Raw genomic sequence first — 55131 nt, forward strand, 5'->3', positions numbered from 1 at the left:
TTCGTTGGAAACGGCGGCGGTGATGATGACATCTTCGCCCTGATTCCAGTTTGCCGGCGTCGCCACCTGGTGCTTGGCCGTCAGCTGAATGGAATCGATGGCGCGCAGGATCTCGTTGAAATTGCGTCCCGTCGTCATCGGATAGGTCAGGATGAGCTTGATCTTCTTATCGGGACCGATGATGAAGACGGAGCGCACCGTTGCGTTGTCGGCGGGTGTGCGACCTTCAGAGCTGTCGCCCGCGCCAGCCGGCAGCATATCGTAGAGCTTGGCGACCTTCAGGTCCTTATCGCCGATCAGGGGATAATCCACATCGAAGCCAGTTGCGGTCTTGATGTCACCTTTCCACTTGGCATGGCTTTCGACCGGATCGACGGAGATGCCGATGATCTTGACGCCGCGCTTGTCGAACTCTCCGGCAAGGCCGGCCATGGCGCCTAGCTCGGTCGTGCAGACAGGTGTGAAGTTCTTCGGATGCGAAAACAGCACGGCCCAGCCGTTGCCGATCCAGTCATGGAAGCTGACCGGTCCCTGTGTGGTGTCGGCGGTAAAATCGGGGGCAATATCGTTGATACGTAAGCTCATGGTCGGCCCTCCAAGCCTTGTGTTCAATGTTTTCCATCTCAAATCGTGGCCATGGGATCGCCCGCCGGAAGCGGTCGCGAGATTGCGACGATCGGAATCGCACCGGCCGAAAGTAAAGACTTTCCCATCCCAAGATCTAACTAAGTCATATACCACGATAACTGAAGGTATGCCCTTCCGATTTCCGGCCTATTACGGCATTATTTTTACCCGATGAAAGAAGACGCAGCTGTCGCCAATCTCATGACCAGCGCCGCTAGCATGAAGAAGATATCGGCTCGCTGCGCGCCTGAAACTGCGCCATTTTGCCTATTTTTTAGGCGCACTGGTTCGTGCACATTTTTCAGGCGAACACCTTGCCAAAATTGCTGCAGCGCGTCAAAATATACCAATGACGCATCGCGATCTGACAATTCTGGTAATCGACGAAAATGCTATTCGCGCCTCCATCATCGAGGAAGGACTGCGCGAGGCAGGGCATACGCGCGTCACCGTCGTACATGAGGTGAACGGCATCGCGCGGACGATTGAAACATTGATGCCCGACGTGATTATCATCGATATCGAAAATCCCAACCGCGACATGATGGAACATCTTTTCCAACTGACGCGCACTGTCAGCCGCCCGATCGCGATGTTTGTCGATCGCTCCGATACGGCGTCGATCGAGGCCGCCGTCGAAGCCGGCGTCTCGGCCTATATTGTCGACGGATTAAAGAAGGAACGCGTCAAACCGATCCTCGATATGGCCGTCAGCCGTTTCAATGCTTTCAGCCGGCTGCAGCGGGAGCTTGCAGATGCCCGCTCGGCGCTTGAAGAACGCAAGCTCATTGAACGCGCTAAAGGCATTCTCATGAAGATGCGCGGCCTTTCCGAGGAAGAGGCCTTCGCCCTGCTGCGCCAGACGGCAATGAATGAAAAGAAGAAGATGTCGGAAATCGCCCAGAGCGTCGTCACCGCGGCGGGGCTTTTGATGTAATGGCCGATATTGCAAATTTCCGGAGGAAACCGGAGTGGATATGATGACGAAGACCGCCAATTCCGGCGGGCTGCCCTTGCCCGCACGTGTAAACAACGAAGGCGCGAAGGTGCTGCGGGCCGGATTCATTCCGCTTGTCGATGCATCGGTTCTGATTGCGGCGGCAGAATTCGGCTTTGCACGGAAAGAAGGCCTGACGCTCGATCTCGTCAAGGACGTCTCCTGGGCAAATGTTCGCGACCGCCTGGCGTTTCGCCAATTCGACATCGCCCATATGCTTTCGCCGATGCCCGTCGCGTCGATGCTCGGCCTCGGCTCCAACCCCTCGCCGACCATCACGCCATTCTCGCTGGGGCGCGGCGGCAATGCCATCACCCTGTCAGCTCGGCTCTTCGAGAGGATGCGCGAGGACGCCGGCTTGCCGGAAACGGCAGGTGCGCTCGACAATGCCCGCGCGCTGGCAAAGACACTGGCAGCAATGAAGGCGCGCGAAGAGCCGCTGGCGACCTTTGGGGTTACCTATCCTTTCTCTTCCCACAATTACGAATTCCGTTACTGGCTGGCGGCAGGCGGCATCGACCCCGACAAGGACGTCAAGCTCGTCGTCGTGCCGCCACCCATGACGTCCGACGCGCTGGCGGCCGGTGCGATCGACGGATTCTGCGTCGGCGCCCCGTGGAATATGGTTGCATCTGAGCGTGGCCTCGGCCGTATTGTCGCCGCCAAGCAGGATATTTGGCCCTCGGCGCCCGAAAAGGTGATCGGCATGCGGCCGGATTGGGCCGAAAGCCACCCCGAAACCGTGTCCAGGTTGGTCGTGGCGCTCGATGCGGCCGCGCGCTGGTGCGACCGGTCGGACAATCACGACGCGCTCGCGGCGGCCCTTGCCGATCCACGTTACATCGCCGCCCCGGTAAATATCATCCGCAGCGTCCTCGCCGGCGAATTCAACCTCGATGCCAGGAGCAATCGGCGCATCATTCCCGATTATTTCCAGTTCCATTCCGGCTTCGCCAATTATCCGAGGCCGAGCCACGCTCTGTGGATATACAGCCAGATGATCCGCTGGGGGCAGGCGCAGACCAGCCTCAACAAGGCGCGGGCCGCCACCTCCGCCTATCGCCCGGATCTCTACCGCGCGGCTCTTGGCGACGATAACGCGCCTGTCGACGCCGATATTCGCGTCGAGGGCGGCGAAGAGGGCGACCGCTTCATGGATGGCAAGGTCTTCGATCCTGCAGAACTGCCGGATTATATCGCAGGCTTTGCCGTCAGGAGCGCCCTGCCCCTCATCTCCGGCAACGACGATATCTGATGGCGAGCCGGTCTGCACAAAACGCCAGCACCGATCGACGCCCACCCTATCGCGACGCACAAAAGATTTGCATCTCCGCAGTTCGCCTGAAAAACGGGCAGAAGCAAAGTTCCCAGAAAAATGGTTTTATTTCAACGCGTTGAAGCGACACTGAAAATCTGGCACGGTGTTTGCATTGCTAGTAGCGCACGGATCAACGGCGATCGGCGCAGAATGAGCACGCAAGCGCTCCTAGAAGATACCGGATCACGGTGCGGCGTGAAGTAAGTCGTAGCGGATCAAAAGTTCAGCAACCGGTATTCGGATTGCTCTGAATAGATAGGGCCGGAAGGCCAATGATTGGGCGCCCAACGGCGGGCGCCACCAGCAAAGCCGCTGAACAGGATTTTTCGCGCGCCTCGTGCAAGCGCGTCCTGACCAGCGGCTTTTTGTTTTAACCCCCAGCAATGGATCGGCACGACCTTGTCGGGCCGCGGAGAAGCTATGTCTGCCATCGAGAAAGCGCAGCCCATGTCCGCCAGCGAACCAGCCAAAGCACTATGGATTTCCACAGTGGCCTTCACCCTCTGTTTTGCCGTCTGGACGATCTTCGCGATCATTGGCATCCGCATCAAACAGGAACTCGGGTTGAACGAGGCCGAGTTCGGCCTGCTGATCGGCACCCCCGTGCTCACCGGTTCGGTGGTTCGAATCGTTCTCGGCATCTGGACGGGACGTTACGGTGGCCGTCTCGTTTATACGCTGACAATGCTTGCCGCCGCATTGGCGACTTTCCTGCTTTCCTATGCCCAAACTTACACGCAGATGCTGATGGCCGGCCTCGGTGTCGGCCTTGCCGGCGGCTCCTTCGCGGTCGGTGTCGCCTATATCTCGCCTTTCTTCCCGGCCGAGAAGCAGGGAACGGCGCTCGGCATCTTCGGCGCCGGCAATGTCGGCGCGGCAGTGACCAAATTCGCGGCTCCGTTCGTGCTGATCGCATGGGGATGGCAGGCGGTTGCGCAGATCTGGGCCGTCGGCCTGGTGCTGATGGCCATCGTCTTCTGGTTCACAACTACAGATGATCCGGCCTTCCGTCTTCGCCGCGAACGCGGCGCCGCCTCGAAGAGTTTTGCCGAGGAATTCGCGCCGCTGCAGAACGTCCAGGTGTGGCGCTTCTCGCTCTATTATTTCTTCGCCTTCGGCGGCTTCGTCGCCCTGTCCCTGTGGCTGCCGCGCTATCTCGTCGGCGTCTACGGCTTCAACCTGGAAACGGCCGGCATGATCGCAGCCGCCTACTCGATCCCGGGCAGCATCTTCCGCGCCTTCGGCGGTGTGCTGTCGGACAAGAAAGGGGCGCGCAGCGTCATGTATGCGATGTTTGCCGTGTCGGCCGTCGCCACCCTCATCCTGTCGCTGCCGGCTTCGGCCATCACGCCTGTTATCTTCATCGCCGTTATCTTCGTGCTCGGCTTCTTCATGAGCCTCGGCAAGGCTGCCGTCTACAAGCACATTCCGGCCTATTACCCCGATAGTGTGGGCGCTGTCGGCGGCATCGTCGGGATGATGGGCGGTCTCGGCGGCTTCATTCTTCCGATCGCCTTCGGCCTCCTCAAGGACATGACCGGCCTTTGGTCCAGCTGCTTCCTGCTGCTCTTCGCGATCGTGGCGATCTCGCTCATCTGGATGCATCTGTCCGTCAAGCAATTGTCGCGCCAAGGGCACTCTTCGCCCGTGGCAGCAACCTGATCCAAGGACTGTAAAATATGACTGAAAAACTCGTTATCATCGGCAATGGCATGGCGCCCGGGCGCATGCTGGAGCACCTCTTCGAGCAGGCGCCGGGACGCTATGAAGTCACGATCTTCAACGCCGAGCCGCGCGTCAACTACGACCGCATCATGCTGTCGCCGGTTCTCTCCGGCGAAAAGGACTACGAGCAGATCATCATTCATGGTGACGGCTGGTACATCAAGCATGGCATCACCCTCTATAAGGGCCACAGGATCGTCAACATCGATCGCGCCGCCAAAACGGTCACCTCCGACCACGGCGTCACCGAAAGCTACGACAAGCTGGTGATCGCCACCGGTTCGGTGCCCTTCATCATCCCGGTTCCCGGCAAGGATCTGCCCGGCGTCATCACCTATCGCGACCTCGACGACGTGCAGGCAATGCTGCTCGCCGCACAGTCACGCGAGAAGGCCGTCGTCATCGGCGGCGGCCTCCTCGGCCTCGAAGCGGCGGCCGGTCTTGCCCAGCGCGGCATGGACGTCACCGTGCTGCACGTCATGCCGACGCTGATGGAGCGCCAGCTCGATCCGGCCGCCGGCTATCTCCTGCAAAAGGCGGTCGAGGAACGCGGCATCAAGGTTATTTGCAAGGCCAATACCAAGGCGATCGTCGGCAACGGCAAGGTCGAGGGCATCGAGCTCGATGACGGCCGCATCATTCCGGCAACGCTTGTGGTGATGGCCGTCGGCATTCGTCCCAGTGTCGGTCTGGCGAAGGATGCCGGCCTTGCAGTCAATCGCGGCATTGTCGTCGATGCCGGCATGCAGACCTCGGATGGCGATATCTTCGCGCTCGGCGAATGCGCCGAAGTTGGCGGCATGGTCTACGGCCTCGTCGCCCCGCTTTACGAGATGGCCCGTATCGCCGCTGCACATCTCTCCGGCGATCGTTCGCCGGCCTTCGTCCATGCGGACACGCCGACGAAACTGAAGGTCACCGGCATCGAGCTCTATTCGCTCGGTGATTTCGCCGATGGCGACGACCGCGAGGAGATCGTGCTGCGCGATGCCAGCGCCGGTGTCTACAAACGCCTTGTGCTGAAGGACAACAAGATCATCGGCACCGTCCTTTACGGCGAAACCGCCGACGGCGCCTGGTTCAACGACCTGAAGAAAAAGGCGACCGATATTTCGGAGATGCGCGAGACGCTGATCTTCGGTCAGGCCTATCAAGGAGGGTCGCCGCTGGACCCTATGGCGGCCGTTGCAGCCTTGCCGGATGACGCGGAGATCTGTGGCTGCAACGGCGTATGCAAGGGAAAGATCACTTCGACGATCACGGGCAAGGGACTGACGTCGCTCGACGACGTGCGCGCCCATACGAAGGCGTCGGCCTCGTGCGGCTCCTGCACCGGTCTCGTCGAACAACTGATGGCACTGACGCTTGGCGACAGCTACAACCCGGCCGCCGTCCAGCCGATGTGCACCTGCACCGAACTCGGCCATGACGACGTCCGCCGGCTGATCAAGGCGAAGGGGCTGAAGTCTATCCCTGCCGTCATGCAGGAGCTGGAATGGAAGACCTCCTGCGGCTGCGCCAAATGTCGGCCGGCGCTCAACTATTACCTCGTCTGCGACTGGCCGGACGAATATGCCGATGACTATCAGTCCCGTTTCATCAACGAGCGCGTACACGCCAACATTCAGAAGGACGGTACCTATTCGGTCGTGCCGCGCATGTGGGGCGGCGTTACCAATTCGAACGAGCTGCGCGCCATCGCCGATGTCGTCGACAAGTTCGAGATCCCGATGGTGAAGGTGACGGGCGGCCAGCGCATCGACCTGCTCGGCATCGAGAAGGAAGACCTGCCCGCCGTCTGGGCCGATCTCGGCAAAGCCGGCTTCGTCTCCGGCCAGGCCTATGCCAAGGGCCTGCGCACGGTAAAGACTTGTGTGGGTTCGGACTGGTGTCGCTTCGGTACTCAGGATTCCACCGGTCTCGGCATCCGCATCGAGAAATTCATGTGGGGCTCCTGGACGCCGGCCAAGCTGAAGATGGCCGTGTCCGGCTGCCCGCGCAATTGCGCCGAGGCAACCTGCAAGGATATCGGCGTCATTTGCGTCGATTCCGGTTTCGAAATCCACTTCGCCGGTGCGGCCGGTCTCGACATCAAGGGCACTGAGGTGCTCGGGCTTGTGAAGACCGAGGACGAGGCGCTGGAGCATATCGTGGCGCTGACGCAGATGTATCGCGAGCAGGCCCGTTACCTCGAGCGCATCTACAAATGGGCCAAACGCATCGGCCTAGAGGAAATCCGCCGCCAGATCATGGACGATGCCGAGAAGCGCCAGGCCTATTACGGCCGTTTCGTCTTCTCCCAGAAATTTGCCCAGGTCGACCCCTGGTCGGAGCGCGTCTCCGGCAAGGACAAGCATGAATTCAAGCCGATGGCGACGATCGGCTATCCGCAGGCAGCAGAGTAAGGAGATGGACATGAATTGGCCCAATGAAAACTGGCACCCGATCGGTGACATCTCCGACATCCCCTTGCGCGGGGCGCGTTGCGTGAAGACGCCGCAGGGCAAGATCGCTGTCTTCCGCACGGCGGAAAATGAGGTCTTCGCCATAGAGGACCACTGCCCGCACAAAGGCGGCCCGCTGTCCCAGGGCATCGTGCATGCCAAGGCAGTCACCTGCCCGCTGCACAACTGGGTGATCTCACTCGAAACCGGTAAGGCGCTCGGAGCCGACGAGGGCGCGGTGCGGACAATACCGGTCCGCAATGAGGACGGCGCTCTCTTCATCGCGCTCGAAAGCCTGATGATGGCGGCGGAATAGATGACGACAGAGGTCAAGACCACCTGTCCCTATTGTGGCGTCGGCTGCGGCGTTGTCGCCACAGTCGATGAGGCAGGCGCAGTGAGCGTCAAGGGTGATCCCGAGCATCCGTCGAATTTCGGCCGGCTCTGCTCGAAGGGGTCGGCGCTCGCCGAAACCATCGATCTCGACGGCCGGCTTCTCTACCCCGAAATATCAGGGGAAAGGAGCGGCTGGGACGAGGCGCTTGATCTCGTTGCCCGGCGTTTTTCCGAAGCGATCGCCGAACATGGGCCGGATTCGGTTGCCTTCTACGTCTCCGGCCAGTTGCTGACCGAAGACTATTACATCGCCAATAAGCTGATGAAGGGCTTCATTGGCTCGGCCAACATCGACACCAATTCCAGGCTCTGCATGTCCTCGTCCGTCGCGGGACATCGTCGTGCCTTCGGCGCCGATACGGTTCCGGGAACCTATGAGGACATCGAACTCGCCGACTTGGTGGTCCTGACCGGTTCCAACCTTGCCTGGTGCCATCCCGTCATCTACCAGCGGCTTGCCGCAGCAAAGGCGGCGCGGCCAAACATGCGTATCGTGGTTATCGATCCGCGCCGGACGATGACATGCGACATCGCCGACCTGCACTTGGCAATCCGGCCGGACAGCGACGTCGCGCTGTTCATGGGGCTGCTTGCGCATCTTGCGACGAGCCCGGCGATAGACCAGAACTATATCGCCGCTCATACGGAAGGTTTCGGCGACGCTTTCGCGGCCGCAACAGCGGTTGATTTCAACGATCTCCTGGAACGGACTGGCCTGCCGGCCATGCAGATCAGGGAGTTTTTCCGCCTATTCGAGATAACGGAGAAAGTCGTCACCTGCTACAGCCAGGGCGTCAACCAATCCTCCTCCGGCACCGACAAGGTCAACGCCATCCTCAACTGCCATCTGGCGACCGGCCGCATCGGCCGCTCCGGCATGGGACCGTTCTCACTGACCGGCCAGCCGAACGCCATGGGCGGGCGCGAGGTCGGCGGCCTCGCCAATATGCTCGCCGCCCATATGGCGATCGAGAATCCGCAAGACCGCGACCGCGTGCAACGCTTCTGGAAGTCTCCGGTCATCGCCGCACAACCCGGCCTGAAGGCCGTCGACATGTTCCGCGCCGTGGCCGACGGGCGCATCAAGGCGCTCTGGGTCATGGCGACCAATCCCGTCGTTTCGATGCCGGACGCCGACAGCGTCGAACGCGCGATCGCGGCCTGTCCCTTCGTCGTCGTGTCCGACATCCTGAAAGAGACGGATACGACCAGGCACGCGCATGTGCTTCTGCCCTCGCTTGGCTGGGGCGAGAAGAACGGCACCGTCACCAATTCCGAACGGCGGATTTCCAGGCAGCGGCCGTTTCTTGACGTTCCGGGCGATGCCAGGGCCGATTGGTGGCAGCTTGCGGAGGTCGGACGCCGTATGGGATTCGGCGCCGCCTTCGACTTGGATGCGCCGGCCGAAATCTTCGCGGAGCATGCAGCGCTTTCGGCCTTCGAAAACAATGGCAGCCGCGATTTCGACATCGGTGCGCGCGCCGGCATCAGCGGCGACGCTTATGATGCGCTATTACCTTTTCAATGGCCGCAACCGGCAGGGACAGCCCCCGGCATTACCCGGTTCTTCGCCGAAGGCGGCTTCTTCCATCCCGATGGCAAGGCGCGTTTTGTTGCAGTGAAACCGCCGGCAACCGATCGCACCAATGCCGATTTCCCCTTCACCCTCAACACAGGGCGCATCCGCGATCAGTGGCATACGATGACACGGACCGGAAAAAGCGCCCGGCTCTCCGCCCACATCGCCGAGCCCTTTGCCGAGATCCATCCGCGCGATGCGATCGAGAGCGGTATATCAAGCGCCGGTCTCGTCGAGATTGAAAGCCCCCACGGCAAGGCGATCGTGCGGGCGCTCGTGACCGACCGGCAAGCGCGCGGCGGCATCTTCGCGCCGATGCACTGGAACGACCAGTTCGCGGCAAAAGCGCGGATCGACGCCGTGGTCGCGCCGATCACCGATCCGCTGTCCGGCCAGCCGGCGTCGAAGAACGTTGCCGTCGCGGTCCGGCCCTTCGGCGCCACCCATTACGGTTTCGCCGTGTCGGCCGTAAAACCTGCCACGCCCGACGCCGACTATTGGGCGCTGGCGAAAGCTGTCGGCGGCTGGAGGCTGGAGCTTGCTTTCAGCGAACCGGTCGAAGACTGGGTCGCCTGGTGCCGGACGGTTTTCGCCATTCCGGCCGAGATCGAACCACTCGGTTACGCCGACCGCCAGTCCGGGGACCTCAGGCTCGCCTTTTTCGATGGCGAGACCCTGCTTGCCGCACTGTTCCTCGCCCGCGAGCCGGTTGCCGTCGCCAGAAACTGGGCGATCTCGCAACTCACCGCCGCGCATGGCGACCTCAGGAAACGCTTTGCGCTGGTCGCAGGTCGCCCCGGCGCCGGCCGGCCGGATCCGGGTGCCACCGTCTGCTCCTGCTTCAGCGTAGGGGTCAATCAAATCGCTGCCGCCGTGCGTGGCGGATGCCACAGCGTCGAGGCGGTCGGCAAGGAAACGAGCGCCGGCACCAATTGTGGCTCCTGCCGCAGCGAAATCGGCAGGATCATCGATCGCTGCCTGGCCGCAGCGGCGGAGTGAACGCGCAGAGGCAAACGACGCGGATGCGAGCGGCTCGCGTGTCAGACCGCGTTCGGGACGACGAGCATTTTGTAGTCGGCTGAGATGCGGACCGAGATTTCGTCATAGGAAGAGATCGTCGGATGCGGCGTCTCCACCTTAGCATGATGTGTTGCCGTCACGACCATGACATCGGCGCCCGCCCCCTCGCCGGCCTTGATGCCGGCTGCGACATCCTCGAACACCAGACAATCCTGCGTGCTGACACCGAGGCGTTCGGCACCGAGAATATAACATTGCGGATCGGGTTTGCCGACCGTCACGTCCTCCGCCGTCACCATGAATTTCGGCAGCGGCAGGCCAGCCGCTTCCAGCCGGCGGCGGGCAAGACGTAACGGCGAAGAAGTGACGATCGCCCAGCGATCCGGCGGCAACGAACTGAGGAAAGAGGCTGCGCCCGGAATGGCAACGACATCGCCGACATCGGCGATTTCGGCCTCGGTCACCAGCCTTGCCTCGTGTTCGGGATCGACGCCCGGCAGGTTCAGCCGGGTGATCGTGTCAATGCCGCGCGATCCGTGCATCTTCGGCAGGAAGGCAGCGACATCGAGCCCATGGCGTCTTGCCCATTCGCTCCAAACACGCTCGGCGGCGAGGATCGAATTGAGGATGGTACCGTCCATATCGAAGAGGAAGGCGGATAGGGCTTCTCGAAGCCACGGGGCATCGGCGTGCACAAGGGCGGATCTCGTTAGGAGGCGTGTGAGATGGGTGTTGCTGTCGCCGATGAAACGGCAAATCGCTGCGTTTTGCAAGTCTCGGAAGGACATCGACGCTGCACAGTTTGCGAGACTTGAGAAGGCCACCGTCCCCGAGGTAGCGATCAAATCGGTGCAAGGTTCGCGTGCAGGTTTTTCAAAAATCTCGGAACAATGGTTCCTTGAGGTGGTTACCAAGAGGTCATCCATGATGCAAATCAAAGGAGGATATCCTCATGACCAAATCCCTTATCGCCGCTTCGCTGCTCGCGATCGGCATGGCGTCGTCAGCCTTTGCCCAGTCGAATCCGGATCCCATCGGACCGACGAATGGCGGCTCGACCGATCCAACTTCGGGCAACTATTCTTCCGATTACACCAACAGTGACAACGGTATGCGTCCGGTCCAGGTCGCGCCCGTCGATCCGACCACGACACAGAGCATCGGCCGGCCGCAGACGATGGAATGCGCCGGAATGCCGCAGCAGGGGTCCGGTGTCGACACGCGCGGCGGTCAGAGCGGCGCATCGATCAGCGAAGCCTGCCGCGAATACGACAACTGAGCAGGCAATCGCCACCTTCCAAACACATCGCGCGAAAGCGCGCCACGCTCGGAAAAGGCCGGCCTACGCCGGCCTTTTTCATGTTGCGGCAGCGATGAAAACACCCTGCGGTGATAATCACCCGGCGCGCACGCCGGCAATCGCCGGCCCGGCCGGCTTGCGGATGCGGCGGAATAACATTAGCGTTCAAAGTGCAACGGCCGGAGGCCGCCCCGAGAAGCTGGCGGCAAGGCTGGCCTGCAAATCATCACCATTCGGCCCGAAGAGCCTTCGATCAGTATCGCAGCAATCCCGACTTCATCCAGAAATACGTCTTTCCCGGCGGCATGCTGCCGACGCGCAATCATCTGGCCAAGCTCGCCAGCAAGGTTGACCTGTCACTGGTCAGGGACTTTGGCTTCGGGCTCGACTACGCCCGCACGCTTGCCGAATGGCGCGAGCGCTTCCGCTCGGTCTGGGAACGTATCCGCTCGATGGGTTTCGACGAGCGCTTCAAGCGGCTCTGGGAATTCTATCTATTTTACTGCGAGGCCGGCTTCCGCGCCTGTAATGTCGATGTGCGCCAGGTCGTGTTCTCGCGCCGTTGATCATTCCGCAGGGTGGGGTGTCGCCGGGTGGCGACCAGCCAGCGGAGGCCGTTGTCGCCAGCCGGTCACACGGTTCACCAGTGGGAAGTAGGCGCCATAAGGGAGCAGACGCGCCAGCTTCATCATCGTGGTGGAGCGCCTGGGGAAAGCGATCTCGAAAGCCTGCGATTTCAGCCCGGCGGCAACCTGGCGGGCGGCCTCCGCGGCCGACATCGGCGTCAGCATGGGAAAGGCGTTCGTCCCCGTTGCCGACGTATCAACGAAACCCGGGCTGACGAGCTGAATGCGGATGCCCATCTTGTCGAGGTCGAATTTGAGGCTTTCGGCCATGTTGATCAAAGCCGCCTTAGTGGCGCCATAGGCAGCCCCCGCCGGCAGGCCGCCATAGCCGGTGACGCAGGAGACGATGGCAATCTGTCCCTGCCCTTTCGCCTTCATATGGCGGATGGCCGGCAACAGACAGTTGACGACGCCCGACAGATTGACGGCAAAGCTCTTTTCGAAATCGGCGCGGTCCAGCTCCTCGGCATGAACAGGCAGGCAGACGCCGGCATTGAGGATCGCCATGCCCAGCGTGCCATGCTCATATTCGATGGACGCCAGGACATGTTCCATGTCCTCGGCATCGCTGACGTCACCGTCGAGAACGATAATGCTGCCGGAAAGGCCGCTGGCTTCGCCCTGCAGCTCGACCAGCTTTTCGTGGCTTCTGGCGGTGACGGCGACCTTGTATCCTTCGTCGGCAAGCTTCAACGCAAGGGCCCGGCCGATGCCGGAGCTCGCGCCCGAGATCCAGACGATTCCATGTTCGGGACGGGCGATGAAATCACGCATGACATGTTCCTCCGGCTCTGCCTGACCACCACGAAAACAGGTCCGGAAGTTTTTGCGTCTCCCGGATTTATGCCTCTATCACACCATTGTGGCTGCTTTCAGCCGATCAGGTCGCCAATCATCTGACGGAAGGAGCCGGTCAGCCGGATCGCCGGCATTTTGGGGTCTCCTGGCCGGCTGCGGCTCAGAGTCCGGAGAGGCGGAGGAAGAGACTGCCGCAAGCCGCCGCTCGTGGTCGGCAATGGCTGTTTCCGACGTGCTTTCCAGCGCCTCTCCGGGCAGCAGTTTCGAGGGCGTTCACCCCCGCAATTGTCCGGCTGCATTTCGAGATGGGAGCGGACGAGCACCCGCGCCGGATCGGGCAAGGAGCCGGCAACGTATTGCGCCATCAATGCGGCGGTTGTGTCGATCTGCTCTTGAAACCATATCGGTTTCGGCCACGCCCTGCTGTCGCGCTGCGTTATCGTTTTCTCTTCATCCATACGGGGAAAGTCAATCTTCGGATCACCGCGGCGCGATGGACTCGCGGTCATGCGCCATTTCCGGCTAGGAAAGCGAAATTTTATCGTGGCCGCCAGGGGCATGGAATAGCATTTCTTGCCAACACAGCCTTGTGAAGGGAAAAGACCGTTCTTAAAGTAAGAGTTCGAAAGAGGCAGATTCCATGACCTTCCATCCCTCCGTCCTCGATGCCATCGGCAATACGCCCCTGATCAAACTCAAGGGCGCCTCGGCGGCAACCGGCTGCACCATTCTCGGCAAGGCAGAGTTCCTGAACCCAGGCCAGTCGGTCAAGGACCGTGCCGCGCTCTACATCATCCGCGACGCGGAGCGGAAGGGGCTGCTTCGGCCCGGCGGCGTCATCGTCGAAGGCACGGCCGGCAATACCGGCATCGGGCTGACGCTGGTCGCCAAGGCGCTCGGCTACCGCACCGTCATCGTCATTCCGGAAACGCAGAGCCAGGAAAAGAAGGACGCGCTGAAACTGCTCGGCGCCGAGCTTGTCGAAGTACCGGCCGTTCCCTACAAGAACCCGAACAACTACGTGAAAGTGTCCGGGCGTCTCGCCGAGCAAATGGCGAAGAGCGAGCCGAACGGCGCGATCTGGGCGAACCAGTTCGACAACGTTTCCAACCGGCAGGCGCATGTCGAAACGACCGCACCGGAAATCTGGAAAGACACCGAGGGCAACATCGACGGCTTTATCTGCTCCGTCGGCTCCGGCGGCACGCTGGCGGGTGTCGCCGCCGGCCTCAAGGCTTTCAAGCCGGACGTCAAGATCGGTATTGCCGATCCTGACGGCGCCGCGCTCTACGAGTTTTATCAGAACGGGACACTGAAATCCGAGGGATCCTCGATCACGGAGGGAATCGGCCAGGGCCGCATCACCGCCAATCTCGAGGGTTTCACGCCCGATTATACCTATCGAATTTCCGATGCCGAAGCTCTTCCCTATCTTTTCGACCTCGTCGAAAACGAGGGGCTCTGCCTCGGTGGCTCAACAGCGATCAACATTGCCGGGGCGGTCAATCTCGCCCGGGATCTCGGACCCGGTCACACGGTGGTGACAATCCTCTGCGACTACGGCAACCGTTATCAGTCGAAGCTCTTCAATCCGGATTTCCTGAGGTCGAAGGGACTGCCCGTTCCGGGGTGGATGGCTGGTTCGTCCGACATACACGTCCCCTACGAGCCCGTGTGAGACTCATGCCCGTCAATGCCCTCTATCGCGACGACTTCTATCTCTCGACATGCGAGGCGGTCGTCACCGCCATTCATGACGACGGGGGCATCGAGCTCAACCAGACCTGCTTTTATGCCACATCGGGCGGCCAGCCTGGTGACATCGGTCAGCTTGAACGCGCCGACGGCACGAAGATCGCACTCGGCCAGACGAAACACGGCAGCAGCAAGGATATCATCATCCATGTGCCGCTCGTAAACGAGCCCCGGCCGGAGGTCGGCGAGGCGCTGGTGTTGCATGTCGATTGGCCGCGGCGCTACCGGCTGATGCGCATGCACACGGCCTGCCACCTGCTGTCGGTCATCTGCTCCTATCCGATCACCGGGGCTGCCGTCGGCGAGGAGGAAAGCCGCGTCGATTTCGACATGGGCGAGACGATCGACAAGGACGAAGTAACGGCCAAGCTGATGGAATTGGTCGGGCAGAACCATCCGGTCTACTTGCAATGGATTACCGACGACGAGCTTGCGGCCAATCCCGACATCGTCAAATCGAAGAACGTGCGCCCTCCGATCGGTCTCGGTCGGGTCAGCCTCGTCTGCATCGGCGAGAACTCCTCGATTGACAGCCAGCCCTGCGGCGGCACACATGTCTCGGAGACGCAGGAAGTCGGCCAGATCCATATCGCCAAGATCGAAAAGAAGGGCAAGGAGAACCGGCGCTTCCGCATCCGCTTCGGCACGCCCGGCGAAGAAGCCTGACAGGGGAGACCAGAATGACTGAGAGCAAGAGCCGTTTCGTCGTCTCGGCCGAATGGCTGCAGGCCGAACTCGGCAAGCCGGATCTGCGCGTGCTGGACGCCTCCTTCTATCTGCCGGCGCAGAAGCGCGACGCGGATGCCGAATATGCGGCCGGCCATATTCCCGGCGCCATCCGCTTCGACCAGGACAAGATCGCCGACCACTCGACGTCTTTGCCTCACACGATCCCCTCGCCCGATTACTTCGCCGCAGAAGTCGGCAAGCTCGGCATCAGCGAGAACGACCGCATCGTCGTCTATGACGGCATCGGGCTGTTCGCCTCGCCGCGCGTCTGGTGGCTGTTCCGGGTGATGGGCGCGAAGAACGTATTCGTGCTCGATGGCGGTCTGGACGGCTGGAGGGCCGAGGGCCGTCCGCTCGAAACAGCGGCCCCCAACTATGCGCCGACGACCTTCACGCCACACTTCGACGAGAGCCGCGTCGTGACGCTCGATACCATGCGCGACATCGTCTCGAGCGGTGCGATGCAGATCGCCGATGCCCGCAGTGCCGGCCGCTTCGCCGCTACAGAAGCCGAGCCGCGTGCTGGCATGCGCTCCGGCCATATGCCCGGCGCTCGCAGCCTGCCCTCCGGCGTCTTCGCCAGTCACGGTCGGTTCAAGTCGCTGGCCGACCTCAGGCAGACGATAGAAGAGGCCGGGATCGATCTCTCCAAGCCGGTCGTCACCTCCTGCGGCTCGGGAATCACGGCTGCGATCATCACGCTGGCGCTGGAGTCGCTCGGCCATCACGACAACAAGCTTTATGACGGTTCATGGAGCGAATGGGGCAGCCGTGACGATACGCCTGTTGTCACCGGTCCGCCGACGCCGGTCAAAGCCTGACCACCATGGGAAAGACGCCCGATTCGCTCAAGGCCCATATCACCCGGCTCGAAATGACGACGGCGCCGAAGGCGAGCATGCCTGTGCCCGTCAACATCCAGACGGCGATCATGCGCGCGCCTGGCATACCGCTGCCTTTCTACCGCTATCTCTACCGGCAGGTGGGCGCGCGCTGGCAGTGGGTGGACCGGCTGCGCATGAGCGACGAGCAGCTTGCAGAAACCCTGAACGACAAACGCAACAATATCAGCGTCCTCTACGTGAACGGCGCACCGGCAGGCTTCTACGAATATTTCTGCGAGGACGAGGATACGATCGAGCTCAGCCACTTCGGCTTGATCGAGCACGCGCTCGGCCTCGGCATCGGCAAATGGTTCCTGCTGCAGGCGCTCTACGCCATCTGGGCCCTCAATCCGAAACGCGTCACCACGACTACCAACAATCTCGACCATCCGCGCGCGCTGCAACTCTACCAAATGTTCGGCTTCTCCCCGGTTTCGACCGGCACCGGTATTGTGCGGCCGCTGAGTGACAAGGAGCTTCTGGAGCTTGCGCGGAAAAGCTGAGGGTTGCTTCCGACGGTCGGCGTCATGCTGACAGTGGCTGTCAGCAGCGGTGTAGATAATCCGGAAGCCGCCGGTTTCTAGCCGGTCGCCATCTCACCGGAAAGCCTCGCTATAGTTGGGCTTCAATCCATATCCGATCGGAGCAGGTCCCGAGATGAAGCCGCACCAACGCATTTTCTTCATCCAGTTTGCCGTCGCCCTTTCCGTCGGTGCCTTTCTCTCGCGATTGCCTGATCTTCAGCGCAAGTTTGGCCTAACCGAGGGTGAACTTGGACTTTTGCTCGCGGTCATGTCATTGGGAGTCCTCTGCGGACTGACGTTTTCGGTGAGGATCATCGAGCGGCTCGGTGCGCGGACCACAGCCTTCGTCACGGTTTTCGGTGCATCCGCGTTTTTCGCGATGATCACCTGGATGCCTTCAGCTCTCCCGGCAATGCCATTGTTCTTCATCGCCGGTCTTTTCACCGGCGCATTCGAGATCAACGCCAATATCGAAACCGACCGACACGAGGCGCAGCTTGGACGCCGCATCATGAGCCGGGCGCACGGTATGTGGAGCCTCGGATTCTTTATGACCGCCCTTGTTGCCGCGGGCATGCGGCAGGCCGCCGTCTCCATCGAACTGCACATCTTCCTCGTCCTCCTGACCGTACTTATTTCGGGGTCGATCGTTTTCTCGAAGATCGAGACCGCCCCTCCGCGGCATGACGCGCACTCCGGAGAGAATCCGCTCGTTGCTTTTCCCACAATCGGGCTGCTGCCCCTCTGCCTGATAGGCGCGGCGCCGCTTTTGGCTGAAGGCGCGAGCGTCGATTGGGCAGCGATCTACATGCGTGACGTCTTTGACGCCGAACCCTTCGTCGGTGGGCTGAGCGTGACGATATTCTCGCTGTGCATAGCGGTCGGAAGGCTTGGAATGGATCCTGTGATCGATCGCTTCAATCCGCACCCGGTCGCAATAGTGCTTCTCGGAATCGTGATCGTCGGGCTTCTTCTGGTCGCGACAGCGGCACATCCCGGCATAGCCCTCATCGGCTTCGGCCTCACCGGCATCGGCTGCTCGTCGGTCTATCCGCTTGCCATCTCGGCTGCGGCCCGGCGCACCGACCGGCCAGCTCCGGTCAACGTCGCAGCGCTGGGGCAGACAACGTTCATCGTATTTTTCGCCGGCCCGCCGCTACTCGGGTTTATCGCCGAATATTTCGGTATCCGCTTCTCCTATTGGGCGGTGGTGCCTGTCGTCGCGACCGCGCTTCTGATCACCAAGGCGCTTGCGGCGGCTGCCATGCCGGTGACAGGAGAGCCGGAACCTGTGCAGCCCCACGGCTGACTGTCGCTGGACTTTAGCGATGAGATCGGCCGCGAGACGGAAAGCAGCTAACGCTGCGTCAGGCTGCTTGGGCGGCGTGGATCATTGCGGCGCTCGAAGTCGAGCGTGCGGGCCGACTGCTCCCGTAGTTTCGCCACCTCCCGGCGCAGAGCCCTGAGTTCTTCCAAGATTTCAGCGTTTTGCTGCGCCAGCAGCGTCAGATCGATTTCGGTCAAGACAACTCTCCTTCCACGAAGCAGCTTCGCAAGAAACGGGTGGCTTATACATGGATGCGGGTGCATGTCATGGCAATCACAAAGGAGATTTGCAATGACCGCCATTCGTTTTGTCGCCATGCCGACCAGTGATGCCGAACACCTCTGGAGCGGCGGCCGCGACGCTTATGACGGGTTGCCCGAGACGATGGTCTCCGACGGCCCGGGTCATCCCTGCCGCCATTGCCTGGCGAATATCGACGAGGGTGAGGAACTGCTGGTTTTCGCTTACCGGCCATTCCCGGAGCTGCAGCCCTATGCCGAAACCGGACCTATCTTCCTGCACAAGCAGCCTTGCCGGCGCTACGCCGCCGAAGAGATCCTGCCGCCGGTGCTGACGACGAGCCGCGACTTCATCCTCCGCGGCTACAATGAAGCCAATCGCATTGTCTACGGCACTGGCGCCGTAACCCTCATCGGCGAGATTGCGGCCTATGGGGAAAAGCTGCTGGCGCGGCCAGACATCGCCTACGTGCATGTGCGCTCGGCGCGCAACAACTGCTTCCAGTGCCGGATCGACAGCTAGCCTAATGGCGCCGGCCCTTGTGGAGACCGGCGCCTAACGCTGAGTCAGGCAGCTTACGCTACGTTCAGCACGCTCTCCGGCGCGAAGGCCTCGTAGCCGAGGGCGTCGGCGACGGGCTTGTTGGTGATGCGGCCCTTGTGCACATTGAGGCCGTTCCTCAGATGCTTGTCTTCGGCGATGGCGCGCAGACCGCGATCGGCAAGCGCGAGACCATGGACCAGCGTGGCATTGTTCAGCGCATGCGCCGAAGTGACGGGTACCGCGCCCGGCATATTGGCGACGCAATAATGCACCACGCCGTCGACTTCATAGGTCGGATCGGAATGGGTCGTCGCATGCGAGGTCTCGAAGCAGCCACCCTGGTCGATGGCGACGTCGACGATGACGGAGCCCTTCTTCATGCCGGACAGCATCTCGCGGGTGACGAGCTTCGGAGCGGCAGCACCTGGGATCAGCACCGCCCCGATAACGAGGTCGGCCGAAAAGACCTCCTCCTCCAGCGCCTGAATGCTGGAATAACGGGTGTGGATGCGTCCGGCGAAAATATCATCGAGCTGGCGCAAGCGCGGCAGCGACTTGTCGAGAATGCTGACATCGGCACCGAGGCCGGCGGCCATCCTTGCTGCATGCAGGCCGACGACGCCGCCGCCGATGATCGCGACCTTGGCCGGCAATACGCCGGGCACGCCGCCAAGCAGGACGCCGAGACCGCCATTGGCCTTTTGCAGAGCAGTCGCCCCCGCCTGGATCGACAGGCGTCCAGCCACTTCCGACATCGGCGCCAGCAGCGGCAGACCACCGCGCTCATCGGTCACCGTCTCATAAGCGATCGCGGTGACGCCGGAGGCGAGAAGTCCCTTGGTCTGGTCGGGATCGGGCGCGAGATGCAGATAGGTGTAGAGAAGCTGACCGTCGCGAAGCTGCGCCCATTCGGACGACTGCGGCTCCTTCACCTTGACGATCATGTCGCACTTTTCGAAAATATCCTTGGCGGAGGCAGCGATCTTCGCACCGGCTGCGGCATAGGCGGCATCATCGGCGCCGATGCCGGCGCCCGCCTTGGCCTCGACCCAGACCTCGTGACCGTGGGCCACATATTCGCGCACCGAAGCCGGCGTCAGACCGACGCGATATTCATGATTCTTGATTTCCTTCGGGCAACCGACACGCATTCGCGTTCCTCTCTTTTTGTCTCCGCGGTCGCGGATCTCCTCTGAGAATGAATCCAACCATCAAGGCCGCGAAATGTCCTTGCAAAGAAGGTTTGCGTAGCTGCGATTTTTCGGTGATTATTGCGTCCTCAATGGAATTTTTCGAAGGTTCTTCGAATGGCCGATCTCGATACCATCGATCTTACGATTCTCAAGGTTTTGCAGGCGAATGCCCGCATGACCAATGCCGAACTCGCCGAAAAAGTCGGATTGTCGCCTTCAGCCTGTTCGCGCCGGCTCGACATTCTTGAAAGAAGCGGTGTCATCGACGGCTATCATGCCCGTCTTTCGCACAAGGCGCTCGACTACAAGATGATCGCCATCGTGCATATTTCGCTCTCGGGCCAGTTCGCCAAGACGCTGGCGGAGTTCGAGTCGGCGGTGAAGCTCTGCCCGAACGTGCTCGTCTGCTATCTGATGTCGGGCGAATACGACTATATCCTCAGGGTCGCCGCCCGCGACTTGGAAGATTACGAGCGCATCCATCGCGACTGGCTGTCCGCCCTTCCGCATGTGGTCAAGATCAATTCGAGTTTCGCGCTCAGAGAAATCATCGACAGGCCGAATGTGGGGCTTTGAGGCCTTGCGTATTTTGCGAATGCCTGACCAGACTTTCGCTGCGCGCGGGCGTCTCCCGCTTATCGGCACATCATGAAATCGAAGACCCAAGGTTATATGTTCGCCCTGCTGGCGCTCACCATCTTTTCGCTGCAGGATGCCATCTCCAAACATCTGGCATCGACTTATCCGCCAATTTTCGTGACGATGATCCGCTACTGGGCCTTCGGGCTTTTCACAGTCATTCTCGCCTCGAAGATGCGCGGCGGTCTCAAGGCGACGGCCCGTACCAAACGCCCCGTCCTGCAGGTAACACGCGGCGTGCTGCTTGCAGTCCAGGTGGTTCTGGCCATCACCTGTTTTGCCGTGATCGGCCTTGCCCGTTCACAGGCGATCTTTTCCGCGACGCCGATCCTGATCGCGCTGCTGGCGATGCCGATCCTCGGCGAGCGGGTCGGGTGGCGGCGATGGGCGGCAATCGGCGCCGGACTTTTCGGGGTGCTGCTGATCCTGAAGCCGGAAGGCGATTTTTTCGACGTGAACTTGCTTCTCGCCGTCGCCTCCTGCTTCAACTTCGCCTTCTACGTCTTCGCCACCCGCCTCGTCAGCCGCGACGATTCGTCGATGACGAGCTTCTTCTATACCGGTGTAGTCGGCGCCGTCGCGATGACGCTTATCGGGCCGTTCTACTGGAGCTGGATGTCATCAGGCGACTGGGGCTGGATGGCGCTCGTCTGCATGACCAGCATCTCCAGCCATTATTTCCTGATCCGCGCCTACGACAGTCTCGATGCCGCGGCCGTTCAGCCGCTGACCTACCTTTCGCTTGTCTACGCCTCGATCATCGGCGTGACGATCTATGGAGAAACGCTCAGTCCCAACATGATCGTCGGCTCGGTCATCGTGGTTGGGGCTGGCATCTTCACGGTGTGGCGCGAGCATGTGGTGGGACGCAGGGCGACCCCAGCCAATTGAGATTTCACTGCAATTTTAGCCAAGCCCCTAAAACCATTTCAATTTTCCGGCGCTATGCTGCTCCCCATGCTTGAGGGAGAACGAATGACTCGCAATCTGAAAATCACTGCCAGAAAGGCCGAGCGGCAAAATTGCCGCGTCTTCGGCCGCGTCAACTATCTGAACAGCCAAGTGAATGCACGCATCCTGAATTTGTCGGCGACCGGTGCAGCACTCGAGATGCAGGGTCCGTTTCATGCGGCCTCCGGCAGCAAGGTGCGTCTCGAGGCCGAGAACCTCGGAATGCTCGAAGGCGTCATTCGCTGGAAACATAATGGCCGCGTGGGCATCCAATTCGACGTGAATTCCAATGCGCGAGCGCAGGTCTCCTCCTATTTTCGCTTTTTCCATAAGGAAATACGACCGGTTCTGGCGGTACGCCAGCTAGTAACGGCTAATCCCAACGGCAAGCGGGCGCCGCAGTTGGCCACGTCGACGCCGAAACCGTAAGGCTGGACCGCCTTTCTGCCAAAGGAGCGGTTGTGGTCGTTCGAGTGGCTGTGTCTGGCCTTGGTGCGGATCCTGCAGGCGAGCAGGGCCCCTTGCAACGGCAGTTATGTCTCCTGCCCCCCGCCCCTCCTCGGATGGAGTTCGGCTAAATAACTTCACTACAAGTTGCTTTCGAAAGCCATTGCGCCCTCGCCGCCGATTGTTTTGCCGTCCTGTCATTTTCGCAGTGTACTCCTCAGCAAATCGTCCTAATGCTGGGGGACCGGACGATGCATGATGTTTCAAGGAGAGCTTTTCCATGTCTTCGATTTTTGATGTCGGCGTAATGAGCCGCCGTTCGCTGCTTGGCGGTCTCGCCGCCACCTCTGCTCTGGTGCTGCTGCACCCTTTCAGCGCGCGCGCCAGCGCCAACCAGGCCCATCTCCGGCTGATGGAAACGACCGATATCCATGTCAACGTCTTTCCTTATGACTATTATGCCGACAAACCCAACGATACGATGGGCCTTTCGCGCACCGGAACGATCATCGACAATATACGCGCGGAAGCGGTCAATTCGCTGCTGATCGACAACGGTGACGTGCTGCAGGGCAATCCGATGGGCGATTACATGGCCTACCAGCACGGCATGAAGGACGGAGACGTCCATCCCGTGATCAAGGCGATGAACACGCTCGGCTACAGCGTGGGAACGCTCGGCAATCACGAGTTCAACTACGGCCTCGACTTCATGTTCAAGGTGCTGTCCGGCGCCAACTTCCCCTTTGTCTGCGCCAACCTGACAAAGGGCCAGCTTGCCTCGGACCCGAAGCAGGACGACCTCTTCTTCAAGCCTTACGTCATTCTGGAAAAACAGATCAAGGATGGCGCCGGCAAGGAAAGCCCGGTCAAAATCGGGTTCATCGGCTTCGTACCGCCGCAGATCATGCTCTGGGATATCAAGAACCTTGAAGGCAAGGCGCAGACGCGTGACATCGTCGAGGCCGCCAAGGCCTGGGTTCCCGCGATGAAGGAAGCCGGCGCCGATATCGTCATTGCACTCTCCCATTCCGGCATCGACGGCAGCGCGCCATCCGACAAGATGGAAAACGCCTCCCTGCATCTGGCCGCCGTCGAAGGGATCGACGCGATCTTCACCGGTCACCAACATCTCGTCTTCCCCGGCCCGAAGAGCTGGGACGGCATCGCCAATGCCGACCCCGTCAAGGGCACACTGCATGGCAAACCCGCGGTAATGGCCGGCTTCTGGGGCTCGCATCTCGGCCTCATCGACCTGCTCTTGGAAAAGGACGGCAACAGCTGGAAGATCGTCGATTTCACCTCGGAAGCACGGCCGATCTATCATCGCGATGACAAGAAGAAAGTGATCGCCGATTACGCCGACAAGAAGGAGGTGGTCGAGGCCGCCAAGACAGAGCATGAGGCGACGCTCGCCTATGTCCGCACGCCCGTCGGCAAGACCTCCGCGCCGCTCTATTCCTATTTCGCGCTCGTCGCCGACGATCCTTCCGTGCAGGTCGTCAGCCAGGCCCAGACCTGGTACATCAAGCAGATGCTCGCCGACACCGAATTCAAGGATCTGCCGGTGCTTTCAGCCGCGGCTCCCTTCAAGGCCGGCGGTCGCGGCGGCGCGGATTATTACACCGACGTTCCGGCCGGCGATATCGCCATCAAGAACGTCGCCGACCTCTACCTCTATCCGAACACGGTGCAGGCTGTTGCCATCACCGGCGCGCAGGTGAAGAACTGGCTCGAAATGTCGGCCGGCATGTTCAATCACATCGAAGCCGGGTCGAAGGACGCGGCGCTGCTCAACAACGACTTCCCGTCCTACAATTTCGACGTGATCGACGGGGTGACCTACCAGATCGATCTGTCGCAGCCGCCGAAATATGATTCATCCGGCAAAACCATCAATGCTGATTCCAACCGCATCCAGAGTCTCGCCTTCAATGGCAAGCCGATCGATCCGGCGCAGAAGTTCGTCGTCGTCACCAACAATTATCGTGCCGGCGGCGGCGGCAGTTTCCCGGAGATTGCCGCGGACAAGATGATCTTCCAGGCGCCCGACACCAATCGCGACGTCATCGTCCGCTACGTCCACGACCAGGGCACGATCAATCCGTCGGCTGATGCGAACTGGACCTTCAAGCCGCTGCCGGGCACGACCGTTACCTTCGAGAGCGGTCCGAAGGCAAAGCAGTTCCTCGCCGCGGTCAAGAGCGTCAAGATCGAGGAGGCAGGCGAAGGAGCCGACGGCTTCTCGAAGTTCCGGCTGGTCCTTTAAGCGAAGGGATACCAATGAAGGCGCGGTCCGGCGCCTTCATCATTCGGCGGCAAGCGGCGGAGCGGTGTCACGCAGTTCCGCCATTTCGGCATGGAAATCGGCCTGGTTTGGGCAGGCTGAAAGCCGCGTGCGGAACGCGTCGATCATCCAGCTGGCGGCAGGCCCGGGCGGGTTGGCGAGCTGACGCATCGAATAGATGGCGTACTCGCCCTGTTCATAGGCATCGAGATCGAGATGGACGAGTGCGCCGCTGCGCAAATCATCATGCATTATAGGAGCCGGAAGCCCGCCCCAGCCAAGACCGGCCTTGATAAGCTGGTGTTTCGTCGCGATATCGCTGACGCGCCAGGTCTTATAGGACAAGACGTTGAAATCCCGCCCCTTTGTGCGGCCTGAGGCGTCGGTGACGACGAGCTGCACTTCCTCGCGCACATCGGCGAGTGTCAACGGCCGGCCGATGCGGGCAAGCGGGTGGTCGGGCGCGGCAACGGGCAACATGAAGGAGTGGCCGATTCGCTCAGTGATGATCGAATCATCCGGCTTGAGGACCGCGCCACCGATGCCAATCGTCGCCTTGCCGCTCAGAACGAGGTCCATCACCATTCCGAGTTCGCCGACATTGAGGTTCAATGAAACGGTCGGAAACCTCTCCCGGAATTCGTGCAGCACGTCCACCACGGCCTGCGAGGGCACCATGACGCTGATCGCCACCGAAACCTCCGCCTCGAGCCCTTCCTTCAGGCTCTTCACGCGCGCCCGCATGACCTGCAGGTCGCCGAGAATTCGTCGCGCATCCTCCAGCATCGCCTTCCCCGCTTCCGTCAGCTTCGGCTGGCGCGCCCCGGAGCGCTCGAACAGCGGCATCTCAAGCTGCGCCTCGAGATTGGCGATCGTGTAGCTGACGACCGACTGCGCGCGATTCAGCGCTCGCGACGCGGCTGAGAAGCTGCCGGTCTCGGCAACGGTCAGAAACACCTGCAACTGGTCCAGGGTCGGGTTCGGAAGCATATCCATCCATTCCATCGATAGTTTCGATCGACATTATCACCGTTTTTTCGATAGCAGGCCAGACTTATTTTCCTTCTCGACACCGCGGCTCACCTCCCAGCAACGGGCCGTCACACCCAATTCGAAAGGAAATGCACCATGTCGTCCATCCTTCTTCTGACGTCCAGCCCGCGGGCCGAATCGCTCTCGACGCCGATCGCCGTCGATCTCGCCGAAAAGCTGAAGAGCCAGAAGCCGGGCAGCGTCGTCGTCCGCCGGGATCTTGCCGCCAATCCGCTTCCGCATATCGATGACCTGTTCACCGGCGCGATCCGCAAGCCGGCGGACGCCCTGACCGCCGAAGAAATCGCAGCCATCAAAACCTCCGACGAACTCGTCGCCGAACTGTTTGCCGCCGACACGATCGTTATCAGCACCGGCCTGATCAACTTCAACATCTATTCCTCGCTGAAGACCTGGATCGACAATGTCGCTCGTGCCGGCGTGACCTTCAAGTACACCGAAACCGGCCCGGTCGGGCTCGTCACCGGCAAGAAGGTCTATGTCGTGCTCACCTCCGGCGGTGTCTACTCGCAGGGACCGGCAGCGCCGCTGAACCATGCCGTGCCGTACCTGAAGTCGGTTCTCGGCTTCCTCGGCATTACCGATATCGAGACCATCTATGTCGAAGGTCTCGCCTTCGGTCCGGATGCTGCCGAAAAGGCCATCGACGCTGCCAAGTCGCGCGTCCAGGAAATCGCCCTGGCCGCCTGATCGGCTCTCAAACGCTGACTGCAGTACAGCGGCCGGCATTCGCCGGCCGTTTGTCATTTGTCGATGCCGGCGACAAAATCACGGATCGTCGCAAGAATTTCCGCCGATAGTTCATCATCGGTGGAAATCCTCGCAAGGCCGATTCCGCCTGCCATCATCGCGAAGGCGATGATCGCCTTGCGCCGCCTTCCTCCTTCGTCCGCACCCGCAGCCTTGCTCGTCAGAGCTTCGAAATTGCGTTTTAGCCCGTCCGTCGCGATCGCCCGCGCCTTCTCGCCGCTGCGGGATAGATCGGAGGTCAGTGCGGCAAAAGGGCAGCCTTGGCCGGGATTGTCGCGATGATAGGCGCTGACATAACGATCTGCGATGTCGGCCGCGGTCATCTCCGCCGGGTTCACCCCCTCGGCCTGCAGCCTGCGTCCCCATGAATCGAAAGCAGACTGGACCGCCTCGGCGACGAGATCGTCGCGGGAGGCGAAGTGCTTGTAGAAGCCGCCGACGGTCAGGCCGGCTTCTTTCATCAGGTCGGCGACGCCAATCCCTTCAAGCCCCTCCTCGCGCAGCCGCTTCGACGCGGTCTCGACGATCTTCTCGTGCGTCTTCTGTTTTTCCAGCTGCGAACGCCCCATCGGAACCTCCCGAATTGCCTCTTGACTTACATGGATTACAATCATAATCCTTGTAGATAACGATCATAATCCAGATCGTTGTCATTTCCAAGAGGAGCATGAATCATGCGTCTAAGAAACAAGGTCGCGCTGATCACCGGCGGCAATAGCGGTATCGGTCTTGCGACCGCCAGGGTCTTCATCGACGAGGGTGCCAAAGTCGTGATCACCGGCCGCAACCCGGAAACGCTTGCCGCCGCCGAACAGGCGCTTGGGTCGGGCGTGCTGGCGCTGAAGGTCGACGTCACCGATACCGCCGCCACCGAAAAGGCCTTCGCGGAAGCTGCCGCAAAGGTCGGCAAGTTCGACATCGTCTTCGCCAATGCGGGCATCGGCGGCGCGACACCGCTTGGTGACACGTCGCCGGAGCAGTTCAACCGGATCATCAGCACCAATCTGACGGCAGTGTTTTTCACCGTGCAGGCGGCCCTGCCGCATCTCAGCGACGGCGGCTCGGTCATTCTCAACGGTTCGGTGCATGCCGTGCTCGGCGCTCCCGGCTGGTCGGCCTATGCGGCGACCAAGGCGGCGGTGCGCGCGATGACGCGCAATATGGCGTCCGAACTCGCGCCGCGCCGCGTCCGGGTCAACCAGGTGACACCAGGCGGCACGAAGACGCCGATCTGGTCGCCAATGGCGCCAACGGAAGATGCGATGTCGGCGCTCGAGGTTCGCATGGGCGGCCTGAGCCCGCTCGGCCGCATGAGCGAAGCCGACGAAATCGCCAAAGCGGCGCTCTATCTCGCCTCGGACGATTCCGCCAATGTTACCGGCATCGAGATCACCGTCGACGGCGGCATGACGAGCGCGCCTTCAGGCGCCAAGATTTTCCGCGCCGCCTGAGCGAGTGGGTTAACCGGGCTCCATGACGCCGGAGCGGCCGACGACGCAGTTGCGGCCGCTCCTCTTCGCCGCATAGAGCCTGCTGTCGGCGGCTGCGAGGACCGCAGTGAAACTCACGCCGTCCTGGTCGGCCGTCGCAACGCCGATGCTGACTGTCACCGGCCTGTCATCCGGCGTCTTGACGCTGGTCTCGATCGTCCAGCGCAGCCGCTCGCCAAGCGATAGCCCTTCTTCATGGCTTGTGCCGGGGCAGACGGCGACGAATTCCTCTCCGCCGAAGCGGAAGATGCGGTCGCTTGAGCGCAGTGTCGTGCCGAGCCGGGCGGCGATTGCCTTCAAAACCTCGTCGCCCTGCAGATGGCCATAGCCGTCATTGACATCCTTGAAATGATCGGCGTCGATAATGAGGACGGTGGCGAATACCCCCTGCTTCAATGCCTCGCGCAACATCAGCGGCGCTTCCAGTTCCATACGCGTGCGATCGTAGACGCCGGTGAGCATGTCACGGCCGGTGCGTTCGAGAAGGTCGTTATAGCGCTCGCGGAATGTCAGGTCGCCGAATACGTCGCTGATGGAGCGCGCGGAGGCGTCCGCGCCGACGCGACGGATGCGGTATTCATAGAGCGCGAACAGTCCCGCATAGAGGCAGACGGCGAGCATCTTAGCCTTCCACCCGCCCCAGAATACGGCAATCGGCACATCCAGGAAGTAATGCAGCGCGGCGAAGAAGCCAACCTGATCGAAGGTCAGCAGTATGAAACCCGAGATCATGAAACGCACGACGGTGCGCCGGCGGAAGAAATCACCGAGTTTCTCGTAAAGCAGGATGATGCCGAGCGAATCGAGATAGAGCAGCGCCGTGCCCCAGACCATCAGCCAGCCGATCTCCTTGAGGAAATCGACATCGGGCGTATGGCCGGGCGATATCTGCAACGGTTGGTGCATCTGCAGAACCCAAGCGATGCCGACAGTGAGCAGGTTACCGAGGAACAGGCCGTAGATCGGCTGGCGCACCGTCGCGGCATCCTCCTGCAGGTAAAGCATCAGGATCATCATCAGCTTGCCGGAGAAGAAAACGGAGGAGCCGGGTGACACGTCGCCGAATGGCAGCGACACGTAAAAAACCGCCGCCAGATAGGTTTCCATGAAATGCATGACGCCGAGCGCCGTCAGAAAAACCCCGAGGCCGAGCCGATGGCGGAAATGCAGAAGCGTCACCATCAGCACGAAATAGGCGACGGCTTCGATGACGAAGAGCGCGAGGTTGAATGTCTCCATCACGGCACCGCAGTGTCCGGGAGGCGCCCTCGCGGCCGGGCGGGCGCTGCGATTACGGCAGCGGATCCTTTGATCGATCGTCTGAAAAACTGAAGCACCAAGGCAGCCCTGCAAATCCTGCAGGCGACAGCTTTGGCCGCAATCCTTTAAGATTGGGTGTGCAAGATCGGATGAGCGGGTTCAAGGCCCGGATCACACGCTTGAAACGCAAGGAAATTCGCGCCGATGGCGAAGGTCGCTCGGACCTGGACTCCGGTTTCAGACCTGCCGGATCTTCTCGCCGTCACCGAACAGTGACGGGCCGTGCTGATCGATGATCTGCTGCGCCTTGCGCACCGTGCACTCGATCGCATCGTCGGAGGAGGAGAAGAGATCGGCGCGGATGAAATTGCGCACCAGCACCTCGTCGCCGACCTTCTTTTCTATGCGGCCGGCCAGCCGATATTGGCTGCCTTCCTTACGCGGCTCCGCATAGATCGTGCAATCGCCGTAGAGCTGCGGCTCGCCAGATGGCCCCGCCGCCTGCGAGGCCGGTTTGGACCCGCCGGAGAACATCGAAAAGAGATTTGAAATGAATGAAGCCATGACGCGTCTCTAGCACGGAGGCCTTGCAATCGCCAAGTCAAATGATCAGGTTGGCAAGGATCTCATTTTCGGTGATATCCTCGTAACCCATGCCGGAAGCTTGGAAATTTGCAATTAGCCGGGCGAAATTCTCAGGCGCCTTGGTTTCGATGCCGATCAGGATCGAGCCGAAGTTGCGCGCCGATTTTTTCAGATATTCAAAGCGGGCAATATCATCGTCGGGGCCAAGCAGATTGAGGAAATCCCTGAGCGCCCCGGGGCGCTGGGCGAGCCGCAGGATGAAATACTTCTTCAGCCCTGCGTGACGCATGGCTCTTTCCTTTACGTCAGGCAGACGCTCGAAATCGAAATTGCCGCCGGAAACGACGGCGACGATGGTCTTGCCGCGGATTGCCTGACGGTCCATCGCGGCGACCGCCGTCAGCGACAGCGCGCCGGCCGGCTCCAGCACGACGCCCTCGACATTCAACATCTCCTGGATGGTGACGCAGATGGCGTTTTCCGGCATAAGTCGCACCTGCTCGGCCGGGAAATCGCGAAGGGCGGCGAAATTCAGATCGCCAATGCGGGCGACCGCAGCGCCGTCGACGAAATTGTCGACCTTGGCAAGTGTCGTCACCTTGCCTGCCTCGATGCTGCGCCTGAGGCTTGGGGCGCCGGCCGGTTCGGCGAACACGAAGGCCGACTTCGGCACGATGTCGTCGAGATAACCGGTAATGCCTGCGGCCAGTCCGCCGCCGCCGACCGGCAGGACGACCATATCGGGCACCGTTCCCTCAGGCAGCTGCTGCATGATCTCGGCGGCAACGGTCGCCTGCCCCTCGATGATATCGGCATGGTCGAAGGGCGGCACCATGACGCCGCCGACCGCCTCGACATGCTCGCGCGCCGCCTGATAGCACTGATCGAAAAAGTCGCCGAACAGCCGGATGGTGATGAATTCGGCGCCGAACATGCGGGTTTTGTCAATCTTCTGCTGCGGCGTCGTCACCGGCATGAAGACGACGCCAGGCACGCCGAAATGGCGGCAGACATAGGCGAAACCTTGGGCGTGGTTGCCGGCCGAGGCGCAGACGAAGGTCTTGCCGGCCGCCCCCTGCCCGATCGCCTTGCGGAAGAAATTGAAGGCGCCGCGGATCTTGTAGGAGCGCACCGGCGACAGATCCTCGCGCTTCAGCCAGATATCGGCGCCGTAGCGAGCCGAGAGATGATCATTGAGCTGCAGCGGCGTTGCCGGGAACAGGCTGCGCATTGCCTCCTCGGCGCTTTCGATTTCAAGTCTCGTCACGGGCGTTGTCCATCCTTCGATTAGCCACCGCCGCTATGGCACAGGCCAGCGGGCAAAAGAAGGCCGCTCCGGCCATTTCCGGTTCGTTGAGCGATCGGCTCAGATCCTGATGCCGGCCTATCTTAAGCCAATCGCAAAATCGGCGGCAGATGAACGGATTTTAACTGTCAATGAAAGGGGCTGCCACTTATATGGAGCGATGATGATCTTCAAATTCGCAAGACCGCTCGCCTGGCTGTTGCTCGCCCTCATCCTGTTTGTCACGGTTTCGCCGATCGGGCTGAGGCCGGATACGGTGACGACGGTCGATACGGACCGCGGCGCTGCCTATGTTCTTCTCGGCCTCGCCTTTGCACTCGCCTATCCGAAGCAGTGGAAACTGGTGGCGGTGCTGCTGATCATTGGGGCGGTCGCCATCGAATATCTGCAGTATTTCGCGCCGACCCGGCATCCGCGCCTGCATGACGCGGGCATGAAAGCCATGGGCGCCGCCCTAGGCCTCGTCGCCGGTCGGGTGATTAACAGATGGCGCGTGAGCAGAGCTCCAAACGGCCTGCCTTTCGCAGAACCCTGATGATTGCGGATTCAGAAACCCGGCAAATCCATCGCCCAGAAAAGCAGCGGTATCGCAGCCGCAACAGTTGCAAGAACAAGTGCGACGCTCGTCTTGAATATCCGGACGCGCCGAACCCTGGTCCCGCTCCAATCGTAAACCATCGTCTTACTCCCACAAGACAACACTTACTCGCCGCGGCGCAATCCTTGCACCGAAAATGTCATTGTCAAGCAATAACGCGCTTTTGCGCGCAATATACATCAAAACAGCATCATGGTGCGGGCGACGGGGATCGAACCCGTATAGCCTAAGGCCGAGGGATTTTAAGTCCCTTGCGTCTACCAGTTTCGCCACGCCCGCTTGCGGCGTTTTCAATATCTCGCGTCATTGACTATGGGAAGAGCCGCGGGGCGTAAAAAATTATAGCGGCTCTACCGGCGGCGCCACGGAATGAATGAGCAGGCATTTCAGCGCGAAAGTGACGCATCGGCCGGTGCTAAAGAGCATGATATCGTCCGGCAACCGCTCACACTTTTTGGCGCCACGGGCGAGTGTTTGCAAAGCGGCCTGAGGGCGCTACCTATTGACCAGCCTCACATCACGGAACATCCCATGAGCCATGACATCGTCGTCACCGCCGCCATGCTCGCCATCGGCGACGAACTGCTTTCTGGCCGCACCAAGGATAAGAATATCGGCCACCTCGCCGATCTGCTCACCTTGTCCGGTATCGATCTCAAGGAAGTGCGCATCGTCGCTGACGACGAGGAGGCGATCGTCGAGGCGCTGAATGCGCTTCGCGCCCGATATGATTACGTCTTCACCTCGGGCGGCATCGGGCCGACGCATGACGACATCACTGCCGATGCGATCGCCAAGGCTTTCGGCCTACCCTGCGAACATGACGAAACGGCAATGACGCTGCTGGCCGATATGTACAGACGCCGCGAGATGGAGTTCACCGAGGCGCGCCAGCGCATGGCGCGCATGCCGCGGGGTGCCGTCCATATCCCCAATCCGGTGTCGACCGCGCCGGGCTTCATCATCGGCAACGTCTATGTCATGGCCGGCGTGCCGCAGGTCTTTCAGGCGATGGTCGACAATGTGCTGCCGACACTTCGGACCGGCACGCCGGTGCTCTCGCTCGCTATCGCCTGCCCTTACGGCGAAGGTGATATCGGCACGCCGCTTGCCGCGATCCAGAAAGCGCATCCGGACACCAGCATCGGTTCCTACCCGCGTTATATCGGCCAGAAATTCTCGACCGAGATCGTCGTGCGCGGCCGCTCGCAGGCGGCGATCGATGCGGCCGGCGCCGAGGTCCATGCGATGATCGACGCCATCCGCCGGAACAGGGAGATCGCAGAAAACCATTCCGCCGAGGCTTGAGGGGCCGGCCTTGATCCCGTCAAGGAACGGGAGAGCGGTCCGGTGCATTCCTTTCCCGCGCACCCATTTCAGCGCAAGGAGAATTGATATGTCTTACAAAACCATTCTCGCCATTCTCGATACAGCGGACAATAGCGCCGCCGTTGCCGATTTCGCCTTTGCCATTGCCGCAGAAAGCGGTGCTCACGTGATCGGCCTGCATGCCGAAACCATATCGGCCGTGCCGCTGGTGGCGCCGATGGAAATTCCCGATCCCGTCGCGGTGCAGGCGCTGCAGGATATGGCGCATGGCGAAACGGTCGCCGTCGAGCGCGTCTTTCGCGCCAAAGCGCAAGCCGCCGGAGCCTCCTCCGAATGGCGCAGCTTCACCACATCAACCGGCTACGGTTCCGCACCGCTGATCGAAAGCGCGCGCAGCGCCGATCTTCTGATCGCCTCTCAGGCCGACCCGGCCAACGCCTCCGACAGCCTTGTCGATGTCGACAGCTTTCTCTTCGAAACCGGCCGTCCGGTGCTGATGATACCCTATATCATCCGTCAGCCCAAACCGATCAGACGCGTGCTGATCGCCTGGAACGGCTCGAAGGAGGCGGCGCGCGCGGCTTTCGACGCGTTGCCCTTCCTGAAGACGGCCGAGGCGGTGGAGATCTTTTCGGTCGATCCGGTCGAGACGACGCTGCCGCTGACATCGGGCGCGGAAATTGCCGCCGCCCTTGCCCGCCACGGCGTGAAGACCACGCTTTCGACGGCCCATAGCGTGGACAAGAGCGCCTCGCACGTCATCGAGAACCGGCTCTCCGACAGCAGCATCGATCTTCTCGTCATGGGCGCTTACACGCATTCCTGGCTTTGGCAGATGATCTTCGGCGGCACGACAAAGACTTTGCTGCAATCAATGACGGCGCTGACGCTGTTATCGCGATGACCCTCTTGTCGCAATTACCGGCACTCTTGCGTTTTGCCGGCAAATCCCGCTAATTGCAGCGACCGATGAGGGCTTCCAGCCTCGGCCGATCTCGCGCAGTTGCCGTTGCGCGATTTTCCGCTTGCCGATCGCCGCGCCAAGCCCGTCCGGTCGCCCGCAAACGGCGTGTCGTCTCTATCATCCCGCGGAGCAGCCCGATGTCCCTTCCCGATAAAGCCTTTCCCGTTTCCTGGGATCAGTTCCACCGCGACGCACGCGCGCTCGCCTGGCGGCTTGCCGGCCTTGAGCAGACGTTCAAGGCGATCGTCTGCATCACCCGCGGCGGCCTTGTGCCGGCCGCGATCATCTCGCGCGAACTGAACATCCGCCTGATCGAGACCGTGTGCATCGCCTCCTACCATGACTATGTGAACCAGGGCGACATGGTGCTGCTCAAGGGAATTGCGCCCGAGCTTGCCGAAAACGGCGGCGAAGGCGTGCTCGTCGTCGACGATCTGACGGATACCGGCAAGACCGCCGCTCAGGTGCGCACCATGCTGCCGAAGGCGCATTTCGCCTGCGTCTATGCCAAGCCGAAGGGCGTGCCGACCGTCGACACTTTCATCACCGAGGTCAGCCAGGACACCTGGATCTATTTCCCCTGGGACATGGGCTTCACCTATCAGGAACCGATCGCCAAGGGCGCGCGTTAACCGCCGCCATCCAGAGTGCGCCGGACTTGTCGGCGCACTTCGACAGCGCTCGCTTCCTCAGCGAATCGGCATGCGCATTTGCGCCGGAAATGCCATCACAAGATTTGCCGCAGGACGCTTTTTTGCCGCTGCGGCATTTTCCTCAGCAGGCGACGCCTGCAAGTCCTTGTATTTTCAGCACTCCCCGGCTTTCCCCAATCTCCACAGGCGCATCCACAAGATGTTGTGGTTACCATTCAATTAAAAACCAGCCCTTGACGGAATCAGCTGTTTCAAACTTTACTGTTCGTGATGTTGCGGCGGCGACAGGACCGGAGGTAACGAGCCCGGTTCCCTTTGAAAAACAAGACGCAGATTGAGGGCGTTGTGCCGGAACCGGTTCAGGCCCGAGGGAATCTTTGCGCGGTTTTCAGCCTCCAAAAAAAGTGACATCGGGACTGGCGATAATAAGCTGTTAATACTATATTTAGTGTTTGCAGCCACCATCACCACAATATACAGGAAAGCCATCTCCGGATGACACCCCCTGTCACGATACGGAAACGAAACTGGCTGCACGACCACAATGTGCCGCCGGATAGCAATTCTGCGCCCCGGGGACGGGCGCCAACGCGAGGTCAAGACTATGCGCATCGAACGTCGTTTCACGAAGGCCGGCCAAGGCGCCTATGCGGATATCGAATTCCGCAAGGCGACGAGCGAGATCAAGAACCCGGACGGGTCGATCGTCTTCCGCCTCGAGAATATCGACGTTCCCGCGCAGTTCTCGCAGGTCGCCACCGACGTTCTGGCGCAGAAATATTTCCGCAAGGCCGGCGTCCCCACCCGTCTGAAGAAGGTCGAGGAAAACGATGTTCCTTCCTTCCTGTGGCGCTCCGTTCCCGATGATGCCGCGCTGAAGACCCTGCCGAAGGAGGAGCAGACCGGCTCCGAAATCGATGCGCGCCAGGTCTTCGACCGCCTTGCCGGCACCTGGACCTATTGGGGCTGGAAGGGCGGCTATTTCTCTTCGGAAGAAGACGCAGCCGCCTTCAAGGATGAACTTGCCTATATGCTCGCCACCCAGCGCGTTGCCCCGAACTCGCCGCAGTGGTTCAACACCGGCCTGCACTGGGCCTATGGCATCGACGGTCCCGGCCAGGGCCATTTCTACGTCGATCCCTTCACCGGCAAGCTGACCAAGTCCAAGTCGGCCTACGAACATCCGCAGCCGCATGCCTGCTTCATCCAGTCGGTCGAAGACGACCTCGTCAATGAAGGCGGCATCATGGACCTTTGGGTGCGTGAGGCCCGCCTCTTCAAATACGGCTCCGGCACCGGCTCCAACTTCTCGATGCTCCGCGGCGAAGGCGAAAAGCTTTCCGGCGGCGGCCGCTCCTCCGGCCTGATGAGCTTCCTGAAGATCGGCGACCGCGCCGCCGGCGCCATCAAATCGGGCGGCACGACGCGCCGCGCCGCCAAGATGGTCGTCGTCGACATCGACCATCCGGATATCGAGGAATACATCAACTGGAAGGTCAAGGAAGAGCAGAAGGTTGCCGCTCTCGTCACCGGCTCGAAGATCGTCGCCAGGCACCTGAAGGCGATCATGAAAGCCTGCTTCAATTGCGAAGGCGACAACGGGGATTGCTTCGACCCGGCCAAGAACCCTGCCCTGAAGCGCGAGATCCGCGCCGCCAAGAAGGACCAGGTTCCGGAGAACTATGTCCAGCGCGTCATCCAGTTCGCCCGCCAGGGCTACAAGGATCTTGAATTCAAGACCTACGACACGGACTGGGATTCGGAAGCCTACCTCACGGTCTCGGGCCAGAACTCCAACAACTCCGTCTCGATCAAGGACGACTTCCTTCGCGCTGTCGAGAATGACGGCGAATGGAAGCTGACCGCCCGCAAGGACGGCAAGGTCATGAAGACGCTGAAGGCGCGCGACCTCTGGGAAACGATTTCCTATGCCGCCTGGGCTTCGGCCGATCCGGGCATCCACTTCAACACGACGATGAACGACTGGCACACTTCGCCGGCCGGCGGCCCGATCCGCGGCTCGAACCCGTGCTCGGAATATATGTTCCTCGATGACACGGCCTGCAACCTCGCTTCGCTGAACCTCCTGCAGTTCAAGGACAAGGCCACCAAGCGCATCAATATCGGCGATTATGAACATGCGGTTCGCCTGTGGACCGTCGTGCTCGAAATCTCGGTCATGATGGCGCAGTTCCCATCGAAGCGCATTGCCGAACTCTCCTACGAATACCGCACGCTCGGCCTCGGCTACGCCAATATCGGCGGTCTCCTGATGTCGTCGGGCATTCCCTACGACTCCACAGAGGCCCGCGCCATCGCCGGTTCGCTGACCGCGATCATGACCGGCATCTGCTATGCGACCTCGGCTGAAATCGCCGGCGAACTCGGCCCGTTCCCGAACTTCGCGCCGAACCGCGAGAGCATGCTCAGGGTCATCCGCAACCATCGCCGCGCCGCCTATGGCGAAACTTCCGGCTATGAGGCGCTGTCGATCGATCCGGTCGCGCTGATCCATTCGGAAAACCCCGACCAGGATCTCGCCGCCCATGCCAAATCCGCTTGGGACAAGGCGCTCGAGCTCGGCGAAAAGCATGGCTACCGCAATGCCCAGGTCTCGGTCATCGCCCCGACCGGCACGATCGGCCTCGTCATGGATTGCGACACGACGGGCATCGAGCCCGACTTCGCCCTCGTCAAGTTCAAGAAGCTCGCCGGCGGCGGCTACTTCAAGATCATCAACCGCGCCGTGCCGGAAGCCCTGCGCACGCTCGGCTATTCCGAAAGCCAGATCGCCGAGATCGAGGCCTATGCCGTCGGCCACGGCAACCTGAACCAGGCGCCGGCGATCAACCCGTCGACGCTGAAGGCCAAGGGCCTGACCGACGAGAAGGTGGAAGCCGTCAATGCTGCGCTGAAGAGCGCCTTCGACATCAAGTTCGTCTTCAACCAGTGGACGCTCGGCGCCGACTTCCTGAAGGAGACGCTGAAGGTTTCCGACGAGCAGCTCGCCGACATGAGCTTCAACCTGCTCGACCATATGGGCTTCTCGAAGAAGGACATCGAAGCCGCCAACATCCATGTCTGCGGTGCGATGACGCTGGAAGGCGCGCCGTTCCTCAAGGCCGAACACCTGCCCGTCTTCGATTGCGCCAACCCCTGCGGCAAGATCGGCAAGCGCTACCTCTCTGTGGAAAGCCATATCCGCATGATGGCGGCCGCCCAGCCCTTCATCTCGGGCGCGATTTCCAAGACGATCAACATGCCGAACGAGGCGACCGTCGAGGATTGCAAGAACGCCTATATGCTGTCCTGGAAGCTCGGACTGAAGGCGAACGCCCTCTACCGTGACGGTTCGAAGCTGTCGCAGCCGCTCAACGCCTCGCTGATCGAGGACGAGGACGACGAGGACGCGCTGGAGGAACTGCTGCAGGCGCCGGTCGCCGCCCAGGCTGTCACCGTCACCGAGAAGATCATCGAGCGGGTGATCGAGCGGGTTTCGCGTGAACGCGAAAAGCTGCCGAACCGCCGCCAGGGCTATACCCAGAAGGCTGCCGTCGGCGGACATAAGGTCTATCTCAGAACCGGCGAATTCGGCGACGGCCGCCTCGGCGAAATCTTCATCGACATGCACAAGGAGGGTGCAGCCTTCCGCGCGATGATGAATAACTTCGCCATCGCCATCTCGCTCGGCCTGCAATATGGCGTGCCGCTCGAGGAATATGTCGAGGCCTTCACCTTCACCAAGTTCGAGCCGGCCGGCATGGTCATCGGCAATGACGCGATCAAGAACGCCACGTCGATCCTGGACTACGTCTTCCGCGAACTGGCCGTCTCCTATCTCGGCCGCCATGACCTCGCGCATGTCGACACGTCGGATTTCTCGAACACCGCGCTCGGCAAGGGCATCCAGGAAGGCAAGACCAACCTGCTCTCCACCGGCTGGACCCGCGGCTACAAACCGACCCTGGTCTCCGGCACCGGCGGCGAACGCCAGGCGGGCGAACCGAAGGGTGCCGCCACCGCAGCCCCTGCCCGCGCCGCTTCCACCGGCACGGTAACCGCCTTTGCAGGTGCCGCTGCCCGCAAGCTGGAACCGACGGTTGCCATCTCCACCTCTGAAATCGTCGCCTTCAAGCGCGATTACGAGGAGCGCGCCAAGGAATTGGCGGAAGAGATTGCCGAAGAGGTCCTCGAGGAAATCGCCAGCGACGCAACCGCCCTCTTCTCCGACAAGGCGGAAGCAGACGCGGCAACGGCCAAGACGGAAGCCAAGAAGGTGGAAGCCGAACGCCGCCAGCGCTCGATCATGCAGGGGTACACGGGCAACATGTGCTCGGAGTGCCAGAACTTCACGATGGTTCGGAACGGCACTTGCGAGAAGTGCGACACGTGCGGTGCGACGAGCGGGTGCAGCTGATTTTGAGAATAAATTAGAGCAAAGCTGATGGGAAACCGACGCTAGCTCTGGTCCGCGAGGTTGAGCTTGATTTCGGCTTCGGACAAAACGGGTGCTCCGGGAGTCAACGTGAAACGAACCGACGACATCGGCCCGCGATAAAATGACGCTGAACCCCATGCTGCCGAAACACCGCCTCATCCTTCTGCGCCACGCCAAGTCCGCCTGGCCTGACGGTGTGGCCGACCGTGAACGGCCATTGGCGGGTCGCGGGCGCAAGGCAGCACCTGTTATCGGCACCTATATGGTGCGGGAGAAGCTGATCCCCGATCTCGCTCTCGTCTCGCCGGCCCGTCGGGCGCAGGAAACCTGGAAGCTCATCCGCAGGGCCCTTTCGAAAAAGGTCTCTGAACGTGAGGCGGCGGATATTTACGAGGTGTCGGCTGAGCGCATCCTCGATGTGATCCGGGCCGTCGAACCTGGTATCCGCACGCTGCTCATCGTCGGCCACAATCCCGGCATGGAAAATGCGGCCTCGCTTATCATGGGGGACGGCGATGCCGATGCCGTGGGACGCATGCGGGAGAAGTTCCCGACGGCGGGACTCGCCGTCATCGACCTCGATCTCGACGGATGGGACGAGATTGCGGCGGGCACCGGTTATCTCGAGCGGTTCGTAACCCCGCGATCATTGGGATAATAAGGCTACTTTCCGGTTCTAATTTGGTGAACATGGTGCACGGTCCTGATTCTTTCCGCGTCGGTTCCGAATGGGCCGTTCACGGCAGAATGGTTCAACAAGGCCGAATTGGCCGGAGAACCCTTTCTCGTCGACGATTGGCATCGGTCCTACAAGGTAATCCGTTGCGGGCATCTCTTCCCCTATATGGTGGATTGCCATCCGCGGGGCAGCCGCTTCCCTCACCCCGTCAGAGTACCGCCTTCGGGCTCTCCTGGCCGGTCCTCCGGCCGTTGTCAAAAGGGCAGAATGTCGAACAGGCGCTTGCTCAACCTGGCCGCCCAAGACGGCTTTACCGTGCCGGCAATCAATGGCGGCCCGGACGATGGAGCCAAGGGCGATTGGTAGAACCGGTTGAGCATCGCATCGCAGACGTAGTGCCCCCAGTTCGTCAGATGCTCCGTCTCTCTCGCACCGAGGAAATGGAGGTAGGTTCCGACCTCCGGGGGCACGACTGATGCCGGCGGCAGGGTGTAAGAGGCATATGGCTTGAGTTCGGCGTCCTTGCTGTCGATCGACCAGTAGACGCCGCGCGTTCTTGAGCGCAGAGCCGATTTCGCGGAATCGTTTAGGCCAAGAGTCTCGGCTCGTTTTGCAGCCTTGAAGCCGCCGATCAGGTCTCGCCGCCTTAACGACCGCACCTGATTGTCCATCGTATCGACCACCCGCTTGAGCTGGGAGAGATAATTCCAGTATCCGCGGGTGGAGGTCCGCCAAGGCGCGCCGGCGTCGCTGACGAACAGGCAGTCGCAGCGTTTCAGCGCCGGCTCGATGCCGTGATTGTCGTAAACGCCGCCGTCGCTCAATATTGCCTTTTCCGGAGCAACGGGATCGCCGACCGTGTCATCGAGCTTTTCCCTTTTCCAGGGAAATTGCGACAGATCCAATCGCAGCGGCGACAGCACCGGAGGGAATGCAGCCGAAGCGGCAACCGCGGTCGCGAGCGAAAGTGTCGGATGAAACGACAGGCCGATCCTGTAGTCGGCTATATAGCGGTTCGACATCCGGAAGAGCGAGCCGGTGCTGAGATTGCTGGCGCAAAATACGAACCAGGGCGAGCTCGGAAGATCTCTGAGGATTGGCGACCTTCCATCAAACAGATGTCGCTCGTAGAGTTTGGCGGTTTCCTCGGCCGCGCTCGAGAACGGATTGAACACCCCTTTCAGAAAGCTCGGCCCATCCGCAAATACCTGGCTGAAGGCCAGAATGCGATCTACGTATTCCGTCTTGAAGTTGACGGCGACCTCGTTCTGGAACACCAGCCGTGGCCACACATAGGCCAGCAGACCGGACGCAATGGATCCGCCCGAAACCGATGAAATCATATCGAGCTTTGCCAGAAGACCGGCCTCGTTGAGCCTGGCAAGCGATCCCGCATGGAAGAGCATGGCCCGATAGCCGCCGCCGGAAAGGCAGAGGCCGAGCTTATAGCGCTCGGCAGGCCTCTCGGGATCGTCGGATCCCGTAGGTGCGGTGTCTGCCTGGAAATGCTCGTCCTCTGACATTGATTTATCGTGTCACATTGAAAAGGATGGCGACAGCCGATCTATAACAGAAAAAACCGGTGCGAAGGTGTCGGAGCGGATTCGCGTAGAACTTGGCGGCCTGAACCCTTCTCTCCCCTCATCCGCCATTGCGCGGATTGACCGAAGCCCACCTCTCGCTGCCCTGATCGGGCTTGCAAAAGATTGATCACGGTGTTGAATAGTCATCACAAACGTTGGGGGAATCGATGCGCTACATCGCGGCTGGGTTGTTGTTTCTATGCGCATTCCCTTTATCTGCAGCAGAGATCACGCGACAACCGCTGGAGAATGATACCGACCTGATCTCCATCACGGGCGTCTTGAACGACGGTGACGAAATCGCCTTCAGAAATCTGGCCGCGGCCTCCCGCAAGGCCCTTGTCTTCCTGAACAGCGAGGGTGGGGATCTGAAAGCCGGGATCGAGATCGGGCGCGACATCCGCCTTCGAGGCTTTGCGACTGCCACCCCGCCGGGGACCTTGTGCGCGTCGGCTTGCGCCCTCACCTGGCTTGCGGGGTCGCCCCGGTTTCTTCAGCCCGACTCCAATATCGGCTTCCATGCAGCCTTTCGTGTAGTGGACGGCAAAGCAAGCGAGAGCGGCGTCGCCAATGCACTGGTCGGAGCTTATCTCAACCAGCTAGGATTACCCGAGACTGCCATCGCCTACGTGACGTCGGCACCCCCTGAAGGCATCGCGTGGCTGACGGCCGCCAAAGCGCAGGCCGTGGGCATCACCTACCGCGCGATTGACGAGGACGGACCTGATCCGGCGTCGGAGGGGCGCAAGACGTATCCGCACGATCCCATGGGCACCGTGACGGCCTTCTACTCCGCGCTCGCCGCAGCCGATGGTGAAACCGCCTCGGCCCTAGTAATTCCGGAAAAACGCGGCAAGGGCCCTTTCAACGAGGCGTCGATCCAGGCCTTCTACGGCGCGATGTCGCAGCCGCTCAAGCTCACCGGCACGGCGCTGCGCGGCGATGACAACGTCCGGGTTTCCTACGAATACGTTACCAATGACGGCCGTCGCTGCAAGGGTCGCGCTGATGTCCAGACCACCTATGTGTTTGGCAAGACCCTGGTCTCGAGGATCAAGGTGCTTGATGGCTGCTAGCCAGATGCCCTCGCTCTAAAGCAGTCAACGACCGCCCGCTCTTTCCCTCGGGCGGACTGCGGCACCTGCAGTCATTGCCTGCGGGACCGGCGCTGCTTACTCGTCATATCTCCGGGAGTTGGCATCACATTTGTGCCATTTCATGTCCATGCCGGCTTCGTCCTTATGGCCATAACACCAGTCGAGGCGATCGAGCAACGGACCGAGCTGATCGCGCCTTTTGCACGCCCGTAGCGTCGCGGCGCCCTCGCGGTCGAGGCTACCGCGGCAGATGTCGTCCAGCCCTATCCACTGATCAATCAACCGATCCGGCGCCTTGGCCCCCTTGTCCGTGGCGAGCACCTTTCCGGTCTCGGACTCGATCTGCAGAGAGGCCGTGTTCCATACGTAAGAGAATTCCGCCATCCCGGCGGACGTCTTACCCGTTCCCTTGTTTCGGGTAAACCACTCGACAATTCCCGACATTTCGCATTTTCCGGCACAGCTGGCAGTCACGGAGCCCGGCTTGACGCTGTAGATGCGCTCCGGCCAGCGTTGGGCGAAGACTGCCTTTTCCTTCAGGACGGCGTCTTTGTCGACCGAGCTTCCGAAGAAGGAGACCTCGTCGGCATAGACGCCATTCATAAAGGCCCACGCCGAGGCGCTGTCATTCGACCATTCGTCATTGTATCGGTTTGCGAAATCAACCGCCTCCGTGGTCAGGTCTCCGGGTTCCGGAACACCCGCCTCCTCGGGAGCGCCTGGGTCCAGTGGCGTGGCGGCGGGTGTTGCGCTTACTTCAGGCGCGGCGTCCGACGGTGGCGACGCGTTGTTCTGTGGCGAGGGTATGTTCTCGGGCGTGTTGATATTCCAGTCACGCATTTCCGCAGCGGTGAGATACCGTATGTCGGAACTGTCGATCGACAGGCTGAGCTGCAGCAGATTGGGGCTTACTCCCATGTCGGTGAGATAGCCGATGATCTCGCCGGTCAATAGTTGAACGGTCGAGACGGCCAATTTGTTGTCCATGGGGATATCGTCGGATAGGGAAACCCGATGCACGCCGATCGAGCCCGTCTCTGCAAACCTTTCGACGCCACCGACGAAGGCGAAGGCGCAAGCCGATGCACATTCCATGGCTCTGATCTGGAGCGTTCTTGCATTCAGCGCGCGGATGGCGCGGCCGAAGCTGATCGCGGTGACCACGTTTCCGCCGGGCGAGTCAAAGCTGATGTAGTCCGCTTGGTACTGCCTGTATTCGTCGACAAGCTTCGTCGGATCGTCGGAGAATTCAAACACGCCCTTTATCACCAGGCCACGCTCTCCCGGCGCGCCGTCCAGACGCTGGTAGGAAATGGCCGCATGCCCCTGCCCAGCCAGGGCGATGAACGCCGGCAGCATCGATATCAACGAGACGAGTTTCCGCATTCTTCCCCAGCCCTCGAGCACCCGTACTTCTCCTGTCGTCATTCGCAGCAAATCTTGCGCAGGTCTGTATCGCCGGATGATGGAAATCACCTGCTCCACCCCAGCCTCATCCGCGACCGACCAATGCCAATTACGGTCCGAAGAACAATAGCTTCGCAGAGAATGTTGACAGCTGCCCCAGCAGCTCCGATCAATGCACAAGAGCGATCTTCTGACAAGCGTCACAATCAGAAGTGATGAGACAAGTAAATGCCGGGCCTCGCCGAAAAGGGATCGCAGCGCACAAGGCATCATAGACGCCTGCAATCGATATCGGCTATGTCGCCTGCATCGACACATTGACCAGCGAGGCCGTTCGTGACTTCTACCTATGACAATCACGCCCTCGACCTGCGGAATGATCCCGATTTCTTCTCCCTTCTTACCGGCAGCTACCAGCGCATCGTCGGCCGCCACCTTGTCGAGGCTGAGCAAGGGCCGGACTGGCTTTACCGCCATGCGCCTTTCGTGGTCCTTGCGCACAACACCCTGCCCGACCCGCGCTTCATCTACGCAAACCGGACTGCGCAGAACTGCTTTGAATATAGCTGGGACGAATTCATCATGCTGCCGTCGCGGCTTTCGGCCGAGCAGCCTGATCGCGCCGAACGCCAGCGGCTGCTGGACGCGGTCACGCGCGATGGTTTCGTCGATAATGGCCGCGGCGTCAGGGTGGCGAAATCGGGGCGCCGTTTCTGGGTCGAAAATTTCACTGTCTGGCAGCTCGTCGATGGCGCCGGAATGCGGTTGGGCCAGGCTGCGATATTTTCATCGTGGCGGGACGCGTAGTTCTACGGTTTCACGCGGTCCGGATGCGCTGCCTGGAAGGCGGGGAGTTCGGCGCATCTGGCGTCGATATCGCTGATGCGTCTGAAAGCACTGATATCAACGCCCCAGCGGCGGGCATTGTAGACCTGCGGAACAAGGCAGAGATCGGCCATCGACGGCCTGCCGCCAAAGCTGAACGCGCCATCGGATTCGCCGAGCATGGTCTCCAGCTTGCGAAGTCCATCGCCGATGAAATGCTTCATCCATTCCTCGCGAGCCTCGGCCATGTCGGTGAGCGTCAGAAGATGCGAGACGACATGCAGGTTGCAGATCGGGTGGATGTCCATGGCAACCGCATATGCGAGGGCGCGCACTCTGTGGCGATCGAAGCTATCCGACGGCAGCAATCCGTATTCCGGCCGAGACTCGGCCAGATATTCGATGATGGCCAGCGACTGTGTTAGCGTTTTCCCATCGATCACCAGTGTCGGCACGAGCCCCTGCGGGTTGAGCGCGAGATAGTCCGGCATCCTGTGCGCACCGTCGAGCAAGTTGATCGGCACGGTCTGGTAGTCGAGGCCCAGAAGATTGAGCGCGATCCGCACGCGATAACTCGCCGACGACCGCCAGTAGTCGTAGAGAATGATCTCGTTCATTCCCGGTCAGCTCCCTCGTATTTTCCGACCGTCTGCTCGATTGCCCCGAAGATCGAATGGCCGGCATGATCCTTCATTTCGATGCGGACCTGGTCGCCGAACCTCATGAAGGGGGTCTTCGGCGATCCGCTCTCGATGGACTCGATCATTCTCAATTCGGCAATGCAGGAATAGCCGTCTCCTGCCTCGCCCACCGGCTTGCCGGGGCCGCCGTCGAGCTTATTGGAGACCGTGCCGGAGCCGATGATCGTCCCGGCCACGAGGTGGCGGGTCTTGGCGGCATGGGCAATCAGCTGGCCGAAATCGAAGGTCATGTCGATGCCGGCATTTGCCTTTCCGAATGGTCTGCCGTTCAGGCTCACGAGCAGCGGCAGGTGCAGCTTGCTGCCGTCCCACGCCTCTTCGAGCTCGTCCGGCGTCACCGCAATCGGCGAAAATGCGGAGGCCGGCTTGGATTGGAAGAAACCGAAGCCTTTCGCCAGCTCGTCCGGGATCAGACCGCGCAGCGACACGTCGTTGACGAGCATCACCAGACGAATGGCGGCGCGGGCTGCTTCCGGGCTCACCCCCATGGCGACGTCACCGGTGATGACGGCGACTTCGCCCTCCATGTCGATCCCATAGGCCTCGTCTGCTGCCAGGATCGGGTCTCGCGGCGCGAGAAAACTGTCCGAGCCGCCTTGATACATCAGCGGATCGGTCCAGAAGCTCGCCGGCATCTCGGCGCCGCGCGCCTTGCGCACCAGTTCCACATGGTTGACGTAGGCCGAGCCGTCGGCCCATTGATAGGCGCGCGGCAAAGGCGATGCGGCGTCGTGTTCGTGAAAGCGGATGGTCGGCTGAGCCCCCGTCTCGATGCCTTCGGCGACCAGCCGAAGTCTCGGAGCCACATGCTCCCAGTCGTCGAGCGCCGCCTGCAGGGTGCGGGCGATATGGCCAACTTCGGAACAGCGGGTCAGATCGCGGGACACGACGACGAGGCGGCCGTCCCTGGTGGAGTCCTTCAAGGTTGCAAGTTTCATGTCGCAGTTCCAGTGCCGGAGGGGCGGATCTTCATTTGATGCCGGGGGTTCCGTCGAACTTGCGTTCCAGCCCGTCCCAGCATTCGAGATAATCCTCCTGCAGCGTTTCGAGCTCGGCTGCATATTTCGTCAGCTGCTGCGGGTAGCGGGTCTCGAACATGAAGGCCATGGTGTGATCGAGCTTCACCGGCTTGAGTTCGGTATTTGATGCCTTTTCGAAGGCGAGCGCATCCGGCCCGTGGGGAAGCATCATGTTGTGCAGGCTGATCCCGCCCGGCACGAAGCCCTCCTCCTTGGCGTCATACTGGCCATGGATCAGGCCCATGAACTCGCTCATGATGTTGCGGTGGTACCAGGGCGGACGGAAGGTGTGCTCGGCGACCAGCCAACGCGGCGGAAAGATCACGAAATCGACATTCGCTGTGCCGGCATCTTCGGTGGGTGCCGTCAGCACCGAAAAGATCGACGGATCAGGGTGATCGAAGCTGATCGCGCCCACCGGCGAAAACGTCCGCAGGTCATATTTATAGGGCGCGTAGTTGCCGTGCCAGGCGACGACATCCAGGGGCGAGTGGCCGATCTCGGTGACATAGAATTTGCCGCACCATTTCACATGGACGCGGCAGGGTGTTTCCTTGTCCTCAAAGGCGGCGACAGGCGTCTTGAAGTCGCGCGGGTTTGCCAGGCAATTGGCGCCGATCGGCCCACGGTCCGGCAGCGTGAATTTCGCGCCGTAATTCTCGCAGATATAGCCACGCCAGACCGTCTGCTCGCCGACTCTCGTGACCTTGAACATCATGCCGCGGGGGATGAGGCATATCTCCAAGGGTTCGGCGTCCATGATGCCCATTTCGGTGAACACTCTGATGGCACCGAGCTGCGGCACGATCAGCAGTTCGCCGTCGGCGTTGAAGAAATAATCATCGACCATGTCTTCGTTGAAAACATAGGCATGCGCCGACATGCCGACCTGAGTCACGGCATCGCCTGCCGTGGTCATCGTCCGCACTCCTTCCAGAAAGGTCAGCTTCTCCTCAGGCGCGGGAATGGGATCCCAGCGAAGCTGGCCGAGAGGCAGCGAATGTTCGTCCAGGCAAGGCGCGGTTTTCCAGAGCGGATAGGAGACGTTCGAGAAGCGGCGGGTGTGACGCACGCTAGGGCGAATGCGATATAGCCAGGATCTTTCATTCGTGCCGCGCGGCGCGGTGAAGGGCGAGCCGGAAAGCTGTTCGGCATAAAGACCGTAATTGCATTTCTGCGGGCTGTTCTGGCCCTGCGGCAAGGCGCCGGGCAGCGACTCCGTCTCGAAATCGTTGCCGAAGCCCGGCATATATTTCAGTGTGCTTGCCGTCGTCGCTTCCGCGTCGGCAGCCTGGATCGATGTCTGGTCCATGCTCAACTCCTCCCCGAAAACTCTACTTTGCCGTAGAGTTTACTCCGCTGCCGTGCCGATGACACCACGCTTGATCTGATCGGCCTCGATCGACTCGAAGAGCGCGCGGAAATTGCCTTCGCCGAAACCCTCGTCGCCCTTGCGCTGGATGAATTCGAAGAAAATCGGGCCGATCACCGTTTTGGAGAAGATCTGCAGCAGGATTTTCGTCATGCCGCCGTTCACCACACCTTCGCCGTCGATCAGGATGCCGTGTTTCTTCATGCGCTCGATCGGCTCGCTATGGCCGTTCACACGTTCGTAGGACATATCGTAATAGGTCTCGGGCGGACCCGGCATGAAGCGCAAGCCGTTATCGGCAAGCCGGTCGGTCGCGTCGTAGATATCTTCGGTTCCAACGGCGATGTGCTGGATGCCCTCGCCCCGGTACTTCTTCAGATATTCCTCGATCTGGCTGGTATCGTCCTTCGATTCATTCAGCGGAATGCGGATCTTGCCGCAGGGCGAGGTGATGGCGCGACTGACCAGGCCGGTGATGCGGCCGTCAATATCGAAGAAGTGGATCTGCTTGAAATTGAACAGGTTGCGGTAGAAATCCCACCACTTGTCCATGTTGCCGCGGAAGACATTGTGGGTGAGATGGTCGAGATAATAAAAGCCGATCCCCGCAGGATGCGGGTTGGGCTCGCCAAGCCAATCGAACTCGCCATCGTAAACCGATCCCTTTGCTCCATAGGTCTCGATGAAGTAGAGCAGCGAGCCGCCGATGCCGACGATTGCGGGGACATCGAGCATCTTGTCGTCGCCCTCATAGGGAACGGCGCCTTTGGAGACGGCGTGGTCGAAGGCGTGTTTGGCGTCGACAACGCGCCAAGCCATCGACGAAGCGCAGGGGCCGTGGGCCGCGACAAAACGCGCGGCATGGCTGCCCGGCTCGGCATTCACGACATAGTTGATATCGCCCTGGCGCCAGACGGTGATGTCTTTCGTCTTGTGCCTGGCGACAGCAACATAGCCCATGCGTGTGAAGAGTTCGCTGAGCTTATCGGGCTCCGGATGAGCAAATTCGACGAATTCAAAGCCATCGGTGCCAGCCGGATTATCGGCGGTTATTTCCGACGGAGGTGCATCATGCGGGAAAGGACCCATTTTCTTTTCCTCCAGAGGAGATTGCATCTTCTATGCAAACTATGGCCCAAAACACGCGCAAAGTTCTTGCATTCTTCATGCGCAGTGGACAAATTATGCACAGTCCGTGAGTATTTTGGAGATTTTGCGCAATGGATGAGCCGCTCGACAAATTGGATCTGCGCCTGCTCCTGGAACTTCAAAGGGACGGCAGGCTGACGAACAACGAGTTGGGCGAGCGGATCGCGCTTTCACCGTCGCAATGCTCCCGCCGGCGCACCAGACTTGAAGCCGAGGGATATATTCGCAGCTACCGCGCCCACCTCGATCGGGAGAAGCTGGGCCTGGACATGCTGGTGGTCATTTCGGTGACGCTTGCCACCCACAACCGGGACAATGCCCGCCGCTTTTCCCAACTGATCAACGGCCTGCCCGAAGTTCTCGAAGCCTATGCGCTAACCGGCGAAATGGACTATCACCTCAAGGTGGCGACTCGTGGGCTTGCCGATCTTTCGAAGTTCGTCAACGACGTTCTGCTGCCGCACGAATCCGTGCAGCATGTGAAAACCTCGATCGTGCTCGACACGCTGAAGACGTTCGAAGGCTATCCGGTGATGATGCCTGGCGGCCGGCATGGCGACAGCGCGCGATAAAGGTCAGAGCGGCAACTCGGTCGAAAATTTCAGCTCGCGCAACACGAAGCTCGATACGACGGTTCGCACATGCGGATTGCGCATGAGATAGCGGGTCATGAAGGCTTCGTAGCTTTCCACGTCCTTCGCTCGGATCTTCAGCATGTAATCGAAAGCGCCCGACAAGGCATAGCACTCCATGATCTCCGGCCGCTCCAGCACCACGGAAGCGAAAGAAGCCACCGCCTCCTCATGGTGATCCTCCAGCGTGACATGCGCAATCACGCAGAGCTTTAGATCGAGTTTGCCGGGGTCGAGCAGCGTCACGCGCTTGCGGATGACGCCGTCAGCCTCGAGTTCCTGGATCTTCCGCCAGGCCGAGCTTTGCGACATGCCGGCTTTTTCGGCCAAGTCCGCCAGCGACAAAGTGCCGTCAGCCTGGATGAGCTGCAGCAGCTTGCGGCGAAAATTCCCAGATTCTTTCATTTCGGCCAGCGCGCTCGAGAATATTTTCCACCACTATGGCAACAGCCGGCACGAAAGAAAAGAAAATCCGCCCAACACGGAGCATAATGGCAGAAATATCGCCATTCCGGGAGGATCAGCCGATGACCAAAGAAAGCAGCTACACCGCCAAACTGCCCGGCCCGGACGGCCTATATGACTACAGCCCCGAAGAAGATGCGATCTGGGGCGAACTCTACCAGCGTCAGATGAGGCTCTTGGCCGACGCGGCCTGCCAGGAATATCTCGATGGCGTCAAACTGCTGGGGCTCAAGCCGGAGAAAGTGCCGCAGCTTCGCGACGTGAACAGACGCCTGAACGAGACCACCGGCTTCGGCGTCGAAGGCGTACCGGCGCTCATTCCGCCTTCGCGTTTTTATGAACTTCTGTCGGAAGGCAAATTTCCGCTGGCGACCTTCCTGCGCCGCCGCGAGCATATCGATTACATCGAGGAACCGGATCTGTTCCACGAAGTGTTCGGGCATTGCCCGCTGCTTACCAACCAGAGCTATGCCAATTTCGTCCGGCATTTCGGCGAAACCGCCATGCGTCTCGGCAAGGGCTATTCGTGGCACCTGTTCCGGATTTTCTGGTTCACAGTCGAATTCGGCCTGATCAACACGCCGCAAGGGCGCCGCTGCTTCGGCGCCGGCATCGTCTCCTCGCCGAGTGAAGCCAAGGCGGCAACGGAAGGCACGGCGTGCGAATTCCGGCCGTTCGATTTGTTGAGCGTGCTCCGGACGCCCTACCGCATCGATATTCTTCAGCCGATCTACTATGTCATCGACAGCTTCGCCGATCTCGAGGCGATCGTGGAGCAGGATATCGGCGGCGCGATCCTCAAGGCGAAATCGCTGGGGGATTTCGCCCCGGCTTTCGAAGCCAAGGCTTCGTGATTGAAAGCCAAGGTCAATCTGCCGCTGATCTAAAGCAGGCGCTTTGACGATCATTGATCTGTTGTAAATGGCTGAGCCACAAAATGAAAGTTTGGCTTCCACGCGTGGTGGATGCCACGTCCCTGCCGTTTCCACCTCATGCGCTAAGGGCGACCTCTATCGCGCATCTACGATGGGACTGAGGGCCAATCCCCGAATTTCCGGAAAAATGCGCGAGAGAAAGCAGCCGCACTGCCAAATCCGACTTGACGCGCCACCGCCTTCACCTTCGCCCCTTTGGCGAGCTTTCGTCGAGCAAGAATCAAACGCCATCCCGTCAAATAGGCCTGCGGCGTTGTGCCGACCACGTCGCGAAACAGGGCCATGAAATGGCTCCTTGACATCCCTGCCGCCGCAGCAAGGTCATCGCTGTTCCAGGCTCGCGCCGGCGCATCATGCATTGCCACCAAGGCCCGGTGTAACGAGGGATGGGACAGGCCCGCTAGCAAGCCAGGCTCAGTCGCCCCACGATCAATCGCCGATCTCAGAATGAGAAGAACAATGACTTCGCAAAGGCGATTGAGGGCGGCGCTGCGTCCGCAGCGAGATTCCAGCGCTTCCGCCATGAAGGCGGCCGCGATGTCCCGAAGAGTTGGAATATCGTTGATCCCGACGAGGAGCTGGTCAGGCAACGCATTCATCAACGGATTATGCGCGCCCTCGAAATCGACCGCCGCGGTCATCAACGCCGATGGCTCGGGAACCCTGTCGGCCCGTGGATGGAGAACGATTGCTTCGACGGGGCCGCCTGCTTCACCAATCACGAACAGCCGGGCACGGCCATCGCTTATCGGCGTTGGGTCCAGCGAGACTTCCAATTCGAACGCATCAAAAAAGGCCGTCAGGCGATCAACTTTTCGGAGGGGCTTCGGACTTTCGCTCATGATTATCGGACTCTTGATGATCTAAATTATGGAATGGTGAGGCCTTGACGTCAACACGGCGTCTGACGTTTGACGAAAGGAGTTGATCGATGTTGGTCCCGAGAACGCTAGCCCCCAGTTTGGCCATTAAGACCATTCAGCATGGCGAGTTCGATCTTACGAGCGAATACCCATCACTCATGACGCTCGTGTGCTTCTACCGCGGGCTCCACTGCCCCGTCTGCGCAAACTACCTTAAAGAGTTGGAACGGATGACGCCCGCCTTCAGAGAGCGCGGGGTGAGCACAATCGCTATAAGCTCTGACGGGGAAGACCGCGCCAGGCAGATGGCGAACAAGATCGGTGCGGAACACCTGCGTATCGGTTATGGCCTGTCCTTGAGCGTAGCCCGGCAATGGGGTCTTTATATTTCCGCTTCGCGCGGAAAGACGTCGATTGGCATCGAGGAACCCGAACTCTTCTCAGAGCCGGGCGCGTTCTTAGTCAGGCCGGATCGGACGGTCTATTGGCTCTCTGTGCAATCCATGCCGTTTGCGCGGCCGAATTTCGCCGAGATGGTGCAGGCGTTGGATTTCGTGGTCAAAAATGACTACCCGGCAAGAGGTGAATATACGGGAGGGGTTTAACGCCGCCTGGTCGCGACGCGCCGGAAGGCTGTTGCCACCGCCTTGTTCAAGTGATCGTCAGATCCTGCGCTTCACTTCGGCGCGGCCGGACTGCGATTGACGAATTCGACCAGCACGCCCGGCTTGACCATGCCGGCCAGCTCTTCTGCGTCCCAATTCGTCAGCCGCACGCAACCATGCGAGCCTACCTTGTCGATGAGGTTCGGCTCCGGCGTCCCGTGGATACCATAAGTCGGCTCGGTCAGGTCGATCCAGACGCTGCCGACCGGACCATTCGGTCCCTTGGGAATCGTCAAGACCTTGTCATTCTTTCCCTGCTTGAAGTTGCGCTTCGGATCGTATCTGTAGACCGGCATTCTCGCGACGCCTTTGACCTTATGCTTTCCTGAGGGCGCCGGATTGTCATCGCTTCCGATCGTCGCGGGATAGACGGCAAGCAGCGATCCATCTTCACCATAGGCCAGCACCTGCCCTGTCTTCTTGTCAGCCTCGATGCTCTTGACCTTGCCTTCTCTCGGCGGCCCGGGATTGACGACCCACACCTTGTCGCCGGGCATGAACTGCGAGCCCGGATTGAGCGCGTTCAGGAGATCGATATGCATGTGGAAGCGCTCGGACAGCTTCTCGGCAACACTGGTATAGCCGAGGCTCTGCATCTTTGCCTTCTCGCCGTAATCCTCGGGAATCCTGGCGACGAGGCCCGTGGCGTCCTCCGGCGATACGACATAGGTCTCGACGATCGGCGAATTGTCTTCCAGGCGGGAGGCGACATCCGGATCCGGCCTGCCATCGACGGGGAGCTTGTTCATCGCCTCGAAGCCGGCAACCGCCTTGTTGACGTTCTCGCCGGCGAGGCCGTCAATCACGCCAGGAGATGAGCCGGCACGGTCAAGCAGGACCTGAAGGCGGACGATCGCCGGGTCTGGATCTGCCGGCGACGGCTTTTCCTTCGCGATGTCGGCAATCGAAGCGGCATTGATGATCTCGGGTCTGAGCTCCCGCGCGGGGGCGCCGCCAACGGAGAGGGCCAGAGCGAGCAGCGACATCGGCAGGGCTGTTTTCATGGACGACAAATGGCCGAAGTGGGAATTTGTTCCCACACCGACCCCGGCATCGTCAGCACAGCTTCTGCGGCAGGTTCGCTAGAGCAGCGGCAGGCTGGGCTCACGGCATCGTCGCGTGCTTCCTGGCTTCTCGTGATCTTGCCGCACGGCGGGCGGGCCTCAGTTCTTCGATCGTCGGCTGCCACCATTTGGAATCGCTGGGGGTAGACGTTTTCGCTGGCCACGTGCGGACGAGTTCGTCGAATGTCGGCACCCGCCAGTAGCCCCAGAGACAATCCTCCGTGACGCCTGGATAAAAATCCGCGACAAGACCCGGATCGACCAGTTCGCCGGTGACATAGGTAAAGACAACGATCCCATACGAGGTGGCCACCGGACGTCCGATCGGCGGCAAGTCATCGGCCGGAAGCGGGTAGCGGCGGCGCTTTCGTTCCGCGGAGCGGAGCCTGCTGCGCATCTCCTGTGCAGTTCCTTTCCGCTCCTCGGCACGCCGTCGTCTCTCCTCCGGTTCGTTCCTTCGCGCCGCCGCTTCGATGTCCGGCCATCTGCGTCTCAGTTCCTCATAGGACCGGAAGGGCACGTGCCATATTCGAAGGTCGCCGTCCCATCGCGAGAACGGCACCTCGCGAAGCTCGTCGACGACGGTCTTCGAATATGGGGTGCGGATTCGGAAGCCTGCCTTGCCGAGTTCCAGATATGGACTGTCGATCGGGTCGAAGGCGAAGGCATCGCGCCCCTTCGCATCCGCATGCGCATCGGCTTCGGCTTCAAGTTCGGCAAGCCATCGTCCAATGCGGCGGGACGCCGTTCGTCCGGGAACGAACCAGGCTTTTCGGACGTCGTTCCAGCGGGCGCGAGGGAAGTGCCTTCGGAATTGGTCGACGGTCATCCTGTCGTAAGGGAAGGAAACCTCCGCCCCGGGCTTCGGCCCATCGTCACCGGGCGGCACCTCGCCTTGGTCAGCAGGAGATTTTGTTTCTGTCATAAGGGAAGAACGCTTCTGCGCCGGAATGGTTTTCCGACGCGGCGGCCCGCCGTACAGGTCCTATTGGGGGTATCACCGCGCCCAGCCGCCGCAATCCGGCGCCGCTTCGGAGGCCGAACTAGTGGACCGTCTTCGACGGCTTCTCCGGGTGCGAAATGGCATGGAGCGTCGCCATGAGCTTTTCGAACTCGTTCAGGATACGGTTGAATTCGGCGTCCGGCATCTTGACGATCTCCGAAACCGTCGAAGCCACCGAGGCGATGAGCTTGTCAATCCAAACGCAGCGATCGGCCGGCACATTTCCGAGCACATCCTTACGAAGCGACTTCAACTCGCGAAGGATCCGAACGATGAGGGCTCCCCGCTCCGCCTTACTCAAGAACGGAAGCCTTGTCTGCGCCCGGTGGATTTCTGCTATCAGCGTCGTCGCCATCCCCGCTCTCCGCCCTCAAATGCAACCGGATATCACAACCGGTGCGATTACAACACGGACTTTAGTCTGGCTCGCGCGCTCGGTCCCGTTTCGTACCTTGCCGAGCCATGGTTAATTGCTTGTTGCGACCAGATTCGACATGTTGCAGCTACGCCGCGGTCCTTCCCATGGCTGATATGTGTTGTCTTCCGGTCGATACGATCTGTAGCGGGCGGCGCATCGGGCTGCCGCCTGCGCATTCACATTCATGCTGCCGGGTTCATGGCCTTCGGCAATGGTCTGCTGAAACGGCGAAGAGCATTCGCGGGTCTCACCACTATAGGATCGGTAGCTGTTGGTCGCGGGATCGAAGGAGCGGTAACGCTTGGCGCACCAGGCAAGGTGCTCGGCGGCGAATTTTCGCTGCGGTGTCTGCAGTTCTTTCGATGGACGAGCGGGTTGCGACACTACGGTCGCCGGCGCCGCCGTAACATAGCTGGAATAGACGGGCGGAATTCGTTCATATTGCTGCTGCCGAGGATCGATCTTCACCGGTCTCGTCG

Annotated in this window: 53 protein-coding genes, 1 tRNA gene and 3 pseudogenes (2 of these 57 only partly in view); 32 read left to right on the plus strand and 25 right to left on the minus strand. The window is 60.7% G+C overall.

Going from position 1 to position 55131, the window contains the following annotated elements; genetic code table 11:
• Nucleotides 1-585, minus strand: partial view of a peroxiredoxin gene (locus tag GA0061105_RS03985; RefSeq protein ID WP_064696093.1) — the 5' portion only. Its footprint begins 75 nt before the window's first position; 585 of the gene's 660 nt are visible here — the first part of the coding sequence; the start codon lies at nucleotides 583-585; its stop codon lies beyond the left edge, outside the window.
• A 391-nt stretch (nucleotides 586-976) separates the two neighbouring features.
• Here GA0061105_RS03985 and GA0061105_RS03990 point away from each other — a divergent pair, with 391 nt between their 5' ends.
• Entirely contained in the window at nucleotides 977-1564 is a 588-nt protein-coding gene (locus tag GA0061105_RS03990; RefSeq protein WP_092748118.1) for an ANTAR domain-containing response regulator, read from the plus strand.
• Between the two features lie 34 nt (nucleotides 1565-1598).
• The gene (locus GA0061105_RS03995; protein ID WP_208601617.1) at nucleotides 1599-2879 is read left to right on the plus strand and encodes a CmpA/NrtA family ABC transporter substrate-binding protein; all 1281 of its coding nucleotides are present in this window, start codon (nucleotides 1599-1601) and stop codon (nucleotides 2877-2879) included.
• A gap of 278 nt (nucleotides 2880-3157) precedes the next feature.
• On the opposite strand, the gene GA0061105_RS32750 is transcribed toward GA0061105_RS03995, so the two are convergent.
• Nucleotides 3158-3478: a hypothetical protein gene (locus tag GA0061105_RS32750; RefSeq protein WP_167358496.1), complete on the minus strand. Its 321-nt coding sequence runs from the start codon at nucleotides 3476-3478 to the stop codon at nucleotides 3158-3160.
• Between GA0061105_RS32750 and GA0061105_RS04000 the strand changes: the two genes are divergently transcribed.
• From GA0061105_RS04000 to GA0061105_RS04015, 4 genes are read left to right on the plus strand one after another with little or no spacing between them, the layout of a single operon-like run.
• Nucleotides 3363-4604, plus strand: coding sequence for an MFS transporter (locus GA0061105_RS04000; protein WP_092748122.1), 1242 nt, complete (start codon nucleotides 3363-3365; stop codon nucleotides 4602-4604). The two genes, GA0061105_RS32750 and GA0061105_RS04000, sit on opposite strands and share 116 nt — an antisense overlap.
• 17 nt (nucleotides 4605-4621) lie before the next feature.
• Nucleotides 4622-7072, plus strand: coding sequence for a nitrite reductase large subunit NirB (gene nirB, locus GA0061105_RS04005; RefSeq protein WP_092748124.1), 2451 nt, complete (start codon nucleotides 4622-4624; stop codon nucleotides 7070-7072).
• A gap of 4 nt (nucleotides 7073-7076) precedes the next feature.
• Complete coding sequence (nirD, locus tag GA0061105_RS04010; RefSeq protein ID WP_064696098.1) at nucleotides 7077-7427, plus strand: nitrite reductase small subunit NirD; 351 nt, start codon at nucleotides 7077-7079, stop codon at nucleotides 7425-7427.
• Nucleotides 7428-10085, plus strand: a complete 2658-nt coding sequence (locus GA0061105_RS04015) for a nitrate reductase (RefSeq protein ID WP_092748126.1) — start codon at nucleotides 7428-7430, stop codon at nucleotides 10083-10085.
• A gap of 41 nt (nucleotides 10086-10126) precedes the next feature.
• Here GA0061105_RS04015 and GA0061105_RS04020 read toward each other — a convergent pair.
• Nucleotides 10127-10803: pseudogene (locus GA0061105_RS04020) on the minus strand (HAD family hydrolase).
• A gap of 255 nt (nucleotides 10804-11058) precedes the next feature.
• Here GA0061105_RS04020 and GA0061105_RS04025 point away from each other — a divergent pair.
• Nucleotides 11059-11385, plus strand: coding sequence for a hypothetical protein (locus GA0061105_RS04025; protein WP_064696100.1), 327 nt, complete (start codon nucleotides 11059-11061; stop codon nucleotides 11383-11385).
• A 222-nt stretch (nucleotides 11386-11607) separates the two neighbouring features.
• Nucleotides 11608-11972 (plus strand): annotated as a pseudogene (locus GA0061105_RS04030) (class I SAM-dependent methyltransferase); the annotation flags it as partial.
• Here GA0061105_RS04030 and GA0061105_RS04035 read toward each other — a convergent pair.
• Complete coding sequence (locus GA0061105_RS04035) at nucleotides 11973-12806, minus strand: SDR family NAD(P)-dependent oxidoreductase (RefSeq protein WP_092748128.1); 834 nt, start codon at nucleotides 12804-12806, stop codon at nucleotides 11973-11975.
• Between the two features lie 153 nt (nucleotides 12807-12959).
• A pseudogene (locus GA0061105_RS33240) lies at nucleotides 12960-13247 on the minus strand (cupin domain-containing protein); the annotation flags it as partial.
• Between the two features lie 223 nt (nucleotides 13248-13470).
• Between GA0061105_RS33240 and GA0061105_RS04045 the strand changes: the two are divergent.
• The 5 genes from GA0061105_RS04045 (at nucleotide 13471) to GA0061105_RS04065 (ending at nucleotide 18031) form a co-directional block, all read left to right on the plus strand.
• Nucleotides 13471-14508, plus strand: a complete 1038-nt coding sequence (locus tag GA0061105_RS04045) for a cysteine synthase A (RefSeq protein WP_092748132.1) — start codon at nucleotides 13471-13473, stop codon at nucleotides 14506-14508.
• Nucleotides 14509-14513: 5 nt separating this feature from the next.
• Nucleotides 14514-15251 (plus strand): alanyl-tRNA editing protein, encoded by a 738-nt coding sequence (locus GA0061105_RS04050; protein WP_064696105.1) that lies wholly within the window; start codon nucleotides 14514-14516, stop codon nucleotides 15249-15251.
• Between the two features lie 14 nt (nucleotides 15252-15265).
• Entirely contained in the window at nucleotides 15266-16135 is an 870-nt protein-coding gene (gene sseA / locus GA0061105_RS04055; RefSeq protein ID WP_092748134.1) for a 3-mercaptopyruvate sulfurtransferase, read from the plus strand.
• A gap of 5 nt (nucleotides 16136-16140) precedes the next feature.
• Nucleotides 16141-16701, plus strand: a complete 561-nt coding sequence (locus GA0061105_RS04060; RefSeq protein ID WP_064696107.1) for a GNAT family N-acetyltransferase — start codon at nucleotides 16141-16143, stop codon at nucleotides 16699-16701.
• A 154-nt stretch (nucleotides 16702-16855) separates the two neighbouring features.
• A complete protein-coding gene (locus GA0061105_RS04065) occupies nucleotides 16856-18031 on the plus strand; it encodes an MFS transporter (protein WP_092748329.1) in 1176 nt (391 codons plus the stop codon).
• A 47-nt stretch (nucleotides 18032-18078) separates the two neighbouring features.
• Here the strand turns inward: GA0061105_RS04065 and GA0061105_RS33875 are convergent, their stop codons facing one another.
• Nucleotides 18079-18342: a hypothetical protein gene (locus tag GA0061105_RS33875; protein ID WP_306372093.1), complete on the minus strand. Its 264-nt coding sequence runs from the start codon at nucleotides 18340-18342 to the stop codon at nucleotides 18079-18081.
• Here GA0061105_RS33875 and GA0061105_RS04070 point away from each other — a divergent pair.
• Nucleotides 18341-18811, plus strand: coding sequence for a DUF1203 domain-containing protein (locus GA0061105_RS04070; RefSeq protein ID WP_425348749.1), 471 nt, complete (start codon nucleotides 18341-18343; stop codon nucleotides 18809-18811). The genes GA0061105_RS33875 and GA0061105_RS04070 overlap by 2 nt on opposite strands.
• Nucleotides 18812-18864: 53 nt before the next feature.
• Here the strand turns inward: GA0061105_RS04070 and ald are convergent, their stop codons facing one another.
• Nucleotides 18865-19983 (minus strand): alanine dehydrogenase, encoded by a 1119-nt coding sequence (gene ald, locus GA0061105_RS04075; RefSeq protein ID WP_092748168.1) that lies wholly within the window; start codon nucleotides 19981-19983, stop codon nucleotides 18865-18867.
• Nucleotides 19984-20139: 156 nt separating this feature from the next.
• Here ald and GA0061105_RS04080 point away from each other — a divergent pair, with 156 nt between their 5' ends.
• The 4 genes from GA0061105_RS04080 (at nucleotide 20140) to GA0061105_RS04095 (ending at nucleotide 24331) form a co-directional block, all read left to right on the plus strand.
• On the plus strand, nucleotides 20140-20601 hold the full coding sequence (locus tag GA0061105_RS04080; RefSeq protein WP_092748170.1) for an Lrp/AsnC family transcriptional regulator: 462 nt from the start codon (nucleotides 20140-20142) through the stop codon (nucleotides 20599-20601).
• Nucleotides 20602-20673: 72 nt separating this feature from the next.
• Nucleotides 20674-21555: a DMT family transporter gene (locus GA0061105_RS04085; protein ID WP_092748172.1), complete on the plus strand. Its 882-nt coding sequence runs from the start codon at nucleotides 20674-20676 to the stop codon at nucleotides 21553-21555.
• 84 nt (nucleotides 21556-21639) lie between these two features.
• Nucleotides 21640-22044 (plus strand): PilZ domain-containing protein, encoded by a 405-nt coding sequence (locus GA0061105_RS04090; RefSeq protein ID WP_064696111.1) that lies wholly within the window; start codon nucleotides 21640-21642, stop codon nucleotides 22042-22044.
• Between the two features lie 298 nt (nucleotides 22045-22342).
• Nucleotides 22343-24331 carry a bifunctional 2',3'-cyclic-nucleotide 2'-phosphodiesterase/3'-nucleotidase gene (locus tag GA0061105_RS04095; RefSeq protein WP_092748174.1) on the plus strand — a complete coding sequence of 663 codons (1989 nt, stop codon included), beginning with the start codon at nucleotides 22343-22345 and terminating at the stop codon, nucleotides 24329-24331.
• Between the two features lie 39 nt (nucleotides 24332-24370).
• On the opposite strand, the gene GA0061105_RS04100 is transcribed toward GA0061105_RS04095, so the two are convergent.
• A complete protein-coding gene (locus tag GA0061105_RS04100; protein WP_092748331.1) occupies nucleotides 24371-25339 on the minus strand; it encodes a LysR family transcriptional regulator in 969 nt (322 codons plus the stop codon).
• Between the two features lie 138 nt (nucleotides 25340-25477).
• Between GA0061105_RS04100 and GA0061105_RS04105 the strand changes: the two genes are divergently transcribed.
• Nucleotides 25478-26092, plus strand: a complete 615-nt coding sequence (locus tag GA0061105_RS04105) for an FMN-dependent NADH-azoreductase (RefSeq protein WP_092748176.1) — start codon at nucleotides 25478-25480, stop codon at nucleotides 26090-26092.
• 53 nt (nucleotides 26093-26145) lie between these two features.
• Here the strand turns inward: GA0061105_RS04105 and GA0061105_RS04110 are convergent, their stop codons facing one another.
• Nucleotides 26146-26721, minus strand: coding sequence for a TetR/AcrR family transcriptional regulator (locus tag GA0061105_RS04110; protein WP_092748178.1), 576 nt, complete (start codon nucleotides 26719-26721; stop codon nucleotides 26146-26148).
• A gap of 105 nt (nucleotides 26722-26826) precedes the next feature.
• On the opposite strand from GA0061105_RS04110, the gene GA0061105_RS04115 reads away from it, so the two are divergent.
• The gene (locus GA0061105_RS04115; RefSeq protein WP_092748180.1) at nucleotides 26827-27603 is read left to right on the plus strand and encodes a glucose 1-dehydrogenase; all 777 of its coding nucleotides are present in this window, start codon (nucleotides 26827-26829) and stop codon (nucleotides 27601-27603) included.
• A 9-nt stretch (nucleotides 27604-27612) separates the two neighbouring features.
• Here the strand turns inward: GA0061105_RS04115 and GA0061105_RS04120 are convergent, their stop codons facing one another.
• The 3 genes from GA0061105_RS04120 to ilvA form a co-directional block, all read right to left on the minus strand.
• Nucleotides 27613-28884, minus strand: a complete 1272-nt coding sequence (locus GA0061105_RS04120; RefSeq protein WP_092748182.1) for a GGDEF domain-containing protein — start codon at nucleotides 28882-28884, stop codon at nucleotides 27613-27615.
• A gap of 255 nt (nucleotides 28885-29139) precedes the next feature.
• The gene (locus tag GA0061105_RS04125; RefSeq protein ID WP_064696117.1) at nucleotides 29140-29466 is read right to left on the minus strand and encodes an HlyU family transcriptional regulator; all 327 of its coding nucleotides are present in this window, start codon (nucleotides 29464-29466) and stop codon (nucleotides 29140-29142) included.
• 37 nt (nucleotides 29467-29503) lie between these two features.
• Nucleotides 29504-30754: a threonine ammonia-lyase gene (gene ilvA, locus GA0061105_RS04130; protein ID WP_092748184.1), complete on the minus strand. Its 1251-nt coding sequence runs from the start codon at nucleotides 30752-30754 to the stop codon at nucleotides 29504-29506.
• A 199-nt stretch (nucleotides 30755-30953) separates the two neighbouring features.
• Here ilvA and GA0061105_RS04135 point away from each other — a divergent pair, with 199 nt between their 5' ends.
• Nucleotides 30954-31328: a VanZ family protein gene (locus GA0061105_RS04135; protein ID WP_092748186.1), complete on the plus strand. Its 375-nt coding sequence runs from the start codon at nucleotides 30954-30956 to the stop codon at nucleotides 31326-31328.
• Between the two features lie 256 nt (nucleotides 31329-31584).
• On the opposite strand, the gene GA0061105_RS04140 is transcribed toward GA0061105_RS04135, so the two are convergent.
• Nucleotides 31585-31670, minus strand: a tRNA-Leu gene (locus GA0061105_RS04140).
• 252 nt (nucleotides 31671-31922) lie between these two features.
• Here GA0061105_RS04140 and GA0061105_RS04145 point away from each other — a divergent pair.
• From GA0061105_RS04145 to GA0061105_RS04165, 6 genes are all read left to right on the plus strand, one after another.
• The gene (locus tag GA0061105_RS04145; RefSeq protein WP_064696119.1) at nucleotides 31923-32699 is read left to right on the plus strand and encodes a competence/damage-inducible protein A; all 777 of its coding nucleotides are present in this window, start codon (nucleotides 31923-31925) and stop codon (nucleotides 32697-32699) included.
• Between the two features lie 88 nt (nucleotides 32700-32787).
• Nucleotides 32788-33624 carry a universal stress protein gene (locus GA0061105_RS04150; protein WP_092748188.1) on the plus strand — a complete coding sequence of 279 codons (837 nt, stop codon included), beginning with the start codon at nucleotides 32788-32790 and terminating at the stop codon, nucleotides 33622-33624.
• 197 nt (nucleotides 33625-33821) lie between these two features.
• The gene (gene gpt, locus GA0061105_RS04155; protein WP_092748190.1) at nucleotides 33822-34316 is read left to right on the plus strand and encodes a xanthine phosphoribosyltransferase; all 495 of its coding nucleotides are present in this window, start codon (nucleotides 33822-33824) and stop codon (nucleotides 34314-34316) included.
• A gap of 26 nt (nucleotides 34317-34342) precedes the next feature.
• Complete coding sequence (locus tag GA0061105_RS32760) at nucleotides 34343-34675, plus strand: hypothetical protein (protein ID WP_167358514.1); 333 nt, start codon at nucleotides 34343-34345, stop codon at nucleotides 34673-34675.
• A 266-nt stretch (nucleotides 34676-34941) separates the two neighbouring features.
• The gene (locus GA0061105_RS04160; protein ID WP_092748192.1) at nucleotides 34942-38754 is read left to right on the plus strand and encodes a vitamin B12-dependent ribonucleotide reductase; all 3813 of its coding nucleotides are present in this window, start codon (nucleotides 34942-34944) and stop codon (nucleotides 38752-38754) included.
• 142 nt (nucleotides 38755-38896) lie between these two features.
• Nucleotides 38897-39433, plus strand: coding sequence for a SixA phosphatase family protein (locus GA0061105_RS04165; protein WP_092748194.1), 537 nt, complete (start codon nucleotides 38897-38899; stop codon nucleotides 39431-39433).
• Between the two features lie 275 nt (nucleotides 39434-39708).
• On the opposite strand, the gene GA0061105_RS04170 is transcribed toward GA0061105_RS04165, so the two are convergent.
• Complete coding sequence (locus GA0061105_RS04170) at nucleotides 39709-40977, minus strand: patatin-like phospholipase family protein (protein WP_092748196.1); 1269 nt, start codon at nucleotides 40975-40977, stop codon at nucleotides 39709-39711.
• Nucleotides 40978-41204: 227 nt separating this feature from the next.
• On the opposite strand from GA0061105_RS04170, the gene GA0061105_RS04175 reads away from it, so the two are divergent.
• Nucleotides 41205-42113, plus strand: a complete 909-nt coding sequence (locus GA0061105_RS04175) for a COG3904 family protein (RefSeq protein ID WP_092748332.1) — start codon at nucleotides 41205-41207, stop codon at nucleotides 42111-42113.
• A 96-nt stretch (nucleotides 42114-42209) separates the two neighbouring features.
• On the opposite strand, the gene GA0061105_RS04180 is transcribed toward GA0061105_RS04175, so the two are convergent.
• Nucleotides 42210-43541: a COG3904 family protein gene (locus GA0061105_RS04180; RefSeq protein ID WP_092748198.1), complete on the minus strand. Its 1332-nt coding sequence runs from the start codon at nucleotides 43539-43541 to the stop codon at nucleotides 42210-42212.
• A gap of 336 nt (nucleotides 43542-43877) precedes the next feature.
• On the opposite strand from GA0061105_RS04180, the gene GA0061105_RS04185 reads away from it, so the two are divergent.
• A complete protein-coding gene (locus GA0061105_RS04185) occupies nucleotides 43878-44348 on the plus strand; it encodes an MEKHLA domain-containing protein (protein WP_092748200.1) in 471 nt (156 codons plus the stop codon).
• A 2-nt stretch (nucleotides 44349-44350) separates the two neighbouring features.
• Here the strand turns inward: GA0061105_RS04185 and maiA are convergent, their stop codons facing one another.
• Genes maiA through hppD form a run of 4 tightly spaced genes read right to left on the minus strand, consistent with a single transcriptional unit; the run spans nucleotide 44351 to nucleotide 48547 of the window.
• Complete coding sequence (maiA, locus tag GA0061105_RS04190; protein ID WP_092748202.1) at nucleotides 44351-44983, minus strand: maleylacetoacetate isomerase; 633 nt, start codon at nucleotides 44981-44983, stop codon at nucleotides 44351-44353.
• Nucleotides 44980-46005, minus strand: coding sequence for a fumarylacetoacetate hydrolase family protein (locus GA0061105_RS04195; protein WP_092748204.1), 1026 nt, complete (start codon nucleotides 46003-46005; stop codon nucleotides 44980-44982). Before GA0061105_RS04195 ends, maiA begins: the two co-directional genes overlap by 4 nt.
• A gap of 31 nt (nucleotides 46006-46036) precedes the next feature.
• Entirely contained in the window at nucleotides 46037-47398 is a 1362-nt protein-coding gene (gene hmgA / locus GA0061105_RS04200) for a homogentisate 1,2-dioxygenase (protein WP_092748206.1), read from the minus strand.
• A 39-nt stretch (nucleotides 47399-47437) separates the two neighbouring features.
• The gene (gene hppD, locus GA0061105_RS04205) at nucleotides 47438-48547 is read right to left on the minus strand and encodes a 4-hydroxyphenylpyruvate dioxygenase (RefSeq protein ID WP_064696130.1); all 1110 of its coding nucleotides are present in this window, start codon (nucleotides 48545-48547) and stop codon (nucleotides 47438-47440) included.
• A 131-nt stretch (nucleotides 48548-48678) separates the two neighbouring features.
• Between hppD and GA0061105_RS04210 the strand changes: the two genes are divergently transcribed.
• Nucleotides 48679-49179 (plus strand): Lrp/AsnC family transcriptional regulator, encoded by a 501-nt coding sequence (locus GA0061105_RS04210; protein ID WP_064696131.1) that lies wholly within the window; start codon nucleotides 48679-48681, stop codon nucleotides 49177-49179.
• 3 nt (nucleotides 49180-49182) lie between these two features.
• On the opposite strand, the gene GA0061105_RS04215 is transcribed toward GA0061105_RS04210, so the two are convergent.
• Complete coding sequence (locus tag GA0061105_RS04215) at nucleotides 49183-49644, minus strand: Lrp/AsnC family transcriptional regulator (protein ID WP_092748208.1); 462 nt, start codon at nucleotides 49642-49644, stop codon at nucleotides 49183-49185.
• A 122-nt stretch (nucleotides 49645-49766) separates the two neighbouring features.
• On the opposite strand from GA0061105_RS04215, the gene GA0061105_RS04220 reads away from it, so the two are divergent.
• Complete coding sequence (locus GA0061105_RS04220; RefSeq protein WP_064696133.1) at nucleotides 49767-50558, plus strand: phenylalanine 4-monooxygenase; 792 nt, start codon at nucleotides 49767-49769, stop codon at nucleotides 50556-50558.
• A gap of 167 nt (nucleotides 50559-50725) precedes the next feature.
• Here the strand turns inward: GA0061105_RS04220 and GA0061105_RS04225 are convergent, their stop codons facing one another.
• Nucleotides 50726-51481: an AraC family transcriptional regulator gene (locus GA0061105_RS04225; protein ID WP_092748210.1), complete on the minus strand. Its 756-nt coding sequence runs from the start codon at nucleotides 51479-51481 to the stop codon at nucleotides 50726-50728.
• Between the two features lie 89 nt (nucleotides 51482-51570).
• Between GA0061105_RS04225 and GA0061105_RS04230 the strand changes: the two genes are divergently transcribed.
• Complete coding sequence (locus tag GA0061105_RS04230) at nucleotides 51571-52107, plus strand: peroxiredoxin-like family protein (protein ID WP_064696135.1); 537 nt, start codon at nucleotides 51571-51573, stop codon at nucleotides 52105-52107.
• A 71-nt stretch (nucleotides 52108-52178) separates the two neighbouring features.
• Here GA0061105_RS04230 and GA0061105_RS04235 read toward each other — a convergent pair whose 3' ends face one another.
• From GA0061105_RS04235 to GA0061105_RS04250, 4 genes are all read right to left on the minus strand, one after another.
• On the minus strand, nucleotides 52179-53171 hold the full coding sequence (locus tag GA0061105_RS04235; protein ID WP_092748212.1) for a L,D-transpeptidase family protein: 993 nt from the start codon (nucleotides 53169-53171) through the stop codon (nucleotides 52179-52181).
• A 100-nt stretch (nucleotides 53172-53271) separates the two neighbouring features.
• Nucleotides 53272-54156 carry a hypothetical protein gene (locus tag GA0061105_RS04240; RefSeq protein ID WP_092748214.1) on the minus strand — a complete coding sequence of 295 codons (885 nt, stop codon included), beginning with the start codon at nucleotides 54154-54156 and terminating at the stop codon, nucleotides 53272-53274.
• 118 nt (nucleotides 54157-54274) lie between these two features.
• On the minus strand, nucleotides 54275-54589 hold the full coding sequence (locus tag GA0061105_RS04245; RefSeq protein ID WP_064696138.1) for a hypothetical protein: 315 nt from the start codon (nucleotides 54587-54589) through the stop codon (nucleotides 54275-54277).
• 111 nt (nucleotides 54590-54700) lie between these two features.
• Nucleotides 54701-55131 carry the 3' portion of a BA14K family protein gene (locus tag GA0061105_RS04250; RefSeq protein ID WP_064696139.1) on the minus strand. The gene runs 139 nt beyond the window's last position, so 431 of the gene's 570 nt are visible here — the last part of the coding sequence; its start codon lies beyond the right edge, outside the window — the gene reads right to left on this strand; it ends in the stop codon at nucleotides 54701-54703.

This window comes from Rhizobium aethiopicum, assembly GCF_900094625.1.
In the GTDB taxonomy this organism is placed as follows: domain Bacteria; phylum Pseudomonadota; class Alphaproteobacteria; order Rhizobiales; family Rhizobiaceae; genus Rhizobium; species Rhizobium aethiopicum.

Excerpts from the sequence above, each read along its gene's own strand:
- GA0061105_RS04215 (WP_092748208.1), bottom strand. The coding sequence starts at position 49,644 with ATGAAAGAATCTGGGAATTTTCGCCGCAAGCTGCTGCAGCTCATCCAG.
- hmgA (WP_092748206.1), bottom strand. The coding sequence starts at position 47,398 with ATGGACCAGACATCGATCCAGGCTGCCGACGCGGAAGCGACGACGGCA.
- GA0061105_RS04170 (WP_092748196.1), bottom strand. The coding sequence starts at position 40,977 with ATGTCAGAGGACGAGCATTTCCAGGCAGACACCGCACCTACGGGATCC.
- GA0061105_RS03990 (WP_092748118.1), top strand. The coding sequence starts at position 977 with ATGACGCATCGCGATCTGACAATTCTGGTAATCGACGAAAATGCTATT.
- GA0061105_RS04220 (WP_064696133.1), top strand. The coding sequence starts at position 49,767 with ATGACCAAAGAAAGCAGCTACACCGCCAAACTGCCCGGCCCGGACGGC.
- GA0061105_RS04085 (WP_092748172.1), top strand. The coding sequence starts at position 20,674 with ATGAAATCGAAGACCCAAGGTTATATGTTCGCCCTGCTGGCGCTCACC.
- GA0061105_RS04145 (WP_064696119.1), top strand. The coding sequence starts at position 31,923 with ATGAGCCATGACATCGTCGTCACCGCCGCCATGCTCGCCATCGGCGAC.
- GA0061105_RS04090 (WP_064696111.1), top strand. The coding sequence starts at position 21,640 with ATGACTCGCAATCTGAAAATCACTGCCAGAAAGGCCGAGCGGCAAAAT.
- GA0061105_RS04015 (WP_092748126.1), top strand. The coding sequence starts at position 7,428 with ATGACGACAGAGGTCAAGACCACCTGTCCCTATTGTGGCGTCGGCTGC.
- GA0061105_RS04100 (WP_092748331.1), bottom strand. The coding sequence starts at position 25,339 with ATGCTTCCGAACCCGACCCTGGACCAGTTGCAGGTGTTTCTGACCGTT.
- GA0061105_RS04225 (WP_092748210.1), bottom strand. The coding sequence starts at position 51,481 with ATGAGCGAAAGTCCGAAGCCCCTCCGAAAAGTTGATCGCCTGACGGCC.
- GA0061105_RS32750 (WP_167358496.1), bottom strand. The coding sequence starts at position 3,478 with ATGATCGCGAAGATCGTCCAGACGGCAAAACAGAGGGTGAAGGCCACT.
- GA0061105_RS04045 (WP_092748132.1), top strand. The coding sequence starts at position 13,471 with ATGACCTTCCATCCCTCCGTCCTCGATGCCATCGGCAATACGCCCCTG.
- gpt (WP_092748190.1), top strand. The coding sequence starts at position 33,822 with ATGTCCCTTCCCGATAAAGCCTTTCCCGTTTCCTGGGATCAGTTCCAC.
- GA0061105_RS04110 (WP_092748178.1), bottom strand. The coding sequence starts at position 26,721 with ATGGGGCGTTCGCAGCTGGAAAAACAGAAGACGCACGAGAAGATCGTC.
- GA0061105_RS04245 (WP_064696138.1), bottom strand. The coding sequence starts at position 54,589 with ATGGCGACGACGCTGATAGCAGAAATCCACCGGGCGCAGACAAGGCTT.
- GA0061105_RS04065 (WP_092748329.1), top strand. The coding sequence starts at position 16,856 with ATGAAGCCGCACCAACGCATTTTCTTCATCCAGTTTGCCGTCGCCCTT.
- GA0061105_RS04125 (WP_064696117.1), bottom strand. The coding sequence starts at position 29,466 with ATGGCTTCATTCATTTCAAATCTCTTTTCGATGTTCTCCGGCGGGTCC.
- GA0061105_RS04240 (WP_092748214.1), bottom strand. The coding sequence starts at position 54,156 with ATGACAGAAACAAAATCTCCTGCTGACCAAGGCGAGGTGCCGCCCGGT.
- GA0061105_RS04150 (WP_092748188.1), top strand. The coding sequence starts at position 32,788 with ATGTCTTACAAAACCATTCTCGCCATTCTCGATACAGCGGACAATAGC.
- nirD (WP_064696098.1), top strand. The coding sequence starts at position 7,077 with ATGGACATGAATTGGCCCAATGAAAACTGGCACCCGATCGGTGACATC.
- GA0061105_RS04070 (WP_425348749.1), top strand. The coding sequence starts at position 18,341 with ATGACCGCCATTCGTTTTGTCGCCATGCCGACCAGTGATGCCGAACAC.
- GA0061105_RS04210 (WP_064696131.1), top strand. The coding sequence starts at position 48,679 with ATGGATGAGCCGCTCGACAAATTGGATCTGCGCCTGCTCCTGGAACTT.
- GA0061105_RS04060 (WP_064696107.1), top strand. The coding sequence starts at position 16,141 with ATGGGAAAGACGCCCGATTCGCTCAAGGCCCATATCACCCGGCTCGAA.
- GA0061105_RS04080 (WP_092748170.1), top strand. The coding sequence starts at position 20,140 with ATGGCCGATCTCGATACCATCGATCTTACGATTCTCAAGGTTTTGCAG.
- GA0061105_RS04050 (WP_064696105.1), top strand. The coding sequence starts at position 14,514 with ATGCCCGTCAATGCCCTCTATCGCGACGACTTCTATCTCTCGACATGC.
- hppD (WP_064696130.1), bottom strand. The coding sequence starts at position 48,547 with ATGGGTCCTTTCCCGCATGATGCACCTCCGTCGGAAATAACCGCCGAT.
- GA0061105_RS04230 (WP_064696135.1), top strand. The coding sequence starts at position 51,571 with ATGTTGGTCCCGAGAACGCTAGCCCCCAGTTTGGCCATTAAGACCATT.
- GA0061105_RS04195 (WP_092748204.1), bottom strand. The coding sequence starts at position 46,005 with ATGAAACTTGCAACCTTGAAGGACTCCACCAGGGACGGCCGCCTCGTC.
- GA0061105_RS04135 (WP_092748186.1), top strand. The coding sequence starts at position 30,954 with ATGATGATCTTCAAATTCGCAAGACCGCTCGCCTGGCTGTTGCTCGCC.
- GA0061105_RS04160 (WP_092748192.1), top strand. The coding sequence starts at position 34,942 with ATGCGCATCGAACGTCGTTTCACGAAGGCCGGCCAAGGCGCCTATGCG.
- GA0061105_RS04115 (WP_092748180.1), top strand. The coding sequence starts at position 26,827 with ATGCGTCTAAGAAACAAGGTCGCGCTGATCACCGGCGGCAATAGCGGT.
- GA0061105_RS04095 (WP_092748174.1), top strand. The coding sequence starts at position 22,343 with ATGTCTTCGATTTTTGATGTCGGCGTAATGAGCCGCCGTTCGCTGCTT.
- GA0061105_RS04105 (WP_092748176.1), top strand. The coding sequence starts at position 25,478 with ATGTCGTCCATCCTTCTTCTGACGTCCAGCCCGCGGGCCGAATCGCTC.
- GA0061105_RS04165 (WP_092748194.1), top strand. The coding sequence starts at position 38,897 with ATGACGCTGAACCCCATGCTGCCGAAACACCGCCTCATCCTTCTGCGC.
- GA0061105_RS04175 (WP_092748332.1), top strand. The coding sequence starts at position 41,205 with ATGCGCTACATCGCGGCTGGGTTGTTGTTTCTATGCGCATTCCCTTTA.
- GA0061105_RS04025 (WP_064696100.1), top strand. The coding sequence starts at position 11,059 with ATGACCAAATCCCTTATCGCCGCTTCGCTGCTCGCGATCGGCATGGCG.
- sseA (WP_092748134.1), top strand. The coding sequence starts at position 15,266 with ATGACTGAGAGCAAGAGCCGTTTCGTCGTCTCGGCCGAATGGCTGCAG.
- nirB (WP_092748124.1), top strand. The coding sequence starts at position 4,622 with ATGACTGAAAAACTCGTTATCATCGGCAATGGCATGGCGCCCGGGCGC.
- ald (WP_092748168.1), bottom strand. The coding sequence starts at position 19,983 with ATGCGTGTCGGTTGCCCGAAGGAAATCAAGAATCATGAATATCGCGTC.
- GA0061105_RS04000 (WP_092748122.1), top strand. The coding sequence starts at position 3,363 with ATGTCTGCCATCGAGAAAGCGCAGCCCATGTCCGCCAGCGAACCAGCC.
- GA0061105_RS04235 (WP_092748212.1), bottom strand. The coding sequence starts at position 53,171 with ATGAAAACAGCCCTGCCGATGTCGCTGCTCGCTCTGGCCCTCTCCGTT.
- GA0061105_RS04035 (WP_092748128.1), bottom strand. The coding sequence starts at position 12,806 with ATGCGTGATTTCATCGCCCGTCCCGAACATGGAATCGTCTGGATCTCG.
- maiA (WP_092748202.1), bottom strand. The coding sequence starts at position 44,983 with ATGAACGAGATCATTCTCTACGACTACTGGCGGTCGTCGGCGAGTTAT.